This window comes from Aminobacter anthyllidis, from assembly GCF_018555685.1.
Classification (GTDB): Bacteria; Pseudomonadota; Alphaproteobacteria; order Rhizobiales; family Rhizobiaceae; genus Aminobacter; species Aminobacter anthyllidis.
Genome location: NZ_JAFLWW010000004.1, coordinates 461374 through 518484, shown reverse-complemented (window position 1 = coordinate 518484; position 57111 = coordinate 461374). Strand labels below are relative to the sequence as shown.

50 protein-coding genes and 4 pseudogenes (2 of these 54 cut by a window edge) are annotated in these 57111 nt (G+C 60.0%); 29 read left to right on the top strand and 25 right to left on the bottom strand.

Going from position 1 to position 57111, the window contains the following annotated elements; genetic code table 11:
* Positions 1-706, top strand: partial view of an amidohydrolase family protein gene (locus J1C56_RS16255; protein WP_214391086.1) — the 3' portion only. It extends 116 nt beyond the left edge of the window; only the last 706 of its 822 coding nucleotides appear in the window; its start codon lies beyond the left edge, outside the window; its stop codon occupies positions 704-706.
* 15 nt (positions 707-721) lie between these two features.
* Here the strand turns inward: J1C56_RS16255 and J1C56_RS16250 are convergent, their stop codons facing one another.
* Positions 722-1531: an HpcH/HpaI aldolase family protein gene (locus tag J1C56_RS16250; protein ID WP_214391085.1), complete on the bottom strand. Its 810-nt coding sequence runs from the start codon at positions 1529-1531 to the stop codon at positions 722-724.
* A gap of 223 nt (positions 1532-1754) precedes the next feature.
* On the opposite strand from J1C56_RS16250, the gene J1C56_RS16245 reads away from it, so the two are divergent.
* Positions 1755-2186: a VOC family protein gene (locus J1C56_RS16245; protein ID WP_214391084.1), complete on the top strand. Its 432-nt coding sequence runs from the start codon at positions 1755-1757 to the stop codon at positions 2184-2186.
* 125 nt (positions 2187-2311) lie between these two features.
* Entirely contained in the window at positions 2312-3085 is a 774-nt protein-coding gene (locus J1C56_RS16240; RefSeq protein WP_214391083.1) for an IclR family transcriptional regulator, read from the top strand.
* A gap of 264 nt (positions 3086-3349) precedes the next feature.
* Here J1C56_RS16240 and J1C56_RS16235 read toward each other — a convergent pair whose 3' ends face one another.
* Complete coding sequence (locus J1C56_RS16235) at positions 3350-4093, bottom strand: SDR family oxidoreductase (RefSeq protein WP_214391082.1); 744 nt, start codon at positions 4091-4093, stop codon at positions 3350-3352.
* 189 nt (positions 4094-4282) lie between these two features.
* Between J1C56_RS16235 and J1C56_RS16230 the strand changes: the two genes are divergently transcribed.
* Positions 4283-5242: an AraC family transcriptional regulator gene (locus tag J1C56_RS16230; protein WP_214391081.1), complete on the top strand. Its 960-nt coding sequence runs from the start codon at positions 4283-4285 to the stop codon at positions 5240-5242.
* Positions 5243-5848: 606 nt separating this feature from the next.
* On the opposite strand, the gene J1C56_RS16225 is transcribed toward J1C56_RS16230, so the two are convergent.
* Positions 5849-6706 (bottom strand): LysR substrate-binding domain-containing protein, encoded by an 858-nt coding sequence (locus J1C56_RS16225; RefSeq protein WP_214391080.1) that lies wholly within the window; start codon positions 6704-6706, stop codon positions 5849-5851.
* A gap of 135 nt (positions 6707-6841) precedes the next feature.
* Here J1C56_RS16225 and J1C56_RS16220 point away from each other — a divergent pair, with 135 nt between their 5' ends.
* The 3 genes from J1C56_RS16220 to J1C56_RS16210 all read left to right on the top strand — a co-directional run bounded on the left by J1C56_RS16220 (position 6842) and on the right by J1C56_RS16210 (position 10381).
* Positions 6842-7840 carry a zinc-dependent alcohol dehydrogenase family protein gene (locus J1C56_RS16220; RefSeq protein WP_338001454.1) on the top strand — a complete coding sequence of 333 codons (999 nt, stop codon included), beginning with the start codon at positions 6842-6844 and terminating at the stop codon, positions 7838-7840.
* Positions 7833-8630: a 2-keto-4-pentenoate hydratase gene (locus J1C56_RS16215; protein ID WP_246591444.1), complete on the top strand. Its 798-nt coding sequence runs from the start codon at positions 7833-7835 to the stop codon at positions 8628-8630. The genes J1C56_RS16220 and J1C56_RS16215 overlap by 8 nt, the downstream gene beginning before the upstream one ends.
* A 107-nt stretch (positions 8631-8737) precedes the next feature.
* The gene (locus tag J1C56_RS16210; protein ID WP_214391079.1) at positions 8738-10381 is read left to right on the top strand and encodes an ABC transporter substrate-binding protein; all 1644 of its coding nucleotides are present in this window, start codon (positions 8738-8740) and stop codon (positions 10379-10381) included.
* Positions 10382-10605: 224 nt separating this feature from the next.
* Here the strand turns inward: J1C56_RS16210 and J1C56_RS16205 are convergent, their stop codons facing one another.
* The 5 genes from J1C56_RS16205 to J1C56_RS16190 all read right to left on the bottom strand — a co-directional run bounded on the left by J1C56_RS16205 (position 10606) and on the right by J1C56_RS16190 (position 14857).
* Positions 10606-10908, bottom strand: a complete 303-nt coding sequence (locus tag J1C56_RS16205; protein WP_338001453.1) for a CGNR zinc finger domain-containing protein — start codon at positions 10906-10908, stop codon at positions 10606-10608.
* On the bottom strand, positions 10896-11105 hold the full coding sequence (locus tag J1C56_RS33665) for a hypothetical protein (RefSeq protein ID WP_420797407.1): 210 nt from the start codon (positions 11103-11105) through the stop codon (positions 10896-10898). The genes J1C56_RS16205 and J1C56_RS33665 overlap by 13 nt, the downstream gene beginning before the upstream one ends.
* Before the next feature lie 606 nt (positions 11106-11711).
* Positions 11712-12281: a GNAT family N-acetyltransferase gene (locus tag J1C56_RS16200; protein WP_214391078.1), complete on the bottom strand. Its 570-nt coding sequence runs from the start codon at positions 12279-12281 to the stop codon at positions 11712-11714.
* Between the two features lie 310 nt (positions 12282-12591).
* On the bottom strand, positions 12592-13770 hold the full coding sequence (locus J1C56_RS16195) for a protein adenylyltransferase SelO (RefSeq protein WP_246591439.1): 1179 nt from the start codon (positions 13768-13770) through the stop codon (positions 12592-12594).
* A 490-nt stretch (positions 13771-14260) separates the two neighbouring features.
* Positions 14261-14857, bottom strand: coding sequence for an MFS transporter (locus J1C56_RS16190; protein ID WP_214391077.1), 597 nt, complete (start codon positions 14855-14857; stop codon positions 14261-14263).
* A 61-nt stretch (positions 14858-14918) separates the two neighbouring features.
* Here J1C56_RS16190 and J1C56_RS16185 point away from each other — a divergent pair, with 61 nt between their 5' ends.
* A complete protein-coding gene (locus J1C56_RS16185) occupies positions 14919-15140 on the top strand; it encodes a hypothetical protein (protein ID WP_214391076.1) in 222 nt (73 codons plus the stop codon).
* Between the two features lie 168 nt (positions 15141-15308).
* On the opposite strand, the gene J1C56_RS16180 is transcribed toward J1C56_RS16185, so the two are convergent.
* Together J1C56_RS16180 and J1C56_RS16175 are read right to left on the bottom strand one after the other, a co-directional pair.
* Entirely contained in the window at positions 15309-15608 is a 300-nt protein-coding gene (locus J1C56_RS16180) for a DUF1236 domain-containing protein (protein WP_214391075.1), read from the bottom strand.
* Positions 15609-16897: 1289 nt separating this feature from the next.
* On the bottom strand, positions 16898-17587 hold the full coding sequence (locus J1C56_RS16175; RefSeq protein ID WP_338001452.1) for an outer membrane protein: 690 nt from the start codon (positions 17585-17587) through the stop codon (positions 16898-16900).
* Between the two features lie 1479 nt (positions 17588-19066).
* Here J1C56_RS16175 and J1C56_RS16170 point away from each other — a divergent pair.
* The 3 genes from J1C56_RS16170 (at position 19067) to J1C56_RS16160 (ending at position 20893) form a co-directional block, all read left to right on the top strand.
* Positions 19067-19264: a hypothetical protein gene (locus tag J1C56_RS16170; protein WP_214391073.1), complete on the top strand. Its 198-nt coding sequence runs from the start codon at positions 19067-19069 to the stop codon at positions 19262-19264.
* 670 nt (positions 19265-19934) lie between these two features.
* Positions 19935-20186 carry a DUF1344 domain-containing protein gene (locus tag J1C56_RS16165; RefSeq protein WP_214391072.1) on the top strand — a complete coding sequence of 84 codons (252 nt, stop codon included), beginning with the start codon at positions 19935-19937 and terminating at the stop codon, positions 20184-20186.
* A 68-nt stretch (positions 20187-20254) separates the two neighbouring features.
* Positions 20255-20893 carry a DUF1236 domain-containing protein gene (locus J1C56_RS16160; RefSeq protein ID WP_246591437.1) on the top strand — a complete coding sequence of 213 codons (639 nt, stop codon included), beginning with the start codon at positions 20255-20257 and terminating at the stop codon, positions 20891-20893.
* Between the two features lie 305 nt (positions 20894-21198).
* Here J1C56_RS16160 and J1C56_RS16155 read toward each other — a convergent pair whose 3' ends face one another.
* The 4 genes from J1C56_RS16155 to J1C56_RS16140 form a co-directional block, all read right to left on the bottom strand.
* Complete coding sequence (locus J1C56_RS16155; RefSeq protein ID WP_214391071.1) at positions 21199-21426, bottom strand: hypothetical protein; 228 nt, start codon at positions 21424-21426, stop codon at positions 21199-21201.
* A gap of 333 nt (positions 21427-21759) precedes the next feature.
* A complete protein-coding gene (locus J1C56_RS16150; protein ID WP_214391070.1) occupies positions 21760-21990 on the bottom strand; it encodes a hypothetical protein in 231 nt (76 codons plus the stop codon).
* The gene (locus tag J1C56_RS16145) at positions 21987-23180 is read right to left on the bottom strand and encodes an IS91 family transposase (RefSeq protein WP_214391069.1); all 1194 of its coding nucleotides are present in this window, start codon (positions 23178-23180) and stop codon (positions 21987-21989) included. Before J1C56_RS16145 ends, J1C56_RS16150 begins: the two co-directional genes overlap by 4 nt.
* A gap of 3 nt (positions 23181-23183) precedes the next feature.
* Positions 23184-24089 carry a tyrosine-type recombinase/integrase gene (locus tag J1C56_RS16140; RefSeq protein WP_214391068.1) on the bottom strand — a complete coding sequence of 302 codons (906 nt, stop codon included), beginning with the start codon at positions 24087-24089 and terminating at the stop codon, positions 23184-23186.
* A 275-nt stretch (positions 24090-24364) separates the two neighbouring features.
* Between J1C56_RS16140 and J1C56_RS16135 the strand changes: the two genes are divergently transcribed.
* Complete coding sequence (locus tag J1C56_RS16135; RefSeq protein ID WP_214391067.1) at positions 24365-24784, top strand: GNAT family N-acetyltransferase; 420 nt, start codon at positions 24365-24367, stop codon at positions 24782-24784.
* A gap of 431 nt (positions 24785-25215) precedes the next feature.
* Here the strand turns inward: J1C56_RS16135 and J1C56_RS16130 are convergent, their stop codons facing one another.
* A complete protein-coding gene (locus J1C56_RS16130; RefSeq protein WP_214391066.1) occupies positions 25216-26124 on the bottom strand; it encodes an ImmA/IrrE family metallo-endopeptidase in 909 nt (302 codons plus the stop codon).
* Positions 26121-26447: a helix-turn-helix domain-containing protein gene (locus J1C56_RS16125; protein ID WP_246591436.1), complete on the bottom strand. Its 327-nt coding sequence runs from the start codon at positions 26445-26447 to the stop codon at positions 26121-26123. Before J1C56_RS16125 ends, J1C56_RS16130 begins: the two co-directional genes overlap by 4 nt.
* Before the next feature lie 154 nt (positions 26448-26601).
* Here J1C56_RS16125 and J1C56_RS16120 point away from each other — a divergent pair, with 154 nt between their 5' ends.
* From J1C56_RS16120 to J1C56_RS16105, 4 genes are read left to right on the top strand one after another with little or no spacing between them, the layout of a single operon-like run.
* Complete coding sequence (locus J1C56_RS16120; protein WP_214391065.1) at positions 26602-26823, top strand: DUF2188 domain-containing protein; 222 nt, start codon at positions 26602-26604, stop codon at positions 26821-26823.
* Positions 26824-26839: 16 nt separating this feature from the next.
* Positions 26840-27112 carry a multiubiquitin domain-containing protein gene (locus tag J1C56_RS16115; RefSeq protein WP_214391064.1) on the top strand — a complete coding sequence of 91 codons (273 nt, stop codon included), beginning with the start codon at positions 26840-26842 and terminating at the stop codon, positions 27110-27112.
* Positions 27051-28262: a ThiF family adenylyltransferase gene (locus J1C56_RS16110; RefSeq protein ID WP_338001451.1), complete on the top strand. Its 1212-nt coding sequence runs from the start codon at positions 27051-27053 to the stop codon at positions 28260-28262. The genes J1C56_RS16115 and J1C56_RS16110 overlap by 62 nt, the downstream gene beginning before the upstream one ends.
* A complete protein-coding gene (locus J1C56_RS16105; RefSeq protein WP_338001450.1) occupies positions 28259-28663 on the top strand; it encodes a ubiquitination-like system serine protease family protein in 405 nt (134 codons plus the stop codon). Before J1C56_RS16110 ends, J1C56_RS16105 begins: the two co-directional genes overlap by 4 nt.
* Positions 28664-29615: 952 nt before the next feature.
* On the opposite strand, the gene J1C56_RS16100 is transcribed toward J1C56_RS16105, so the two are convergent.
* A complete protein-coding gene (locus tag J1C56_RS16100; protein ID WP_214391063.1) occupies positions 29616-31163 on the bottom strand; it encodes a DUF2235 domain-containing protein in 1548 nt (515 codons plus the stop codon).
* Between the two features lie 412 nt (positions 31164-31575).
* On the opposite strand from J1C56_RS16100, the gene J1C56_RS16095 reads away from it, so the two are divergent.
* Positions 31576-32361, top strand: coding sequence for an SDR family oxidoreductase (locus J1C56_RS16095; protein WP_214391062.1), 786 nt, complete (start codon positions 31576-31578; stop codon positions 32359-32361).
* A gap of 143 nt (positions 32362-32504) precedes the next feature.
* Here the strand turns inward: J1C56_RS16095 and J1C56_RS16090 are convergent.
* A pseudogene (locus J1C56_RS16090) lies at positions 32505-33136 on the bottom strand (tyrosine-type recombinase/integrase).
* Between the two features lie 328 nt (positions 33137-33464).
* Between J1C56_RS16090 and J1C56_RS16085 the strand changes: the two are divergent.
* The 3 genes from J1C56_RS16085 to J1C56_RS16075 all read left to right on the top strand — a co-directional run bounded on the left by J1C56_RS16085 (position 33465) and on the right by J1C56_RS16075 (position 40375).
* Positions 33465-34124, top strand: a complete 660-nt coding sequence (locus tag J1C56_RS16085) for a hypothetical protein (RefSeq protein WP_214391061.1) — start codon at positions 33465-33467, stop codon at positions 34122-34124.
* 263 nt (positions 34125-34387) lie between these two features.
* Positions 34388-35767 carry a hypothetical protein gene (locus J1C56_RS16080; protein WP_214391060.1) on the top strand — a complete coding sequence of 460 codons (1380 nt, stop codon included), beginning with the start codon at positions 34388-34390 and terminating at the stop codon, positions 35765-35767.
* A gap of 144 nt (positions 35768-35911) precedes the next feature.
* The gene (locus J1C56_RS16075) at positions 35912-40375 is read left to right on the top strand and encodes an NACHT domain-containing protein (protein WP_214391059.1); all 4464 of its coding nucleotides are present in this window, start codon (positions 35912-35914) and stop codon (positions 40373-40375) included.
* Positions 40376-40411: 36 nt separating this feature from the next.
* Here J1C56_RS16075 and J1C56_RS16070 read toward each other — a convergent pair.
* The 3 genes and pseudogenes from J1C56_RS16070 to J1C56_RS16060 form a co-directional block, all read right to left on the bottom strand.
* A pseudogene (locus J1C56_RS16070) lies at positions 40412-40546 on the bottom strand (integrase); the annotation flags it as partial.
* 291 nt (positions 40547-40837) lie between these two features.
* Complete coding sequence (locus J1C56_RS16065) at positions 40838-42625, bottom strand: hypothetical protein (protein ID WP_214391058.1); 1788 nt, start codon at positions 42623-42625, stop codon at positions 40838-40840.
* Positions 42618-44237 carry a VPA1262 family N-terminal domain-containing protein gene (locus J1C56_RS16060; protein ID WP_214391057.1) on the bottom strand — a complete coding sequence of 540 codons (1620 nt, stop codon included), beginning with the start codon at positions 44235-44237 and terminating at the stop codon, positions 42618-42620. The genes J1C56_RS16065 and J1C56_RS16060 overlap by 8 nt, the downstream gene beginning before the upstream one ends.
* 450 nt (positions 44238-44687) lie before the next feature.
* On the opposite strand from J1C56_RS16060, the gene J1C56_RS16055 reads away from it, so the two are divergent.
* A complete protein-coding gene (locus J1C56_RS16055; protein ID WP_214391056.1) occupies positions 44688-45137 on the top strand; it encodes a Ros/MucR family transcriptional regulator in 450 nt (149 codons plus the stop codon).
* 321 nt (positions 45138-45458) lie between these two features.
* Here J1C56_RS16055 and J1C56_RS16050 read toward each other — a convergent pair whose 3' ends face one another.
* Entirely contained in the window at positions 45459-45764 is a 306-nt protein-coding gene (locus J1C56_RS16050) for a helix-turn-helix domain-containing protein (protein WP_420797402.1), read from the bottom strand.
* A gap of 143 nt (positions 45765-45907) precedes the next feature.
* Here J1C56_RS16050 and J1C56_RS16045 point away from each other — a divergent pair, with 143 nt between their 5' ends.
* From J1C56_RS16045 to J1C56_RS33655, 6 genes and pseudogenes are all read left to right on the top strand, one after another.
* On the top strand, positions 45908-46615 hold the full coding sequence (locus tag J1C56_RS16045) for a hypothetical protein (protein ID WP_214391055.1): 708 nt from the start codon (positions 45908-45910) through the stop codon (positions 46613-46615).
* A 109-nt stretch (positions 46616-46724) separates the two neighbouring features.
* A complete protein-coding gene (locus tag J1C56_RS16040; RefSeq protein WP_246591434.1) occupies positions 46725-47612 on the top strand; it encodes a transporter substrate-binding domain-containing protein in 888 nt (295 codons plus the stop codon).
* The gene (locus J1C56_RS16035) at positions 47609-48268 is read left to right on the top strand and encodes an amino acid ABC transporter permease (RefSeq protein WP_214391054.1); all 660 of its coding nucleotides are present in this window, start codon (positions 47609-47611) and stop codon (positions 48266-48268) included. Before J1C56_RS16040 ends, J1C56_RS16035 begins: the two co-directional genes overlap by 4 nt.
* Positions 48258-48917, top strand: coding sequence for an amino acid ABC transporter permease (locus J1C56_RS16030; RefSeq protein WP_214391053.1), 660 nt, complete (start codon positions 48258-48260; stop codon positions 48915-48917). The genes J1C56_RS16035 and J1C56_RS16030 overlap by 11 nt, the downstream gene beginning before the upstream one ends.
* An 88-nt stretch (positions 48918-49005) precedes the next feature.
* Positions 49006-49713: pseudogene (locus tag J1C56_RS33660) on the top strand (amino acid ABC transporter ATP-binding protein); the annotation flags it as partial.
* On the top strand, positions 49690-50772 hold the full coding sequence (locus J1C56_RS33655) for a succinylglutamate desuccinylase/aspartoacylase family protein (RefSeq protein WP_420797406.1): 1083 nt from the start codon (positions 49690-49692) through the stop codon (positions 50770-50772). The pseudogene J1C56_RS33660 and the gene J1C56_RS33655, both read left to right, overlap by 24 nt.
* Before the next feature lie 226 nt (positions 50773-50998).
* Here J1C56_RS33655 and traA read toward each other — a convergent pair whose 3' ends face one another.
* On the bottom strand, positions 50999-54301 hold the full coding sequence (gene traA, locus J1C56_RS16015) for a Ti-type conjugative transfer relaxase TraA (protein ID WP_214391051.1): 3303 nt from the start codon (positions 54299-54301) through the stop codon (positions 50999-51001).
* A gap of 255 nt (positions 54302-54556) precedes the next feature.
* On the opposite strand from traA, the pseudogene J1C56_RS16010 reads away from it, so the two are divergent.
* A pseudogene (locus J1C56_RS16010) lies at positions 54557-54703 on the top strand (TraC family protein); the annotation flags it as partial.
* 214 nt (positions 54704-54917) lie between these two features.
* Entirely contained in the window at positions 54918-55328 is a 411-nt protein-coding gene (locus J1C56_RS16005; protein ID WP_420797401.1) for a WGR domain-containing protein, read from the top strand.
* 73 nt (positions 55329-55401) lie between these two features.
* Here J1C56_RS16005 and J1C56_RS16000 read toward each other — a convergent pair whose 3' ends face one another.
* Together J1C56_RS16000 and J1C56_RS15995 are read right to left on the bottom strand one after the other, a co-directional pair.
* Positions 55402-55713 carry a DUF736 domain-containing protein gene (locus J1C56_RS16000; protein WP_214391048.1) on the bottom strand — a complete coding sequence of 104 codons (312 nt, stop codon included), beginning with the start codon at positions 55711-55713 and terminating at the stop codon, positions 55402-55404.
* An 875-nt stretch (positions 55714-56588) separates the two neighbouring features.
* Positions 56589-57111: the 3' portion of a helix-turn-helix transcriptional regulator gene (locus J1C56_RS15995; protein WP_214391047.1), read on the bottom strand. 386 nt of this gene lie beyond the right edge of the window; 523 of the gene's 909 nt are visible here — the last part of the coding sequence; its start codon lies beyond the right edge, outside the window; its stop codon occupies positions 56589-56591.

Sequence of the window (57111 nt, the reverse complement as noted above, 5' to 3'; positions counted from 1 at the left end):
TGAGGACTACGTTCGCGAGCTCGACACGGCCGGTGTTAGCTACGGCGTTATCGCGGCGGCTAGCTTTCTTGGGTCGTATCATGACTATACGCTGGCTGCGCTCGCGCGACATCGCCGGCTGCGCGCCACGGTGATCGTCGGACCCGACGCGCCGCAAGCCGATCTGCGAGAGATGAACCAGGCGGGCGTAGTTGGAATTCGTTTGGCCACGGGCAATATGGCTAGCCCGCCAGACCTCCGTTCGCCAGACTATCGGCGCTTGCTGGGCATCGTTGCCGAACTCGATTGGCACGTCCATGTCTACGGCAGGCGCGACCACCTGCCACCTATGCTGGACGCACTGGACTCCGCCGGAGTGAAAACAGTGGTCGACCATTTCGGCGCGCGGGACAACGAGGCGGGGCTGGAGTCCGAGAGCTTCAAGGCGATCCTGCGTGCCATGCGCAAAGGACGCACGTGGGTGAAGCTATCGGGCCCCTATCTGTCCGAAGAGCTCGATCACCGGGCGATGGCGGCGCGGCTCCTGTCCGAAGCCGGTCCCACGCGGCTGCTATGGGCCAGCGACTGGCCATTCGTTAAACTGAATGGCAAGTTGACTTACTGTCAGACGATCGAATGGCTGAATGACTGGGTGCCGAACGAAGCGGTTCGTCTCCAGATGGGCAAGAATGCGCTCGAACTCTATCGGCTGCCCCGAGCGGCCTGACGCGCGGCTGCCGTGTCAGTATCCGGAGTTGGTACCACCTGCCGCCGGGCTGGCGCGCACAAGCTCCCGCCACCTGCCGACTGAAGCGCTGGCTGCGGCCGCTAGCAATCGGGTATCGCCTGACACCGTCGTCATATCGAAACCCCAACCAATGGCGCGAGCCGCATAGTCCGGTGTGCCACAATGGAGACAGGCGCGCAGCCCATTCGCGTGGCAGACGGCGAGGATATGTTGGATAAGATCAATCATTTCCGGTTCCTCGCGATCAAAGCCGGGGGCCAGGCGGCCCTTTTGTGTTCCCAAGGCAAGGTCCGACGGCCCGATATAGATGCCAGCGAGCCCGGGAGTGGCGGCGATCGCCTCGAGATTTTCCACGCCGTCCTGCGTCTCTATCATCGCGAATGCTAGCACTTCCACGTTCGCCTCAAGGCCGTAACCGTTATACGCGATTGTGGCTCGGGTTGGACCGAAACTGCGCTGCCCTAGCGGCGGGTACTTGGTGTAGCTGACAAATTCCGCAGCCTCCGCCGCCGAATTGACCATTGGGCAGATGATCCCCTGCGCGCCAGCGTCAAGTGCTTTCATGATTATGCCTGGCTCGCGCCAGGGTACCCGGACAATCGGTGTGACGTCGTAACCTCGCAGCACCTGCAGCATAGGCAGCGCGGCCCCGTAGTCCAGCGCGCCATGCTGCATGTCGATCGTGATCGCATCGTAGCCTTGGGTCGCCATGATCTCGGCGGTGAAGGCGTTGCCTATTGACAGCCATCCATTCAGCACGGGTCGGCCGGCTGCCCATATCCGTTTGAGATTGTTCTCCAGCATCGGGTGCTCCCTCACTCGTGCGGCGACCCTTGCAGTGGGCGCGGAATGCCGCCTTCCCGCAGAACTGCCCTTCAGTTTGCCTATCTAACAGTGCTGCACCATAAGTCAACGGGCTTGACTTGTGAGTCGTGGCTGGTGCAGAGTCGGACCAAGGCTGCCGCAACCAGGCGGCGCGCCCTTCTGGCGCAGACGGCTTCAATCAAACCTGCAGGGAGCAAGGATCTTGGACGAAAAAGTGAGAACTGCCGAACCGCATCTGGACGAGCTGTTCAATATCGGTCTGAAAGCTCCGAAGCTCGACGAAGAGCTCAAGTTCCTTTCTGCCTTCAACCCAGACAGGACCTATAAGGTGCAATTTGGCCCGAAGCAGATCGACGCAGTTGAATTAGGCGGTGTGAAATTCTTCCTGTTCCAGGCGCTGTCTTATGACGAGTATTTGCCTGCACCGCATCCTGGCGGAGTAGGCCACGTCTCCTTCATGGTTGACGATCTGGACGAACTTCTTGAGCATCTTGAGCGCCACGGCATCAAGCCATTTCGCGGCCCTTATGAAGGCCAGCTCGGCGAACTGGGCAAGCGCATGGTTGCGATGTTCCGGTCGCCTAACGGAACGCTGGTCAGCACCATACCCCGCAACCCTTCGAAGCAGGCATGAGGGACTAACCAGCGCCTCGCTTGATGCAGAGCGAAAAGCCGCATAAACAGTCGCGAGGCCGCTTGAGGAGGCATTTCCGCAGCATGTCAGTTGTCTCCACTTCCGAAAAGATGCGAAGCCCGTCTATGAAAGCCAAAAACGCCAAGGTCGAAATCGCCTCCGAAGAGCTATCAGATAAGCGGCGGAAACCGACCGCCATCACCGGGCTCCAGATTGCGGAATTTCTGGCGAACAACCCTCGCGGCGCGAGGTTGGGCGACATCGCTACCGCAATCCAGATGGACCCAGGCCAAACCCATCGCATGGTCAACACCATGCTGGAGGACGGCTGGGTCATCCCCGTCGGCGACAACGGCTCCTATTCACTTTCGGCACGCGTGATCCGGCTTGGCGCGACCTATATCGGTCGGCTGGACCTCGCCGAACACGCCCAGCCCTTCTTGAACGAACTCGCCGAGAAGTCCGGTGAGTCGGTATTTATCGGCGAATTGCGCAAGGACGCGGTCGTCTGCGTGGGGCGGCGCGTCGCCGACCGCACGCTGAGGGTGTGGACAGAGATGGGAGATTCCTGGCCGCTCGCGGGGACCGCCGTGGGTACGGCCATTCTCGCCGCTCGCTTCGTGCGGCTGAACAGCGACCGCAAAGGGGCCAGCGAGGAAATCGCCGATGCCTTGCGCCTTGGATATGCGCGCGATTATGGACGCTACCGCGAGGGCGTTCAGGCGGTTGCCGCGCCCATCTCCGACGCGTCCGGTTTCGAAGTGGGCGCCATCGCGCTCTCAGGTCCCGTGAGCCGCATCGGCGACAAGGAAACCGAGAAGATGGGAGCGCTGGCCTATGAGGCTGCGAAAGCCATCTCAGAGCGGATCGGCTATATAGGCAACCCTCTTGGCGAATGAGGTTTGCTCAGCACACAATAACTCGCATGGGCACGGAGCCAACGGGTTTCCAAACTAGCTGAACGACTTGCCCCGTTTGCTGCGCGTGTGACAATGCAGTGGCACCGGCGCCAATGCGCCCAGGCTACAGGCTCCGTCATCGATGTGTGCTGGCATGAGCGTTCCCGCCGAGATCGGCGCTGCTGGAATAGCGGCGCTGAATCCCGTTGGGAAGTTCGGCCGTTTGATCGTTTTAGACCTAAAGGCGAACGGACGTTGTTCGCCTTACCAAGGCTGGTTGGCAGGCCCGACTGTGAACTCGTTGATTGTGGTGTCTTCGGGGGCATCCACTGCATATTCGACGACGCTGGCGATGCGGTCCGGCGAGATACCGTATTGGTCGTAAATCTTGCTCATCGCATCGGAGAGGCTGGGATCGCTGATCGTGCCCAGCAGTTCGGTGTTGATGGCTGCCGGATAGATGTTCGTGGTGCGAATGTTGGTGCCTTCCATCGCAGACTCCATGCGCAGGACTTCAAGGAAGTTGCGCACGAACCACTTAGTGCCGCCATACACCGCACCGCCGGGATAGGCCTTGAGACCGGCGACCGAGGACGTGGCGATCACCTGACCGGATTTTTGCTCCACAAAAGTCGGCAGCACGGCTGCCAGGCCATAGAGGACGCCCTTGATGTTCACGTCGACCATTTGATGCCACTCGTTCGTCTTGAGGGCAGACAGCGACGAGTTCGGCATGATGCCGGCGTTGAGGAACATGACATCGACCCGCCCGAACTTTTCCTTGGCGAGCGCGACGATGGCGTTGTTGTCGGTCTGCGTTGTGACGTCGAGTTCCTGATAGACCGCTTCTCCACCGCCCTGAACGATGTCGTCCGCAATGGTTTTGAGCTTGTCCGCGCGGCGCGCGCCAAGGACAACCTTGGCACCCCGGCTGGCCAGCAGCCGTGCGGTTGCTTCGCCGATGCCCGACGATGCACCAGTGATAATCACTACCTTGTCTTTGATCATTTGCAATCTCTTGCTGCAGTGCTCGGTCAGGACGCTCCTGACCAGTGATTGCATCATTTCATATGACATCTGCAGGCAGGTAGAACGATCCCGCAAAATTCTTGCCCGATACTCCAAAACATTCAAATTGCAAGCGACAGCGAAACGGACCCGATATATGGACGTTTTATGACCATCATGGAGACCCACATGCCTGCTGGCGACTGCACGGAGCCCAGCATAGCCGCGCACGGTGCACTTCAACGCAAGCTGGCTGAAGCCATTGAAAAACGGACAGCGGGCGAGGACGACCGTGTCACGGCCATAGCGAACCTCTCCTTTTTTCGACGCGAACAGCTCGCGGGCCCAATCCCCTGTCTGATCGAGCCTAGTATCGTGTTTGTCGCCCAGGGCGCCAAACAGTTACTGATCGGAGAACATGCCTACACCTATGATACCGAGCGCTTCCTGATAGCATCGCTCGACCTGCCGGGCAGTTCGCAGGTGCTGGAAGGTAGCCCCGAAAAGCCTTGCCTCGGATTGGCGCTGCGTCTCGACCTTCGAGTCATTTCCGAGCTTGTGGCCCATGTCCGTCTGCCACCGTCTCGCGAGCGGATGTGTGACAGCAGCACGGCCCTCGGCAAAGTCACGCCAGCCCTCATGGAGCCCTTCGTCCGATTATTGACCCTACTGGACCAGGCAGATGAAATAGAGGTGCTGGCACCCATGATCGAGCGTGAAATCCACTACCGCCTTCTTAAGAGCGATGTGGCGGGGCGTCTGCTGCAGATCGCATCGGTCGGCAGTCAGAGCCACCGTATTGCCAGGGCAATCGATTGGATGAAGGTGAACTACACCCGGCAGTTAAGCATCGAAGAACTGACGAATTACGTCCAAATGAGCGCATCCAGCCTGCACCATCATTTCCGCCAGCTCACCGCCATGAGCCCGCTACAGTACCAGAAGTGGTTGCGGCTCAACGAGGCTCGCCGCCTGATGCTAAACGAGAATCTGGACGCGGCTGGGGCTGCTTTCAATGTTGGATACGAAAGCCCCTCTCAGTTCAGCCGCGAGTATAGCCGCCTTTTTGGTGCGCCGCCTAAGCGTGATATTGGCACGCTGCGTGAACGCGCTGGCAGCGTGAGCGCGCGGGTCATGCCCAACGCGTAGCAGGTCAAAATCCTACAACCAGCGCTCCGATAAGAGCTTAGTTGGACAGATTGGCATACCAGCGCGTGTACAAATGTCCGCAGTATCTCACTGACCACCTGGGGCCGACAGGCCACTTCCCACCACTCCGCAACATTGCCGCAAGACTGACGGCCCGTTGAAAGCGGAAACGATTTCCGGCTGAACTGGGGCCGGTAACGGACCGTCGGCTTTGAGTGCACGGCGAAGCGAATGCCGCCGTTCGTCTATCCAGAGTAGTCGTCCATTGCCGAGTTAGAGCCCCTTCCTGCGTCGGACTGTCGAACGGCGCGACATTCCCCCCTCCCCCGTCACTGCCGCCTTTCGCGCCTTTGCAGTTGAGCAAATCCCGGCCATGGTTGCAGAGCATCTGGGAACGCTCAATGGCGCATGACTTCGGCAATGTTGTGCATCGGCTTGTCGCCGCGCGACTGGCGCAGCCCGGCGAGAATTGCAGTGCCTATCCTACGGCGCAAGTCGCGACCCTACACAGCCGGTGATTGCGCCGGACGCGTAGAAGGCTTTGAAGTCATTCTCTGGCAGACTCCCAACCGGAAGGTTCATTGCGGCCTGGGCGTCTCGCTGGCGTCAGTGGGCAAGATTGTCGGTGAGGAAAGAAAGGAGAGGCTGGACAATGCGCGCTTCGCTCTTCTCCTCACCTATGACCACGATCTCGGTCATCGGAAGTGCAGGCCACTGATCCGAGGGGCGGATGACCTGCATTCCGTCCTGAACGAATGATCTCCCCAGCACGGTAACCCCGAAACCACCGGCGACGGCTGCGCGCGCGCCGGCCAAGCTGTTGGTCGTGCAGGCCACATACCAATCGCGCCGAACCGAATCGAGCGCCTTGATTGCCACGCCGCGGTAGGTGCAAGGGGCTGGCAAGAGAACCAGCGGTACCGCTTCGCTTGCATCGCGATCATATTGGTTGGACGAGATCCACATCAACGGCTCACGCCAGATGACCCTGCCACGCTGAGCGCGCCCATCTTTTTTCGCGATGACGATGTCCAGCCTGTCCTCGTCATAAGCCGCCAAGAGGTTACAACTGAGGCCAGTCATCAGTTCGAGCCTCACTGCGGGACACAAGCTGGCAAATTTCGACAACAAGGCGGGCAGATGGTGTGGCACGAAATCTTCCGAAATGCCGATACGCAGCCGTTCCACGTCAACAGAATCGACGAGATTGCGAACCGCCAGGTCGTTGAACTCGAGCATGCGCCTTGCCGCCGAAAGAAGGCGCTCCCCCTCGCCCGTAAGGATAAGAGACCGGCTTGTCCTCTTGAAAAGCGGTCGCCCCAACAGGTCCTCCAGCCGGAGGATCTTTTGGCTGACGGCGGACTGCGATCGCCCGACGACATCAGCGGCGGCGGTAAAGCTGCCTGTTTCGGCGACCGTCGTGAATGCCCGGAGAAGATCGATCTCTAGATCGGGATATCTCATTGCGGCCCCTGCGTGTCATCTAAGCGCAACCATAAGCTAGAAGCGTTCCAGATCGATAGCATTAGATTTATGCGTTTCCTCTCATGCGGCGCTGACGGCACAGTCCCAAAAGACGAAACGTGTTGGGAATCGTGAATGCGTGCAATGGTCTTGGGGGCTTTCGGAGGCCCGGATAACGTCAACCTTGCCAGGGTTGAGACACCTCGACCTGCCCCAGGAGAGGTCCTGGTGCGCGTGCGGGCAGCGTCCGTGAACCCGGTCGACGTCCGTATCCGGAACGGACTTCCTATCGGACCTGCTTTGCCGGCGGTGCTGGGCGCCGATCTTGCCGGTACCGTGGAAGCCGTAAGCGAAGGCGTGACCCACTTGGTGCCAGGCGACGAGGTATATGGCTGCGCCGGCGGCGTGAAAGGCCTAGGTGGAACTTTCGCTGAATACATCGCCGCCGATGCTCGTCTGCTGGCGCCGAAGCCAAAAAACCTTTTGATGGTCGAGGCAGCGGCGCTGCCCTTGGTATCGATCACCGCATGGCACTGCATAACGCGCGCAGACGTTTGCGCTTCAGACCATGTCCTGGTGCACGGTGGCTGCGGCGGCGTTGGCCATATCGCCATCCAGTTGGCAAAAGCACGTGGTGCACGCGTCGCAGCAAGCGTCTCTTCACCGGAAAAGGCAGCGGTAGCCCGCAAATTGGGTGCCGACGACACGATCCTCTATCCAAGTGAACCGGTGCAGCACTACGTCCAAAGGCTGACTGCGGGGCATGGGTTCCATGTCGTCGTCGATACGGTCGGCGGCAACTGCCTTGACCATTCCTTGCAGGCAGCCGCGCCGCTCGGTCGCGTTGTCGCAACGGCCGCGCGAAGCACCCACGATCTGTCGCCGATGCATGGCAAGGCGCTGTCTCTCCACGTTGTGTTCATGCTGATCCCCCTGCTTTCAGGTATCGGCAGGGAAGAGCATGGCCGGATCCTTCGCGAACTGACGACCTTGGTCGAAAACGGGGTGGTTCGCCCATTGATCGATCCCGAACGCTTCACTCTGGACAGGCTGCCCGATGCCTTCCGCCGTCTCGAAAGTGGGCAGGCGCTTGGCAAGGTCGTTGTTGAAATAGCTGGACACTTCGATGCATGAAACGCCCGCAACCTCGCAACGCCTTGACATGCACAAGGCAGCAGAAGCAATTCTGAGTGCCGAACGCGATGCGGTGAGCATGCAACCGCTCAGTGGCGAACACCCAGATCTCACGCTCGATGATGCATATCTCATCCAGAACCTGCTTAACCACATTCGCCAGAAGCAGGGGATTCGTTTCGCCGGCCACAAGATCGGTCTGACTTGGCGCTCGACCCAAATCGCATGCGCCCTGACTGAACCTATCCGGGGAAGAATCCTGAGCGACGCCGTCTTCGACAGCGGCTCCACGATGTCAGCTGCACGGTTCGTGAAACCACATATCGAAATGGAACTGGCCTTCGTCATGGGGCGTGACATCGATATGCCAGGCGTGACATTAGATGAGGTGCTGCAGGCTACGGACTTTGTGGTCCCTGCCCTGGAACTTGTCGACCATCGAATGGCTCCGCCACGAATTGTCGCTGACACGGTTGCCGACAATTCCGCCTTCGCCGCGGTAATCCTTTCCGAACGGCGCTTCCGTCCACACGACATTGATACCTCTTGGGTCGGCGCGATGCTGTCGCGCAACGGCGTCGTGGAGGAAACCGGCATTTCAGCAATCGGAATGGGCCATCCGGCCGCCTGTGTCGCTTGGCTTGCAAACGCGCTGATCGAGGCCGGAGAGCGCCTTTGCAAGGGAGACATTGTCATGTCTGGAGCGTTCGCAAGAGCGGTAACCGTCTCGGACGGCGACTTTTTTGAAGCGGATTTTGGACCATACGGAAGCATCAAGGCATCGTTTTGAAGTACACCCCAGCTTTTTGGTCGGCCCCTACTGTCTACTCACCAGCCACCACAATCGCGCAACGCCACGATTTCGTGGCGCCGACATCCCCCAGGGAGGAGGATCTAATGAGCAATCGCAACCATGATGAAAAGCCGATACCAGCCGCGGTCGCGCAGATGGCCCGAATGGCCAAGGCCGGCGGCATGGACCGGCGCGAGTTTCTGACCATCGCCAGCACGATGGGACTAAGTGCTGCGACCGCCTATGCACTTGCGGGCCTGGCACTGCCTGTACCTGCGCGGGCGGCAACCCCGCAAAAGGGCGGCGTGCTCAGGGTTGCGATGCCCGTCAAGGAACTGAAGGATCCGCGTACTTTCGACTGGGGCGAGATGGGCAATCTCGGCAGGCAGTTTATCGAGCCCTTTGTCAAATACACCGCCAACTACACGTTCGAGCCCATGCTTCTCGAAAGCTGGGACGTCAACGACGATGCGACGCAGTACGTGCTGCATCTGCGCAAAGGCGTGAAATGGAACAATGGAGACGACTTCACAGCGGAGGATGCGATATTCAACATCAATCGCTGGTGTGACAAGAAGACCCCGGGCAATTCGATGGCTGGGCGCATGGCCGCACTTATCGATCCCGCAACCGGTAAAGCGCGAGCGGACGCCATCGCCAGGGTTGACGATCATACGGTCAAGCTGTCTTTGTCGAAATCGGACATCTCGCTGATTGCGAACTTCGCCGATTTTCCCGCACTCATCGTCCACCGCAGTTACGAGGAAACGGGTTCCGATCTGGTGACGCACCCCATTGGGACAGGGCCGTTTGAACTCGTCTCCTTCGAAACGTCGGTACGTGCCGTCTACAAACGCCGGGACGGCTGGTGGGGCGGCGAAACCTACCTGGATGGCGTCGAGTTCATTGACTACGGCACCGATCCCAATGCACTCGCCAGTGCATTCGAAGCAGGCGAAGTCGACGCCAATTTCGAAACCACCGGCGATCAGATTCAAGTGCTGGATTCAATGGGGCTTGCCCGCAGCGAAGCTCCCACCGCAGCGACCGCTGTTGCCCGGTTCAATGTGAGAAACAAGCCCTACGACGATCAGCGCGTGCGCAACGCAATGCAACTCGCCGTCGACAATGCTGCAGTCCTGACGCTTGGGTATAGCGGCCGCGGCAATGTCGCCGAAAACCATCATGTCTGCCCAATTCACCCCGAGTACTTCCCTTTGCCGAAGCTGGAGCGGAATCTCGAAAAGGCTGCGGCCCTGATGCAGGAAGCCGGCATGGTGGATTTCGAACATGAACTGATCAGCAGCGATGACGATTGGCATCGGGGGACGGCCGACGCGATCGCGGGGCAGTTACGAGAAGCGGGCTTCAAGGTCAAGCGAACCGTGCTGCCTAGTTCCACATTCTGGAATGACTGGACGAAGTTTCCGTTTTCGCTGACCGGGTGGACGATGCGTCCTCTGGGCGTCCAGATCCTTGCGCTCGCGTATCGGAGCGGTGAGGCCTGGAACGAAACCGGGTTTGCCAACGATGAGTTCGATACAAAACTAAACGAGGCGCTTTCGATTTCCGATGTCGACAAACGTCGCAACGCCATGGAAGACATCGAAAAGATCCTCCAAGGGTCAGGGGTGATCATCCAGCCCTACTGGCGCAAGGTCTTTGCCCACTTCATCCCAAAGGTCAAAGACCATCATGCTCATCCGCTTCTCCAAATTCAGCTCGAGAAGGTGTGGCTCGAACCCTGAAGTCGCGCACCGCCGGGCCGGGCATGACGGACTCGCCTGCCACAATCACCTAGGGACCGCTGCCGATGTCAGTTTTTGGGCGAACGGCAGCAGCTACGGTGCTCATCGACCGGAGACCAAGCTTGGCACTACGCGCTTTGCGGTTATTCCGCCAAGTAAGGTTTTTGGAAGACGACATCCAAGCGTGAGTGACCTTGTTTCCGCCGCGACATGAAGCCGTTCTTTTAGATATGCTCCCTGTGGCGCGAAACCTTTTCGCGATTTCCGCAGGTTTGCATGCTGCACCAGCGGCGTTTGCCGCCTCGTGATGTGTCCAGGAAAAGCCAGCCGCAGCGTGGACAGGAGCGCAGCCTTTCTCGCGGCAGGGTGAAGTAGGCTTCCACCGACAGGGCCGCCAGGAATGCGATGACGGCGTCAAAGTGCCACCGCTTAATCAGCGTGAGTTCCGGTCGCGCGCCGTTGGGTTCGATGGAACCAGTGGCAAGCCCGGTTGCTGTCCCGGAGAAAAGGAAGCTCAGCGGTTGCACTGCAGGAGGCTTTCCTGCAGCGATGGTCCCGAAGACCTCGGCAGACGCCTCCCGGACCGCATGGACCCTTCCACCAACGCATCGCCGGTTATGCTGGCGATCGCTTTTGCCTGGCGAGCATCGGCTAGTCCCAATGCGTTAAGCCAATTTCCGATGTCGTGGGCGGATTTGAGCAGCTCGTTATCCTGCTCGGGCACTCGCCGGTTGAACACCGCATTCGCAAGGTCGAGGGCGGGATGCCCCCCGATGAAATGCTCTGGCACCCATTTGGTATGTGCGCTCGCCACGGAACATAACCCTTATCTGCGTGTTATCCGGTTACTAAGGATGTAACCGGTATTGAGATGATATCAGGTTACGGGAGGTCAGTCGATGCTCCCTCAACCCGAGAAGGAGAAATGAGGTGCAGACCTATCGCCATAAGACCCGCCATGAGACGATCAATGAGTGCGCCGGGCGCGTGGTTGGGCGCGCTTAGCAAAGCATTGGTTGTTTGATAATCGGCGCCGACGGATTTCACGGACGTCCGGGCGGTAAGCATACGTGGGCACCGCCCGCGTTTGCCGCATTGCAGCGCCTCACCGGCGTCGTACCCTGACATTTCAGCTTATCAGCCATCCAAAACCTGCCAGTCGGGTTTCCACCCCACTTGAAGTCTACGGGAATCCTTTTCCTCGATCTTGCAACGGATTCGTTCCGGCAAGGTCAGCTGCTAGGCTGAAGTCATCCGCAAGTGCACGTTTCGCGAGCTCTTTGCGGATCCAAACAGCACAAACAATCTCCGTTGGCGGATGGATCAAAGCCTAGCAGGCTGGCATCGTGTTGCTCGACAAGAGTGCCTTTCCGATGTCTCCGTCGAGAGCAAACCGCTCGCAGCGCTCGCCGTCGGACTCATCAATGTAGCTTTCTACATGTTTGAAGCCGAGCTTGGCCAAAATCCGCAGCGACGCGAAATTGCGCGCAACCGCCTCGGCTGTCACCTGTTGAAGCGTCAGAGTTTCAAAGGCGTAGCGGAGGACTTCGCGCGCCGCCTCGCTGCCCAGTCCCTGCCCCCAATGCGCACGCGCAAGCACAAATCCCAATGCGGCTGTCTGGGCGTCGGTTGCGCCGAAAGACAGGGTTATCGTCCCGATCGCGTCCGATATTCCTACTTGGTCTATGGACCACTTGATCGCCTTACAGTCAATGAACTGCTGACGCGAACGGGCGAACCATCGCGCGCCTGCACTTATGTCGTCGGGAACGGGATCGCCGGCAAGGGAGGCGGACTCGAAATCCGTCGCGCGCGCAAACCATGCTGGGATATCCCGTTCACTCGGCGCCCGGAGCACGAGCCTTGGTGTCGTGAGCTTAGGAAATAGGACTGGTTCCATAAGGCATTTTCGATCTGAGGCGGTGCCAATGCAACAGCACTGGCGGGGTCGCGTCAGCCAATGCGAGAGGCGCACAAATTTCGCCGACGATGCCCACGGGCGGTTTGGGGCTGACAGCAGACAGTCCGGCTTCGAGCCTCTGATGTGCAATAGCTGCCGGCAGAAAAGCGCGTCGATCCCAGAGACGGCTTCCGCCCCCACAGACGGCAATAGCTGCCATTCCTCTCCCCAACCCATTTTCGCCGAACCATGCGTGGTTAAACGATCAGACAGCGACCCATCTCATTCGGCACCTGTACCGTAGTCGCAATTACGTACCGCAGAATGTATTGAGGACGCGCTCTTCGTCTGCTGGTGGCTGCGCGTATTCCTCCATCTCGGGCTGCTCGTCGAACGGGCGCGCCAGGACGGCGAGCAAGCTCTGGAAAGGGCGAAAGTCGCCTTCATCGGTGGCGGCGGCGATGGCAGCTTCGACACGGTGATTGCGTGCTATGTACTTCGGGTTCACCCTGCGCATCCGAGCACGCCGGTCGGCTGCATTCTCCGGCTCGCGAGCCAGCCGTTCACGCCAGCGCGAAGCCCAGCTATCGAAAGCAGTAGGGTCGATGAAGTGGTTGCGGACTCGGCCTGCGCCGCCGATCTCATGCGCGAGATCGCGAAATGTAAGGGTGAAATCCGCCCCGTTGCGCGCCATCAGGTCAAGCAGTTCGGCAGCAAGATCAAGGTCGCCCGGCTGTTCGGTAAACAGCCCGATCTTGTGGCGGATGCCTTCATGAAACGCAGCCTCGTAGCGTGCCTGGAACGATCCGATCACCGCTTTCGCCTGTTTAAAGCCTTCATCGTCTCCGCCTGCTTCGCTTCCCAGAATGGGCAGCAGCGCTTCGGCCAGTCGCGCCAGGTTCCAGACGGTGATGCGGGGCTGGTTTGCAAACGCGTAGCGGCCTTGATGGTCGATGGAACTGAACACAGTCGCCGGATGATAGGCGTCCATGAACGCACATGGACCATAATCGATCGTCTCGCCAGAAATTGCGACGTTGTCGGTATTGAGGACGCCATGGATAAAGCCGACCAGCATCCATTGTGCCACCAGCTTCGCCTGCGCTTCTACAACGGCATTGAGGAACCCAAGGTAGCGACGGGGGACTTCGGTGAGATGCGGATAGTGCCGCGCAATTGCGTAGTCCGCCAACGCCCTCAGGCCGTCGATGTCTTCCCGTACGGCAAGGTACTGGAACGTGCCGACGCGGATGTGGCTGGCGGCAACGCGCGCTATCAGCGCTCCGGGAAGCCTGGTCTCGCGGTAGACGTGCTCGCCAGTGGCAACCAGCGATAGGGTTCGCGTAGTTGGGATCCCGAGTGCGTGCATCGCTTCGCTGACGATGTACTCGCGCATCATCGGTCCGAGCGCTGCGCGCCCATCGCCATTGCGGGAAAACCGGGTCGGACCGGAGCCCTTCAATTGAACGTCGCGCAATTGGCCGCTCAACGCCGTGCCCTTCAACACCCCAATACCGGGGTCCCTTTTGCGCGAAAAACCAGGGTCCCAATTCCGTGGTCATTGACACGCAGGCGCAGCGTGACGAGCTGTGGCAGGCAGAAGCGTTGGGAAGCCTTATTCGTCTCGGCGGCTCATTGGCCTGTTTGGACATGAACAAGGCGGTGAATTGAGTCGTGGTGGCCAGCGAGCTACCCTTTTGCCTGACAGAGTACCTTTTTCAGAACTGGCGGAGCATCACTGTGGTCGCCAATCTGCTGGCGGGCATTTAGCGGTGCTTGGTGCGGTACTGGATGGGCGACGGCGCTCGAGACGCTCTATCGCGTTGTTGCTCGTCGAGGCGGCTCGATATTTTCCGATTGCTGAAGCTTACCTCGACTACGCGCAGGACGCATATGCAGCATCGCCGTCGCCCAATTTTGTCGCGAACAAGCTCTTGGCAGGGCGCACGCCATGGTGAAGCAAGCAGACCGGCACTGTATCAGATCGTTCTGCGGGGAACCCGCCAGGCAAGAACGCAAGCCCTGGCGCAGAAGGCGGCGATGGTCAGGAATACACCCTGAAAGGCCCAGTCGAAATCTGACTGCAAATACTCATGCGCAAACCCGGGCACGGCCGCCAGACCAGCCTGGAGTTTCTGCTCCGTCTTCGGGCCGTTGGCACTGAGAAGTGCAGACATCATCACGCCGCCCAGCGCAGTTCCGCAGGCGGCACCGATCGAGCGTGACAGCGTGACCGACGCGGAAGCCACCCCAAGCATCTTGCCACCGGCTTCGGCCATGACCGTCAATTGCACAACGCCCATAACCGTTCCCATGGCGGCCGCCACGACGCTGAACCAAAGCACGACCGCAATGGTGGACAGATGTGATATCCAAAATGCCAGCGTGACCAGGATCGCGGTTCCAGCGGACAAGGCGATCGAGGGGAACAGCATCGTCAGGCCGGTGCGGCTGACGAGCAGACTGGTCGCAATCGAGCCGACGCCGACGCCGAGCGTCATCGGCAACAACATGAGACCGATGTCCGCAGCTGAAGCATCGCGAGCGACACCGAGATAGACCGGCACGAAGGTCATAAGCGAAACGTAGAGCGCGCCGTGGAACATTGCCAAGAACTCACTGAGCCGGATGGTCGGGTTGTGGAAGAACATCAGTGGCAGCAAGGGATCGCGCGACGAGATGCGGGTGCATGGCCGCGTAGAGGCCGGCACATCGGTCAAGGTCATCGCTGGTGCTCTCTCTGGCCTTCATGGTCCGGTGTCAGCATCGACCGACGCTCACGTCATCATGATGCTGCAGATGTTCGGGCGGGAGGTGGCGGCAAAGGTGCCGCTTGAAAAATTGGGCCAAACAGGATAGTTACATTTGCAACTGATTTGGCGAAACGCTTGTCTGTGCGGGGCCTGAGTGTCACCAGCCGAAGCGATGCGGGGCAAAATCGCCGCCCCGCCGCTGGGGAAATGCACCCAATTGGGAGTAGTCGGTTTCCGCTGCCATCGCTAACAGACAGCAGCGGAAACGCCTTCATCAGTTGTAAATCTTGACGATTTTGCGAGTCCCCGGCTCAACGAGGACTGTCTTATTGTCGATGACGACATACTGGTATGTGACGTCTGGGACGCCTTCAATGGAGTGAACCTCAACCGTCTCCGGCAACGCTGTACCGACGTTGAGTTCCACGCCTGGCAGAGTGATAGAGGCGAGAGGCTTTTTCTTGATGTACTCGCGGATGACGGTCTCGCGTTCAGGGGTGATAATTACATCCTGAGCCCACGCGGCGGAGAAGCTGGTTGCTAGTGCCAATGCTGCAATCACTGCGATCTTCATCAGAGAACTCCTGGTTTTGCTTACGTCCCCTGGGGAGGACAACGCAGGCATTCCCGTTGAGTTCCTGAACGATTCTGATTTCCCCCGAGCGCCCAGTTCCTACGATGAAGGCTGCAATCGTTTAGCGCTCAAGTACATGAGCGCTGCCGCTGCCTTCGTTCTCTCCCAGCCGACTGCTTCAGCACTATCCAGAAGCCTGTCGAGATGAATTGCGAGAGCGTCCTGGCAATCACCGTCATAGTCCACCGAAAGGGGCTGATGCTGCGGGGATCTGACTGTCTCTACCTTACCCATATTTTGGTCACCTCGTTGTTTCGCTCCGGCCAATATCTCTTTTTTCGCGACGTCGTCCTCAAGAGATCATGTCGACCGCTCAAACCGGCGAAAGGATCAACACATGCCCCGACCATCTGAGATGACACAGGAGATATGCGACGCGATCTGTCGGATATCAGTGGTCATCCCTTGTAAGGGAAGCCCGGTTCCTGGCGAAAAAACGCTAACGGCACGGCTTCAGTTCTATCCGATCTTCCTGATGCGCCCCTTTTCCAGTTGGAACACTCCACTGGTCCCGCCCTGTTGTTCGAGGTCCGTTAGAAGCTCGTCCCAACAACCTAGATATTCGCCGCAATCCTCACATGATATCGGCGTGTCAGCCTCAACGTCGTGAGGAATTCGCAACCGAATTGTTTGGCAATAAGGACATTCGAGCCTGTGATCGAGGTACCCATTGATGCCCATTATCGTATCCTCACACGCGTAGATGAGATGACGCGCGCCGGAGGAACGCGTCCGCTTAGAGACCTCTCCTGTGTTGACCTAAGTAGCGAAAGTAGAGAGCGCCCGCGCCAGGAGGGGGGCTGGCAGCGCGGGCGCAAGGCTCTCTCGGTTGCCGGGTGGGGGGATGGCAAGGGGCGAGGCTTAAGGGGCGATCCTATTCCCTATTGAGGTAGCGTCAAGTGCCTGGGCCAGCATGCCTGACCTAGCTAGCGGACCATTTTTATATTGCCAAATAACGATGCCCGGAGCGTACACGCGCCCCTCAGTGATCGCGCTCCGGAGCAGGGGGCCTGCCGCTTCTTTTCCAACCGGGAAGCGGTGGGCCTTTTCCATGTCGGAGACTTCGCCAGGTGGAGTGGGTCGATGAGGGCGCCCCGCTGGCTTCGGCTGGCGGGGCTTTTGCGTTTGATAAGGCTGGGATTGCCTTTCCGCATGGCGGAATGACCGTACCACCTCGCAAACAAAAACCCCGGCCGGAGCCGGGGTTTGAAACGTCGCATGACTGCTACTCAGAATTTGTAAGCTAGACCGACTCGGACATCGCTGGTCTTGAAGCCAAAGCTGCCTGAGGCGCCTCCTTCGGAGAAGTCCAGATCACCATAGTCCGAGTATCTATACTCAGCCCGGCCCGTAAGGTTGTCGGTGAAGGCATATTCTACACCCACACCAACCGTCCACCCGACCAGGGTGTCGCTGTATTCCTGAACCGGCGTCCCACCGGTGAAAACGGTTGCGTCAGCTCCCGCAAATGCCACGCCACCGGCGATGTAAGGCAGGAACCGATCCACGGCATAGCCAAGCTTGGCTCGCACCGCGCCCGTCCAATTCAATTCGTAGTCGACGCCGCCACCTGGAACTGGAATACCGAAGAGGAATGCTTGGCCAAAGCCATCAATGCCAGACCATGCAATATCGGCGTCAATGCCCACCACGATGTTGTTGGCCAGCTGGTGGTTGTATCCCGCATAGACTCCACCCAACCAGCCATCGATATCCGCAGGGGCAGCAACCACACCGACATCAGATGACAAGTCGCCGTCGCCCCAGCCGTAACCCGCTTGAAGACCAACGTATCCGCCAGTCCACACAAATCCTGCCGGCGAAATCTCAGGGGTTGGCTCAAGCACGACCGCATCGGCCGCGGAAGCGATGCCTGATAGGCCGAGCAAGAACACGCTTGATAGCAAAAACTTCGTCACAACAGTTCTCCGATTTGATCCCCCAGCAGAAAGTAACACGGGGCCGAGAAGTTCATACGACCCTGGCCCCGTTTTCTATAATTCGCTTAGTAGAGTTGCCAAAATACAACAGCTTTTTGGGTCTGCCCGCATGACGCAAGTGTTTCCGGACCTTTCAATTGCTTGGCTCTGGCGTCACCCGCCCTACTTGGCAGCTCTGCAGATGAGCCCCGCTGCCGAAGGGGGGCTGGGGCCCTTTTTGCTTTTAGGCGTTCCCATCCACTTCGTCGTCTTCGTCGAGCATCGGCACGCAGATACTCGCCGTGCTCCAACCAGTCGCCCGGGGTTTACCGGCCGTTAACGCCGCCGCTACGGCTTTCGCCTCTCGTTGAATGCGTGTTATTAGCGCCTGCTAACTGAACGTTGGGCAGATTCTTTACCCCGCTGGCTTCGGCTGGCGGGGCTTTTTTGCGTTTGTGCTTAGCGCTGTGCAAACCGAGCGGCAAGGCTTTGCCGGCTTCCAGGACCCTAGGTGTCAGAGCTATCCAAGTACTGCCTGAACTCGTCGATGTGCGTCCAATCGAGGTTAGCGCCCGACTCCGTGGCAATGGAGGCTGTAGGGATCCTGTCGGCCTTTGGAATCGAGAGCGCGTGTTTTAGCGCGTCCCGGAAGGTATCGAAGGCCATCCCTTCGGCTTGCTCGCTCTGAAACCAGATGGCGGGTTCGTTCATATCAAATGGCATACTCACCTCAAGGTGCTGATCTCGACGGGCTGGTCCACTGAAGACACGTTGCGTGCCCGATCTAAGAACCCAAAGACCATGAGCCCAACCATCATCAGGGCAAGGGCGAACAGCATCTGCAGTTTCTTCTCTTAGTATCGCGGCACCTCGGGAGCGGTGGGTCCTTCACGGCTGGTGTTTTGCATGTGGTCGTGCAGTAGATTGATTTCTGCCCAACCAAATTGAACGCCTGACTGCGTCACAATGCTGGCCGCCTGCCGTTGTCGGGCCGACGGAATCGAGATCGCATGCCGAACCGCTTGGGAAAGGTAAGTAAAAAACAGCCCGTGTGTGAACCTGTTTTCGTAGAAGGTCGCGGGCTCTCTTAGCTCCACTCCTTCTGGATGGGGTTGAGGAACGTTAAGCGCGCCTGAAAGTTCCCAGAAGAGCGCAGACTGAAGAACCACCGGCGCCGGGCCTGCTCAATCCACCCGACAGTGGCGCCGACCTCTCCGCGTCTGTGCGGGCCACTGGCCAGCGTCACGATCGGATTCCAGGCCGGGGCGGACAGTGCTAACGTCCGTGAGGCGAACAAGGCGTCGTCAGTCCATGATGTATACGACCTTGTAGGTCTGGGGATCGATAAGCAGCAGTCACATTGGCAATGTAGGCCTTCGGTGAGCACGAGCCCCGCTGCCGAAAGGTGGCGGGGCTTTTGTCGTAAAGGTGATGGAACGATTCCGGTCTCTGGCACTTGGTTGCCAGGAGAGCGGTGCCATGACAGACATCCATCATTTGGCAGACTTGGAATTCATCCAAACTGAGTTGCACGCCATCAGGAAGCATATTGGGCGGTCAGCCGCTAAAGCCCTCTTAGAGGAAGTTGACACGCTGCTTTCAGTCACGGAAAGCAGTTTAGGGCTTGTTGTCGCAAAAGTGCGGGATGCCCCGCAAGCATCAAGTAGTTCACGCTAGGCGTTTGATCCGGCCCTGCTCAATCTGAAATATCCCGTGGGTGCCGCCTTAGCGTTCGAAGTCGCTTTGCAGGTCATCCCAAAGGCCCAGATACGCACCGCAGTCGATACAGGAGATTCGGGTTTCGGGACCTGCATCGGCGGGAATTCTTAGCTTGATGGTGCCACAGAACGGCATTCGAGCTTGTGATCGAGGTACTGGGCGTCGCCCATGGTCGGCTCCCTGGTACAAAGATGAACCCCAAAGCTAGAGAAGGCCCAGAGGGCGCCCGCGCCAGGAGGGGGCTGAGGTGGCGCGGGCGCAAGGCTCTCTCGGTTGCCGGGGCGGGGGACGCTGGGGCAAGAGGGTGAGCGTAAATGCGATTTTATTCTCTGCTTACGTAACGTCAAGTGTCTGTAGGCTCTGCTAAGGGAGGAGCTTTTGCTGATCCGACATTCACCGGCCGATAAAGACTAGGACGGCACCACCGGCGGCCGAGGCGGAGGGAGCTATTGCGAGTGGCTAGCGGTGTGTTAGATTAGGATTTGCTAACTGAAACATTTGGGTAGACGCATTAGCCCGCAGGCTTGGGCCTGCGGTTTTTTTCGTTACCCCATCCTGCATTTCCCCGCCCTGCAACCATACGAGCTTCTCTACGTTGGGGCACAGGGGCTTCTCCAGGGAGAAGGTAATGCAGAAAATTCTCATTGCATTGGGCATTATCGCCCTCACGAGTGCCGCCGCTTTGGCTAGCTCCACAGAAGGTGTGGTAAAAGAATATATCAAGCACACCAAGATAATTAAGCTAGAAGACGGCAACAGTTACGCTGTGCCGTTTGAGGTTGCCGTGCCATCCGAACTTCCCCCTGGGTCAAAGGTTTTAATTACGTTGGATGACAGGGATTCCCGCAAGGTAACTGGTGTCAGCGTTTCACCGAGGTAGGAGGCGCCTCCACAGCACTTTATGCCCCCGCCCGAAAAGCCCCGCCTAACAGCGCGCTGGCGTTGGGATTGGGCATCGCGAGCGGACCTAGCTGGGTCCAAACGGAGCAGCCAGCCCAAGGCCAGGCTACGGAGTGTGCAGCCGGGGCCCAATCGGCGGACTGTCCCAAGCCGGAAGGGTCGAAAGGCAGCAAGCAGGACCGGGTAGCTCCCGAAGGCGGTGCGGCGACTGAAGGCAGTGGAACGACCAGCGAGGGAACTGCCCAGCCCGAGAAGCCGGCTGCGGATGCCCAAAAACCCAAGGCAAGTGAGCAAGGACAAGCCAGTGAACCTGCAGGCGGTCAACAGGCCGAGCAGCCAAAACAGCCAGCCTCAGGGACTGACGCGGAACAACCCGCTCAAAGCGGCCAGGGTGAGCAGCCGAAACAGGGCGAAGCCACCCAGCAGAACGTCAACATTACTATCGAGCAAAAGACCGAGATCACCCAGATCATCAAGGAAGAGAAGGTCGAGCCGATCACCGTAAATGTAGACGTATCGGTCGGCGTGGTAGTGCCGCAGACCGTGAAGGTGAAGTTGAGACCGCTTCCGCCCAGAATCGTCAAAATCGTTCCAGCCTACGCAGACTATCTGTTCTTCCTGCTAGCCGATGGACGTATCGTGATCGTTGAACCTTCGACACTCAAGATAGTCGTAATCCTGGTCTAGAACCCTAGGGAACGCTTACGGTACGTTGACGTTATATTCATTGAGCGCGCGCGCTCCGTTGATGAACACACTTTGCGTCGCTCACAGGGGGCCTGCTGGATCGCATCCCAGCAGGCCTTCTACGATTGGTAGGTTCCAAAACGGTTGTCGAAACCAGGAACTTTCCGCGAGGTAATTCGTTCTGCTCTTGCGAGGATGAGTGGCGTGGTTTTGTCCTTTTCCCACGCCCACCAAAGCCCCGTTTGTCCGCGGGGCTTTGGTGTATATGGGCTCGCGAGCCGAACCGCGAATATTGCTAGGATTGATCACGGCTCGTTGAAGTCCACGCAAATAACTTCATCAGGGCCTTCCTGCGGGATTTGCTCGCATGTCGTCAACGAGGGGCCCAGCCAATGGCTGGCTTGGTCGCCAAGACGCGTCGCCTCATCAGCAGCAAGCTCGCGTGCTCGCTCCTCCGAACTCGCGCGAATGACGATCTCAATGATCTGCTCGCGGAGGCCGTTTGGATTCATAAGAAGATACAGTTTCGCCATTCGTTTTTTTCTGGACCCATTATAGGCTGGCAGCGTCGTCACCTCGATGGCCCGAGGCGAACGGTTCCGCCCGTCCCGGTCGATGTTATCTTGGATGCGCGACCATGCCCTTTGCAAGCGATCCAACTCAGTGACGTGCATCGAGCACGAGTGCCGATGTCTTCGCTTTATGCGCTGCTTGGTTTTGCGCCGGCACTGTATAGGCGTACCGGCCGTTGGTCCTCCAATCCGCGGCGCTTCGTGGACTGGGATGTCCGTCTAGGTGAAGGGTTTCGGGTGCCAGCCGGCGTACGAAAGCCTCTCATGCAGGAACCCGCGGGCCACAGTCGATGTCTATGGGGATTTCGATTTTTGGCTGATGTCGGCGATGGCGTAACCGTCTCGCGGAAGCGCCGTAATCGACACGAGCGGACCGCTCCATGAAGTTTGTGCGCGGCTTTCCAGGCTCGGCGTGCAGCCGGACACATCTCTGTCGGTGTCGATGGTCACCATGTGCGTGTGCAGATCCGCTACCGGAGACTGAGTGCCAGCGGTTTGAAGGTTGAGCATGCCATGCCAAATCATGGATGGTTCTCCGGGTTCGCCGTGGTTGTGTCTGGCGGTGCGCGCGGCTGCCTCCATCGTTCGAACGCCTCGATGACGATCATGCGTCCGCCGCAGCACGGGCATGACGGGCGGAATTCGTCCGGTTCGTCCTGGGCATCGTCATCGGGAGGTGGGGCAACGCAAAGCAGTTCGCGGGCGCGTGCGATGCGGTTCTTCCGAGTCGAGCCGGCGAGCAGGCCGTAATGACGGATGCGGTGGAAGCCGCGCGGCAGGACATGGAGCAGGAAGCGGCGAATGAACTCATCAGTCGCGAGCGTCATGACCTGCTGCCGGTCGGTGCCGTTGCGACGATAATCCTTGTAGCGGAAGGTGACGCCGCTCTCGTCGAAGTTGATCAGCCGGCGGTTCGAGATCGAGACCCGGTGGGTGTAGCGCGATAAATAGGCGAGCACTGCCTCCGGTCCCCCGAACGGTGCCTTGGCGTAAACAACCCAGCGCTTCTTCCCGACGGGAGCCAGGTGGTGCAGGAAGGCCCGCCGTTTGGCGAGGTACGCCATCGACCCAAAGAAGGCGAGCCGGCCGGCGTCGTGCAGCGCGATCAGCCGTGTGAGGAAGAGCCGGCGGAAGAGCTTGCCGAGCACGAGCACGGGAAGAAGGAAGGCCGGGCGCGACGAGATCCAGCGGCTCCCGTCCGGCGCGATGCCGCCGCCTGGTACGATCATGTGGACATGCGGGTGGTGGGTCATCGCCGAGCCCCAGGTGTGGAGCACAGCGGTTATGCCGATGCGCGCGCCGAGGTGCCTCGGATCGGCCGCGATGGTCAGCATGGTCTCCGATGCCGCCTTGAACAGCAGGTCGTAGACCAGCGCCTTGTTCTGGAAGGCGATGTCGGCGACCTCGGCGGGCAGCGTGAACACGACATGGAAGTAGCCGACCGGCAGTAGGTCAGCCTCCCGCTCGGCAAGCCAGGCGCGCGCGGCCGCACCCTGGCACTTCGGACAGTACCGGTTGCGGCAGCTATTGTAAGCGATCCGCCACTGGCCGCAGTCCTCGCAGGCTTCGACATGACCACCAAGAGCTGTGGTGCGGCAGTGCTCGATCGCCGACATGACCTTGAGCTGGGTGAGGCCCAGGTGTCTGGCATGGGCGGCCCGGTAGGCAGGACCGGCGACACGGAAGATGTCGGCGACCTCCAGATCCGCGCGCACGGATCAGCCGGGCGGCGTCTTGCCTTCCATCAGTGCCATGAGCCGGTCGAGTGGCCCGGCGACCGCGTGGATCGTCCGGGTCGAGACCTTGGTGTAGAGCGCGGTCGTATCGAGCTTGCTGTGGCCGAGCAGCACCTGGATGACGCGGATGTCGACGTCTTGTTCGAGCAGATGGGTGGCGAAGCTGTGCCGCAGCGTGTGCGGGCTGACGCGCTTGCGGATGCCGGCGACTTCGGCTGCCTCCTGAACCGCGCGGTGCAGTTGCCGCGAAGAGATCGGATCGGTGCAGCTGCGCCCGGGGAACAGCCAGCCATGCGGGAGCATCACCCCGCGCCGCTTGCCTTCGCGCCACCACAGCCGCAGCAGTTCCAGCAGCTGCGGCGAGAGCATAGCGTTGCGATCCTTGCGACCCTTGCCCTGTTCAACGCGGATCAGCATGCGCGTGCTGTCGATGTCGTCGACCTTGAGATGAGCGACCTCGGACACACGAAGACCAGCGCCATAAGCGGTGCCGAGCGCGGCCTTGTACTTGATGCCTGGTGCTGCTTCGAGCAGCCGGGCGGCTTCCTCCACGCTCAGCACGTCGGGTAGCTTGCGCTGATACCGGGTGATCACCAGCGCACGCGCGAGATCCCGCCGCTTCAGCGTCACCAGGAACAGGAACCGCAGTGCGGAGACCCCACCGTTTATCGTCGCAGGGCCGACGCCGTTCTCATGCTGATACAGCTGGAAGCGGCGGATGTCCTCGGACGTCGCGGAATCGGGAGAGCGTCGGAGGAAGACTGCGAAGCGCCGGACGTGACGAACGTAGTCCTGCTGGGTATGGGAGCCCAGGCCGCGCATGAGCATGTCTTGCTGCATGCGCTGGCGAAGCGGCGTGGTCGGTGCATTGGTCAACAGGGTATCCATGGCGAGTTCCTCTCGTTGAAGGGAACTCCATGGTCAGGCCGCAGCTTCTACCCGCTCAAGGCCCATGCCTGTCGCGTCATCTCAGAACGAGGCGACTCTCCCGCGAAGCGGGTTAGTGCATGGGGCCGATTCCTGACCGGCAACTTCACGGTACCAATCGTCAAAAGCGGACATTCAGGTAGACATTCAGAAATGTTGTCATCTGCCCCTTAGTGGACCTACAGTTTGCGGCTCGTATGAGGCGCCTTTGGTATTGTTAGTAGTGGTAGGAAATTATGCGCATTCGGTCGGCGATTATCGATGACTACGAGGCGCTTTGCGCCATCGATTCCGTTGCTGAGACGAGCCTAGAGCGCCGTGATCAAATTCGCAGCTGGCTCGGATCGGCGTGCTGTCATGTTGCTGAGAGAAATGGCCGGGTAGCCGCTTACGGCGTGCTGACAAAGCACTTCTTTGGCCAGCCTTTTGTCGAGATGGTGATGGTGGGCCGAGAATTCCGTCGTCAGGGATTGGGCGCGTCGATCATCAAGCATTTCCAATCGATTATCCCTGATCGGAAACTATTCAGCTCCACCAACATGTCCAACAGGCCAATGCAGATGCTGTTTGCTGAGTTGGGCTTCAGGCCGAGCGGGCACGTCGACAACCTTGATGAAGGGGATCCGGAGATCATTTTCTACCACGCCGCCCCTTAGGCGGGAGTAGTACGGGCTTCCGTTTTCTACTTCGTTTGGGAACAGTCCGTTTCGGGGCCGAGAGCGGACCGGCGGCTTTCGGCGTTCGAAGTACGGCAGCGGACGTTCGCCCCCGTGAGACTAAGGCTCAGACAGACGCTTTCTGCCATCCATAGTATCCGATCAAGGGCGGCAGCTATCGGCAGCGCAGAGTGCTTCATCCCTCATGACCCATCCCAGGAGGATTCGGTCACAGCGATCCGTTTTGAGGAACATATCCTATCGACCGGCTGCGATGTCAGACCGTTCCCGATCAAGGCAAGGGGTGCTCAAGCTGATGGAGGCCGGGCGCCGGCTTTTCTCCAACCATTCTGGTTCAATGAGGCAAGGTGCCCACTCGGCGACGCCGTAGGCGACCTTTTCGCGGGCCGCTACGAGTAGCCCTGCCGGCCTTAGCAGTCGCGATCCAGGCGGCGTTTGAGGCGCTGTGCCGAGGTCATTTCTCCCTCTTCGTCTTCCTCCTCGTCGTCGCCCGAGGCCACGTCGCGGGACAGCATGATCAGCGCGTAGCCGTCGCGTTGCACCAAGACCTGCTCATAGAGAGGCGCCGGCTGGCGTCCCCTTTCCACATGGAGCCACACGCCGGCGTCGGTCTCGTCGATGTCGCTGGCCACGCCCTGTTCATGTGTCCGGCGGCGCAGGAGGGAGTGCGCGGGGACCATAGCCCCGGCAGGGATCGCCAGCTTGGGAAATTTGAGCGCGTTATGATAATCGCGCAGCACCCTGCCGTTGTGCGTCACCACGACCGCGACTGGCTCTTCGCGGAAGTGCACATAAGCGCGGGCGGTGGCCTCTTTGCTGACGTCGTACTTTCTGGCGATGGCCGTCATCTGACGGATGTCGGGATCCTTGCCGACCGCCACATCGACCCGGAATTTCGGCGGCGGCAGAAGGAGCTGCGAGGCAAAGCGATTGGCCTCGACTTCCATTTTCAGCCGCCGGTCCGACTCGCCGCCCTTCAGCTCCCGCATGTCCTGCAACTTGCACAGAAATTGCCCTTCGGCTGACGGCACATGCGACGGCATCAGGAAATGTCCGAGCTCGTGAGCGATCGTGAAGCGACGCCGCTCTCGCGGGCTTGCCGCGTTGAAAAGGATCGTGCCCTTGAATTTGTCCGGCGTGGTGATCAGCCCGCCTTCGAAGCCTTTCGTAGTAAGTGGCAAGATTTCGTGGATATCCAGCCTCAGGCATAGCTCTTCGATCGGCACCGGGATCGGCAGTTGAGGCTCACACTTGAGGATCTCGAGAACGAGGCGTTCGGGGCTGCCCGCGTCGGCCAGGTCCATCCGGGTGATGTTCATGGTTTGCGGCTGGCCTTCAGCCGCTCAGCAATCAGCGCGATGGTCTGGCGGTCCTCCGGTTCCAGTTCGCTGAGGTTGCGATAGAGGGCGATCAGATCAGGCTCCTCCTCCGCAGCGGTCGGATCTTCACCCACCAATTCGGCAACGCCGATCTTGTAATAGTCGGCAAGGCCCTTCAGCAAGCCTAGGGACGGGTTCTTGCTCGCGCCGCGCTCCAGGTCCCAGATATGCGCCTTCGAGGCGCCGACCGCGTCGGCGACCTCCTGCAGCGATTTCCCGCTGCGCACGCGCAGCTGCTTCAGCTTGACGGCCAGTTCCACCATTCAGTCTTTCTCCGGAATCACGTGTGGCGCGCTCGCTTTCGCGGCACGCCGTCTGATCAGGCACCACAACATCATACCACAGCCATTGACGCAAGCCTTGGCGTAAGATATAGCCTTACGAGTTTGTAGCAAATGAGCCTTAACGGAGCCTTTCATGAGCAAAAATCAGCATGTGGTACCTCGCGACGGTCAGTGGGGGGTGCTCGGCGCCGGCAACAGCCGGGCGACTTCTCTTCATCCGACCCAGGCCGATGCCATCGCATCGGCACGGCAGATCGCCATCAACCAGCATAGCGAGGTGGTCATCCATCGGCCCAACGGGCAGATCCGCGACTCCAACTCGTACGGCAACGACCCCTACCCTCCCAAGGGCTAACAGAAAGAAGCATACAATGACTGACAACGACGACAAGACGGGTCCTCACGATAAGACCATCACCATCGTGGTAAACGGCACCCCGCATCAGGTGCCAAAAAAGGACGAGCTGACCTATGCGGAGGTGGTGACTTACTTCGACCCCACCTACCCGCAGCACCCGCAGACGGTCTATTCGGTGACCTACACCCGCGGCGACAAGCCCAAAGAGGGCACACTGGCCCCCGGTGGCTCGGTCAAGGCCAAGAACGGGATGGACTTCCATGTTATTCCAACTAGCGAGTCATAATGCCGACATCCAGATGCTGATCGACCGGGGCTACGCGCTCCGGCTCGACAGCAACTACCTTGCCGCCAGGGACATCCCGTATCTCGACGCCGAGGGCGGCCTGTGTTGGGGTGCGATTGTCAGCACCATCAAAGATATCGACGGCACGCGGGTTCAGCCCGAGGACCATCAGGTCTTCTTTGCCGGCGGCGTGCCTCATGGACTTGACGGCAAGCCAATTCCGATGCTCGGCGGCGGTGCCGCCACCGTGACGCTGGCAAAGGACGACATCGTGGTGCAGCGGTCGTTCTCCAACAAGCCGCCCGGCGGCCTCCCGGACTTCTTCGTCAAGTTCGAACACTACCTGTCGATCCTCTCGGGGCCTGCCATTCACAAGTATCCGAACGCCAACCCTTTCACCTTCGACGTCGACGAGGACGCCGGCCCCGAAAGTGTTTTCCATTTCCGCGACACGCTGACGAGCCGGGCCCTGATCGGTGATCTCGCCGCGAAGTTCGCCAGCGAAGTGGTTGCCGTCATCGGATTGGGCGGGACCGGCGCCTATGTGCTGGATTTTCTGGTGAAGACTAATGTGCGTGAAATCAAGGGCTTCGATCCAAAGCCCTTCCACGTTCACAACGCGTTCCGCTCGCCCGGGCGGTTGCTGCAGGACGAGCTCGACAAGCCAAAGGCTGAAGTCTACCGGCAGCGCTACGAGAACTTTCGCAAGGGGCTGCATCTCGAAGCCAAGGCTATTGACAGCAATTGCGAAGCTGATTTCGCCGGCGTGACCTTCGCGTTCGTCTGCGTCGACAAGGGCACGGCACGTGCGGAAATCTTCGACCTGCTCATGCGCCTGGGCATTCCTTTCATCGACGTCGGAATGGGGCTGGTCCGCCAAAACGGTGCGCTTGCCGGCATGGTCCGCACGACCACGTTCCTGCCTGAAAATGCCGCCGAAGTCCGCGGCAAGGGACTGGTGCCGCTTACCGACCCGCCCGGCAACGAATATCGGCTCAACATCCAGATTGCCGAACTCAATGCCCTTAACGCCAGCATCGCCATGTTGCGTTATAAACAGCACTGCGGATTTTACGCACACGAGCTGCCGGCCTATAATTTGTTGATGAACACCGTCATGCCGCGCCTTTTTGCGGAGCCCGTCGAGTGACTGACTTCCGGTTGGCCGAGGTCCATTATGTGCCGGCGGTGCTGGAGCCCGGCGTGCTGTATGTCTCCGACGAGTACAAGATCGCGATGCATCTTTGCGCATGCGGCTGCGGCAGCAAGGTGCCGGTCTCGCTCGGTCCGACTGGCTGGAAGGTCACTAAACGCAATGGCAAGCCAACCGTTCGGCCTTCGATCGGCAGTGGGCAGCTGCCTTGCAACTCACACTATTTCATCACCGACGGCCGTGTCGATTGGCTCCGCGCTATGAGTGCCGCCCAGACCGTGGCAGCGCTTAAGTCTGACCATGGCCGGCGCGAGGCCTACTATCGCGATCTGAACCGTAAACCCCGCTGGTGGGTCAGGCTCTGGAAAGGACTGCTCGGCCTGGTCGGCCTCGGCTAGGCATAACGTTCTTGCCTAAGGCGCTTCGACGTCAGTCTGCCGGTGTTTTTCACGCCGCGCCTGCCCCTGGCTGCGCGATTGGAAAGGTCGCGAGGTTCCCGGCGTAAGATCCGGTCTGCAAGCGCCGATCCTGGTATTTTCCGCGATGGTTGAACAACGCCAACTTGCACTTCAAGAAGCCATTGGGAGGCGTCCCATGCATCAAAGATATCCATGTCGTAGTTGAAGGACGTCGAATGCGTGACTCCGTTGCGAAATTCGGTCAGCAACGAGAACCCGTCGCGGACCGGCTGCCCTTTCTTGGGTTTCAAGCGTTTGCGAAGCAAGTCGGATTGGTCAGCCGGATCTCCTTCCCCCTCCACTGGCTCGGCCTGGCGGAGCGCAAGCCGACCCCAGGTCGGGGTGGGAGAGCGTTTGCAAACCGACAAAGCCCCGATGGCATTGAGCCCTGGTGCGATCTTCGGCGCCGAGCGGTGGCTTGGGGGTCGGTGTCGTGGTCGAGGCCAGTGGCTTGCTGGGTCTTCAACGGCATTCCGGTTGGTGGTCTGCGCGGCGTGAGTGACGGTTTGTGTGTCGACGCGGCCGTCTTGTCCCGATCCTGCCCCGCTCCACTCGCTGCGCTCCCGTGTTGGGGACAAGCCAGCCCCAGGCGTCGCCCCGGTGGAACGTCCTCCGGGACAGAAACCAACCAAAAGAGAATGATCATGAAAACCAACAGCAACGCCTGGTGTCGCTGCCGTTACGACTATACGCTTGAACCCCTGTAACGGTCATTTGCCGACTCGTTCTTGAGCGACTGCATTTGGCGCGACCGCAGCCTCCGGAGTCCTCGCTTGCGATGTCTGCTTTCAGGACGCGGCGAAGCTGATCTCTATTGCTGAGATGAGGGCGCAAACCAGAATGGCGGCTCGGGACCTAAAGCTGCGGTCCATCGCTGGAAGCGCCAAACGGATCACGAAACACGGGAACCGGCTTGGTCCCCGTTCTTGTAATAGTGCGCGACCTGTGGATGATTTCTGAGAGCCTCTGGCCGGTAAGGACCGAACTCTGCGCACTGCTGCACCTCTGCAAAGGCAAATCGCTCAAGGACAGTTGGATGCAATTCTGCACCGGGCTTGACGTCGCGCACCTTCACCTTCCACCCCATTCCGGTCGTCCAGCGCTGCAGCCATTTAGGAACGCGCGTTTCTAACGTGTCTTTCATTCCGGCAACCTCGCAATGCTGCACACCGCTAGCCGCCGGGAACAACGACAGATGAGGTGCTCCCGTCATGGTGCCAATTACCTGCTTGCCGTTGGCGACTACGGGAGCCACCTTTAGACCGTTCGGAACGGACGTCGCCTCTTCGATCATCCAGACGAGCGCAATATCGGAAAGTCGCGATTCCACTTCGGGGTAGCTGCCCCCTATGTCGGAATGATTGCCGGCGAACCAGGGTTGCTTGAGGCGCTTGTGGCCCTCGATGACGTCAGCCGCCTGAGCTGTATTGCCCCATCCTACTCGGTCGAAATCTGCCCTTGTTTCATCGGTCGCATTGGCAGCACGGGCGTAGGAGACAAATCTACTCAACAGACGATCGAAGTGTTCCGCCTTCCACTCGGCAATGTGGATTTTCACATCGCCGGCGTTTGGAAAGTCCCGGATCGTCTTACGCGTTTCGTTGCGCTGCGCTTGCCTCAACACATATGCGCCCGCTATGGCGCCGAGCGCGATGCCGAGCCAAAAAATCGTCCAGAAGGAAACCGGCAGTAGCCAGGCGAGGAGCCATCCGAGGAGCACGGCAGGCATGATGGCTGCAGCACACCCGAGCCCAATCGCTCCCACCAGGAGACCAGTTTGTATTGCGATCCGTCGGAAGCCCTTCGTTCCCAAGGCTGCAACGGTGTCGAATACACCGACAAAATAGGGCGCCGCATTCGAGCGGTGTACCTCTCCGGATTCATGATGCGAGCCATAGCGAGTTCGGAAGCGTCGCGCCATCTCAAGGCGTTCGTCTTCAAAGGTGGCGCGAGGGTGACCTGCCCCATGTTCTAAGACGTCGTGCACCGCTTCTTTTGCAATGTCGCGAATTGTCTTTCGGAGACGGGGTAGAGGTTTGCCCTCGATGCTGGCGGGAACGCCGCAGAGCATCAAGAGATTCGCGACGGAACGCGCGGTGTAGGCTCCCCTGCTGAGCCCGAAAAGGAAGATCCGGTCGCCAGGCTGGTAGTGATTGAGGATAAACTCATAGCAGTCGGCGATGTTGTGGGTGATACCTTTGCCGGAGACCGATGCTAATAGCTTCTGCGTTTGACGGACGATGTCAGTCATCCCGCTGGCCGAAGTCTCCGTACCGAGGCCGGGATCGTAGAAAGAGACCTGGTCCGCTGGATCGATCGGACTATCCGGACTAATGCGGCAGGCGCGGTAGAGCTTGTAGACATTGCTCATGCGCTGTTCTGCGCGAACCCCGCCTTCCTGCCCCGTACCATCCGAGAAAATGACGATATTCTTGCTCATTCGGCCCTCTCTCTGGCTCGAATCTTGCGCGTACAATTACACGGTGCAGGTTGTTTTACAAAGATCGTTCTCTTCGATGATACCAACGTAGCTCGCTCCACCAGCGCCGACAGTGTCCGCTTTCGGGGGATTTCGAAGCCAATCGCTACGGCCAATATGAGGGCGCGTTGCGACCCGGCAGCATCGGGGCCGTATCCGGACGTTCCGCTTTCGGGCGTCGAGGTCGAATAGCTGCCATTGAAGGTGAAATGAGCTCTGCGACGGCTTCCGACCCTTGTCGGACGTACATCGCGACATTTGCAGGCCCGGAAAGCTGACATTGCCAGTGCGTGTAGCCATCGGTCATATCTGATGCCGACGTTATCGGCAGATCGGACCGCCTAATCGGTCGTTCTGCTTTAGGAGCAAACATATGACCGTTGATGTGCCGCCCAAACGATACCCTGAGATGACCGACAAGGTTGCGCTTGTAACCGGGGGAAGCACTGGAATCGGCCTTGCAACCGCGCAGGCTTTTGCCCGAGAGGGCGCGACCGTCATCATCGCCAGCCGCAATGAAAAGCGCGGTAAGCAGGCCTTGAGCACGTTAATGGATAGTGGCTGCGGGAGTTGGGTTGAGTGCGATGTCACGGACGGTCGAGAGGTCGAGAATCTCATTTCGTCGATACTGAAAGGCTACGGTCGGATTGACTATGCCTTCAACAATGCAGGCAGCGGCGGGAAAATGTCTCCGGTGGCAAATATGACCGAAGACGCGTGGAGCAAGACGATAAATGGCTACCTTACGTCCGTCTTTCTGTGCATGCGCCACCAACTGCCGGCGATGCTCAAGGCGGGGCGTGGAGTAATCGTCAATAACTCATCTGTTGATGGGCTCCGAGGATACCCACTCTTGGGTGGCGCCCCCTATTCTGCCGCCAAGCACGAAGTCCTGGGACTGACGCGCAGTGCAGCACTTGAACATGCCAAAGACGGTATCCGGATCACTGCGATCTGCCCTGGGTGGGTAGGCACACCGCCGGTCGAAAACTTCATAAGGAAGAACGCGCAAATCGGTGCCCAAATCATAGGGCAAGAACCTATCAGTCGGCTGGGCACGACCGATGAAGTCGCTAACGGCGTCCTCTGGCTTTGTTCGGACGCCGCGTCCTTCATGCTCGGAAGTCCGCTTGTCCTCGATGGTGGTTATATGGCGTAGTTATTGGTGCTGGTTGCAGGCATATGGGCCACATTGCGCCCGCTTTCGAGGCGCGCTGCCCAATAACCGACAGACCTCCCGAGGACAGACAGAACGGAGCAGAGGCGGTCATCCGCCATGCATCGGGGATGACCGCTTCAATGTCAGATTTCAGTTCGCTCGGCCAAGAGCAGCGCATCCTCCACATCGACGCCGAGATATCGGACAGTGTTCTCGATCTTGGAGTGGCTAAGCAGGATCTGTATGGCGCGGAGATTCCAGTCGCCTTGTAGATCATCGACGACTTCGTGCGACGAAGCGAGTGGGTGCCATACTCCTCTGGTCGCAGCCCAATCGCTGCGACCCATTCGTCAACCAGGCGGGCGTACTGCCTCGTGCTCATGTGGCGGGCGTGATTGATCCGGCTCGGGAATCCATAGTCGTCGACCGATCCTCCGCGCCTTTCAAGCCAAGCCAGAAGGCTGGCTCTTACGTCGCTGGTGATCTCGAACTGGACCGGCCGGCCCGTCTTTTGCTGAACGACAATGGCACGGGTCCGGATTTCTGCCCCCGCAACCAGATCGCGGATCCTGATCTTGACCAAGTCGCAGCCGCGCAGCTTGCTGTCGATTGCCAGATCGAACAGCGCGCGGTCCCGAATGCGTCTCTCGCGATCGAGGAAGAAGCGAACAGCCCAGATCTGTTTCTGTGTCAGCGGACGCTTGGCTCCTAACTTCTTTCCTGCATTCCAAGCGGCGCGCTCAGGGCAAGCGTCATCGTATTGAGAGTGACCCATGTGAGTTCTCCTCGGCCTTGATTGGCCCATGGAGAAACGGATCGCCAGCATCACCGCCTAGGGGCCGAGAGCAGACTGACTGCTTTGATAAATACATTTGGCTAAAAGCGGACGCTCCATGCCCGAGCAGTCAAACAGCTCGCCTCAACGAAAATTCTCTCGAACTCATCCATTCCGGTTTTGGCCCCCCACCGCGCGCAATGGTGGGAGAAATGAATTCCAGGAAAAATGCCGACGATGTGCGAGTTTTTTAATATTGCGCACAATATTGCCATTTTGTGCAGGTTATATCAAATCCATGCAGTGGCGAGGCACTTTTGGAGTTTCAATGGCATTTCGAGCGGATGAAGCGGCGGCGGCTGGATATGAAAAGGCGAAGAACTATCTTATCTCACGCCATTTTGAACCAGCGACGCGGATCAGATCAGAACGTGCGCTGGAGGAAATAATCGCCGAAATCGGTCCCGCGGTAGAAAGTTACCCGACCTGGCATCCGCTCGTGATGCGGCAAGACCGCCAGCACCCTGAGATGTGGCCTAGCGAACGGTGCGGATATGCCGGCCTCGACCACACCTGCTACTTTGCGCATGGCTTCATCACCTGTCCCTATGTCGATGGTCAGGCTGTGATCGACTCTGTGGAGAAGCTTGGGTTTCACGCGGCGGCTTCAATCACTGCGGAACGGTTGAACGTCCCTTTCTACAGCGAAGGGGCGACGCCGATACTCGTCCGGTGCGAGTGGACGAAACGCATCGAGCCAAACCATCTCATTCCCAAGCACGTCGCTGTGCCATTGATGATCGAACAAGAGTTGCCTTGCTGGACGTGGGCGGAACGGGCGGAAACCTGGGACACCATGCGGGCCTACCTTTTAGGGCAGCCGCACGGCAATCGGTCCTCGCTGTTTGTAAGCCAGGATACGGCGCTTGCATTGAAGAAGATGTATCTCTCGATGGTTGAGTCTGGAATGTTCGGTCCATCGAAATAATAGCGCATTGGCCGGACGACGCGGGGATGAATAGAGCGCGCTGTGCGGGATGGTGACGTATCGGATGAAGGAGCTACGCGGCCCTTCGTAACGCCCCTTGTGCCGAATTCTCCGAGCTTCCCGACAGTCATCGAACTTGGCCGTCCTAAGGAAGCGTTGTTCTTGCGCGCAATCGGTGCGCTGTCTCGAGGACAGCTGACGGTCTGCCTCTTGACGCGATTCGGCGCGCCGGAAAGAGCGAGATGTGACTACAAGGGGGAATCGTGCCCGATATTGAAAAGGGGAAACCCGTCCATTGTATTGAAGACGTCACAGGCAAACAATTGGCCGGGAGTCTTCTCCTTTCCGATGACGTCATCCGAACAGACCTCTACAGCTATCATGAGCTCGTTCACGTCGACGCAGAGGCGCCGATATACCTCATTGCGGAAACAGGTCACGTTGTTTCCCTTCATTCAAGTGTTGATAGGGGCAGCGGTACGAGACATAGCCACGACCGCGCCATCTACCATCAGAGTCTCATCGCCAACATCGCTGTCATTGGCTACGATCGCTGGACCCTCTCCGACAAGGTGAAGAAGGTCTGTTTCACCGTTAAGCATTCGATGGAACTTCTGCACAATAGGGACAAGGTCGAGACGCTAGGCAGTACGCGATACCCCAAGGTAGAGGATCTCAGGCTGTTTGAAGACGCCGCAGACGATATGAGGCTCAGGGCATCATATGGGGCGCGCTATGGGATGGATTTCGATGCGCCGAAAGAACTCTGGCCCAGCTTCGAGATCGAATTCGACGAGCCCCAGAACATTCACGACTATATCCGCCACGTCTCGAACTACGTCCATTTCCTTTCATTCTGCCTGGGCGCGAAGTTGAAGCCGGGTAACATCCGCATTGATCGCATTTCGCGCGCCGAGACCATGGCTGCCATCGAAGCAGACTCATATCGTGGCGACTATGAGGTGCACTATGTCTGGCCAGAAGAAGAAATCGCCTCCGGCGAACTTTGGGTCGGAGGGTCACCTGTCCGTGCCTGGAATGACGAAGAGCTAGCTGCGTTGCGCGCATGCCTTGTCATTTGGATGGTCCGGGCTGATGAGTGGAAGAAGTCTTATGCAATGATGATGATGAGCTTGTCGCTCAGGAACGTCATTTCGGCCGAGCGGCTCATCAATGCATGCCGCTGGTTTGAAGAGATACCCATCGCGCAAGCCCAGAGCGTGTTACCAACTCACCACGTAGATGCGATTGCGGTGACTGCCGCGCAAAAGGCACAAGAACTCGGTCACTCCCCAAAAATCCAGGACCGGATCGCCGGCGCCATCCGGCGCCTCAAAGCAGAGTCCTCCGAAGAACAGTTCAAACGCCTGGTGGCGATGGTCGAACAAAAGCTTGGCATAGGTATCATGCCGGAGAATACGGTAGCGCATCTAAAGAGGGCGATCCAGTTTCGGGGCAAGGCAGCTCATGGACATTTTGATCCGGAAAGCGATGAAGAATTCAGGGCCTTTTCCAAGTCAACGCAGGCGATGGAGGCACTTTGCTATCTGCTGACGGCCCTCAACCTGCCAATGTCCGCCGAGGGAACAAAGCGCGTGCGGAACCACCCGCTCGTTCAGAACTACCATTTGGCCTACGAGTAGCTGCCAGCATTTTTCGCTCATTCCTGTTCGAACGCTTCAGGGCGATAGTCAAGGTCAGCTGGGGTCCTCCTCTTTCCCCGCTTCAGCACGGGACTTACAAACTCGAAGATTCGCGGTGACCGCTTTTTCCGATATCCTCCCCCCATGCCCGACTCGCTTTTGACGCCCAAAGCCGTTGCGCCGATAGACGGCACCAGGCCAGTCGTCGCGGCCCGCCGGCGCGACGACTTCAAGCCCACGGTTAAGATCCAGCTCGCCCAGCGCGTCGGCTACTTGTGTTCCAACCCGCAGTGCCAGCGGCTGACCGTCGGGCCACGCAAAGGCGAAGAAGGTACGAACATCATCGGCGTTGCAGCCCACATCAAGGCCGCCTCACCTGGCGGGCCTCGCTACGATTCCAATCAGAGCCCCGCCGAACGTGCGAGTGCGGACAACGGAATCTGGCTCTGCGCCGATCATGCTCACCTTATCGACCACAACCCGAAGGAATTCACACTCAACAAGCTGGAGAAGTGGAAGCACGAGGCGGAAGAACGTGCGTTCCAGCAACTTGCCAGCGGCAAAGGGCCAGCGACCATCGCCCAGTTGTCGGACGAACTCATCCAGCAGTTGGCGCCTTACATTTCACGGCTCGGTCTGCCTCAAGATGCCGACCTTGCGACTGTGAAAGTGCAGGTGCGCGCCGCGGCGCTGGCGGATATTGAAACTTACGAGCGGCGTCGGAGCTGGCCAAAGCACTCCGTAGAACTTAAGCTTATGGTAGAGGACGTAGAGGACGTCCTCTACTTGGACCAAAGCCACTTCGCTCAGGTTCTCGCTGCTGCACAGCATATCGTGCTGCTGTCGGCGCCGGGCACTGGCAAGACCACAACGCTCATCCAAATCGCCCGCAAGATGATCGAGGCCGGTCCCGTGCCGGTGTTCGTACCTCTTGGCGTATGGGCCGAATCGGGTAGGGGCCTGTTCGACTGGGCATCCAGGCGTAGAGGTTACGAGGTGCTCTCCAGTGCGCACCTCAAGTTCTTGGCAGACCATGGCGAGCTCGCCCTAATCCTGGACGGCTGGAACGAAGTCCCTGACGCAGCACGCCGCCGTCTCATCAACGAGATGGAGGAGCTTGAAACGCAGTTTCCGCTGCTGAACGTGGTGATGAGCAGCCGCAGGACTGCGCTGGACGTTCCCCTCGCGGGACGCCGCATCTCTATCCTACCCCTCTCGGACGAGCAACAACACGAAGTCGCGGAGGGCATAAGGGGGCCGGATGGCGTCAGTGTGCTCGATGCGGCCTGGCGTACCGTCGGTTTGCGCGACCTTGTCACCATACCTCTGTATCTGCGCGCTTTGATGGAGGCGACCACTTCGGGGAAGTTGCCAGAGACCAAGGAAGAAGTGCTTCGCCGCATGGTCGAGGCCCATGAAGCCATTCCCGCCAACAAGGAGCTATTTCACCGCGAGTTGCATGACGCCCAGCATACCTACCTCACGGCCGTCGCAGCGGCCGCCCAGATGTCGGGCACGCCGACCATTCCCGATCGCGATGCGCGTTCGGCTGTATCGAGTGCTGGTGAAAAGCTAGTGTCTGAGGGGCAGATTTCAACTGCACCAAACCCGCCTCACGTCCTCGACATCCTCGTGGCCAGCCACTTGCTGGTCCGGCAGGACAGCCAGCTCTACGTCTTCCAGCATCAGCAATTGCAAGAGTGGTGTGCGTCGTTCGACTTTGAGGCGCGCCTTGTCGTGGCAGGGGATAACCTCAGCTTCGAGCATCCACTTGCAATTGTTGCGCTCAACGACCGCAGCTGGAGCGAAGTGGTCCTGTTCGCATGCGAGCGAATGTCGCGAAAAGACCAGGCGAGTGCCAAGGTGGTCGCCAAAGTCGTGGACCTGCTGCTCGGTATCGACCCAATTTTCGCTGCGCAAATTATCGCGCGATCGGGGCTAATTGTCTGGGAGATCATCGGAAACAGAGTCGAAAGGTTCGCGCGCGCCTGGCATGCGCAAGGCAGGTTGGACCGCGCTGTGGGTTTCATGATCCAGAGCAAGAGGGCCGAGTTTGCCGACATCGTCTGGCCCCTCGTGTCTGGCGACGACGATCAGAACCAGATGAGCGCGATGAGGCTCGTCCCTCGATTCAATCCGTCCGTCCTCGGAGGTCATCTCGCACGGGACTTTGCAGCATTGCCAGATAAGGTTCGCGAGACATTGGCCGCCGAATTGGCATTTCGTGGCGATCGGGAGGCCATAGATGTGGTCCTCGCGATGGCATTGAATGAACCCAGCCTGGAAATCAGGCTTCGCATCTTTCAAGGCCTCTCTTTCCGTGCCGCCACGCGGCAAATGGAGGAGCTTCTGCAAGCCTCTGGCAAGGAGCTGGCGCAAGCCGTCGCACAAAGGGGCTACTTCGACGGGGTTCGAAATCCAGAACTACTGGCCGACCTGATGGAAAGGAGGAAAGCCCTAGTTACAGATGATGGATCGCCAGAGACACGCTTGGCGAGGGCGCTCGACTGCCTTTCGGACGAAGAAGCAGCGGTTGCGGTTGAGCGTGAACTGAAAGACCCCGCGTTCTCATTCAAGGACCGCGGACATCACATCACCCACGACGCCTGGATCCGCTTTCCGCGGCGGGTCGCCGTAGCACTCAAATGGCGAGTGGAGAACGCTCTCGATGTACCCTACCAGCCGCATCGGTATCTGGAGGGCGTCGAACCTACCGACAATGATCCGGTAGCAACTCTGACGCTGCAAGACGACAATAGCGATCGACTGAGCGTGGTGTGTTTTCTCGCCGGGCACAATACCGTCCGGGAGTTGGTCGTGCGCTACCTTGATGCCAGAAGCAAGTTCCAGGCAGACGGCGAGAGGACGGAGGCCGCCTACAAACCCTCGCAGACGCTTGCAAACAAGCTGGAAAGCACACGCGCAAGCGTACTAGTCGATGTCTTGCAGGAGTTTGCAGAGGGGCGAACTCCTGACGAGATTCACGACCTCGCCGATATTATCAGCCGGCACGGTCGCGGAGGCGATATCGAGCATTTGCAGATGCCCTCTGCGACCAGGCCAGCTGCCGTCAAGCTGATAGAAGGATGGGGACGGCAGCTTATCGAAAAGTCGGCGTCGCGCCATGACATGGCCAAGCTTACTTGGGCCATGCGCCGCGTCCCTGATGCGGGTCAGGTACCCATTTTGGACAAGATGATCGAGGCGGACCTCGCGGGTCTTGGCGCGGCCAGGGTAGCGTTTGCGGCCAACAGGTCCAACGAGAAGGCCCTAAACGAGATGCGCTGGTCTCACGTTCAAGAGTATCGCATCATGCTAACAACCATCGGAACCGATGATGCCGAAGCGGTTCTGAAGCGTCATCTTCTCGATGCAGACTTCGGTTTGGAAGCGGCTGTCGGCCTCCAAATTATTTGGCAGCAGCGAAACGAACCAGTGCCTGACGATAACAATCGTAAGTTCGGCGGATGGCCCGACTTCGCTCGTGCCGCCGCAAACCGGTCAAGGGACCGCGCCCAGAGCTGCGACACCGCGGAGTTACTTCTCCAGGCTGCAGAGACCGTGCGAGATGGCGGCTCTCCCAAAGAACTCGGGCTTGCGGCGCGGTATGCCGGCTGCGCTGTGCTGCTCCCGCATGGCGACCGGACGGCATTCCTGATCGACATCGTGCAAGCCGATTTACCGAACCAGCTGCGGCTCGAATTTGCGCAACGCATGACGGTAGGTGGCATTGTCGTGCCTGCCAGCATCATCATGAAAGGGCTCTCTGATGCCATGGCCGAGCATGGCGATCGCAAATGGATACAGGACAATGACATGTACCCGTTGTTCGCCTGGCTGGAACTGCTGCCTGTGTCTGATCAGCCGTTTTCGCTGTTCGACGGATTAGACGCGATGGCCGCAAAGTTCGAATTCAGGGAATGGCGTATCCGGGACCTCTTGAATAGCTTGCGCCATCTGGAGGAAACTCTTCGCGTTGAACTTTTGCGCGGACTTGTAACGCGATACCCGAAGTTGATCGACCAGTATCAGCTATTTCTTACGCTCAGGAATCCAGGCCCAGCAACGCTGGATTTCCTGCTGGAAATCGCGGCAAGAAAATTCGGTAACAAGCCAATCGAACGTGGCACACGCTTCGACTACCCTGACGAACTGTTTCTGACGCTCTCCCCAGAGGCGCGTGAGAGCCTCCCAGCGCGGTATGACGAGGCAACTGATGAGCGACAGAAAGCACTGCTGGCCAGCATCCTTCTCGCTGGAGCAGATCACGCTATCTTCCTCAAGCTTGCACAAGACGAGATAGGGCGCCGTGTCATTGGTCAATTTGGCTGGAGTACTCGCTCCAAAATTCTGTACTTCCACCAGCCTATTGGAAGTGGTTCATCGCCATACTCTCTCATTCCACGTGATCTGTCCGAACTCCGCAAAGGGCTGTACGTAATGACCCAGTCTACTGACCCAGAAACGGCCGAATTCGCAGTCGACTATTTAACAAAAATCGATGCCGAGCGTGACGAACAAGGTGGCTTTGACGCTGGTCCTCGTCATCCGGATATCTCCTCTGGTCGACCGTGGCCCGTCGTGCATGAGGTGGTCAACACAAGGTAGCCTGTTGCCGGGTCAAACGGCCGCTTCCAGCGATTGGCGCCCCTCTCTATCGAGAAAGAAGCGAATTGCCCAAATCTGCCGCTGCTTCAGGGGCTTCTTTGCTCCGACCGTCCGTCCGGCGTTCCACGCCGGGCGACCCAGTGCAGCAGGATCATATTGTGCGATACCCATTTGAGTTCTCCTTTGGCCAATGATGACCGTTGGAAGAACGCACAGACTTTAGCCTCAAGAGGCAGCGGGTCAGAGCAGTCCGCATTTGGTCATTTGTCCTGCATGGCCGCCCTCCGATCGCAGCGATCCAACTAGCGCCTTGGACCCCATTTCAGCCAACCACTTGCTCCTGCAATGACCGCCTCTGACCCACCTCGGACGTTCCGAATGTTCAGTTCCTGGCGTGTTGGGGAGCCAACTGCATTTCATGGACAGCTGTGCGCCTAAAGCGCCAACTAACCCCAACAAGTGTCAGAGGCGCCGCGCGAAGTCCGCCAGATCCGCCTTGGCGGCAGCGTCCAACGCCACGTCCCAGCTGGGCTGCGGCTCGTTAAGGGCGGTCTCGATCGCATCGCGCACCAAGGCGGCGCCGACCTTGCGGCCGACCTCCAGTGTCAGCGCATCAGAGGCTTCGGCCCGTGCGATCTGCCAAAGCCGGACGTGCTCCGCGGTCGGGTCAAGCTGATCGCCCAAAAACTCGGCCAGATCATCAACAAGCACGATGCCCCGCTCGGCGAGCGCCGCGCCCAATTGCACGGTGACACGGGTTATGGGCGGCATTGCACCGTTGAACAACCACGCATTGGGGTCGATCCTCTGAGTTTCGAACACCGCGCCGGCGATCGCCCGCCAAAGCCCCGCCTGGTCGAGCGGGGCGTGCCGCGAGGCGTTCAAGCCGTTCAAGCCCCACGAGAGGACCGGGTAGGCCGGGTTGTCGAGGTCGCGCCGGGCAGGATAGCTCAGCGCTTCCCGCACCTCGTAGGTTTGCCGCCACAAAGTCTCGAACCATTGGGTGAGGTCCGGAATGCGGGAGAGGACGCGGGCGACCACGTCGGACTCCGGCGAGCGCGTGGTCATGCCGTCGGCGCGGCCCGTCGCCGTCACCAACCCCTGCCGGACCCCGCTAGCCAGGATTTCGGCCGCTGCAACTGCATCGCCATGCGCCTCAAGGATCGAGGCCTCGGCCAAGATCCGATGCACGATCCAAAGCGGCTCCTCCGCGCGGATCCACTCGAACGCCTTTACGCTGAGCGGTGCGATGCGGGTGGACAGGCCAGCGAGGAGTCGGTCGCGAACCGCGCGCTGGGCGTCGACATCGACCTGTCCGCGGCCGGCCCGACGGTGCCCGTTCCGCCAAATGATCTGCTGCAGCCATGCCCGCCCCAGCCATTGACCGTCAGGCCGAGACAGGACTGCCTCCAAGAGGCAGGCGACGCCGGCCTCGGCACCCGACATGTCGTCCACAGCCATGGCGAGGAGGCGCCTCTCGATCGCCTCAAGCAGCACGAACGGAACGACCGGGCCCAAGGGCGCGCCGTCGTCCGAAAAAATTAGCGGGCAGGCGCCGACCAAAGCTGCGACCCGGCCGACGTCGAGCGGCTCCAGCGACTCGGCGAACCCGGATTGAAAAAGCGAGGGCAGACCCGTCAGTAGCGCCATGTAGCGCTCGGGCCAGAGGGTGGCGGCAGCTTGGTGCGCCCAGCCATCGCCCATTGGAATGCCATCATGGCGGGGCCATAGGCTGCGCGTGGTCAGCGCCGCCCCGGCCGTCCGTTCGGCGTAATGCCTCAGGCGGTTGTTGAAGCGAGAGTCCCACAGTCCCTGCAGGCGGGTCTGCAATCGCGTCAGCAGAGGGTAGTTCTCCTTCTGCCCCACGACACGGGCGCAGATCGCCGTAGCGAGATCAGCATCACTGATCTCGCTGAGCATTTGCAGTTCGTCGACGGCGTAGAAGAGGCCGGTCCGGGTCGCCGCTGCGGCGACCTCAAGGGCCGCGTGCGCCATAAGCCAAGTCAGGGATGGGTCAAGGTGTAGAGGCTGGTCCGGACTGGCCGTGGCGATGATCGCATCGCGCCAGGCTGGCAGGTCGGCCGCTGCTAAGTGCTCGGCCAAGCTTCCAGGCGCGCCCGAGGTGTCCAGCGGCTTTAAACTCTGCGAGAAGGGTTCGTCCGAGCCCTCCGACGCGCCAATCCACGCCAAGGCGACGGCCAAGGCCGCAGCGCCGTCCGCTGGCGCTGCAAGGGTCAAGCCGTCAGTCATCGGCACCTGCTTCCGGCTTGCCCGGGCGCGAGCGCTCGATCCATTTGGCCAAGCGACGCAGCTGATGACCGGCCTCTTGCCGCAGTGACCAAGTCGCCGGCGGCCGATTTTCCCACCAACTGTCGAAGGGCTCGGCTTCGGCGAAGGTTTCTGCGAGCGCCTGGGCCAGTTCCGTAGGTCGCGCGACGAGCGTCATCAGACTGATCTCGCCTCCCCCCACCTTGTTGAAAGAATGGCCGGCGTGCCAGATGGCCTCGTCGATCTGCAGGAAGCGGTCGTGCAGACGGCGCCCCCGGGAGACTCGGATGTCGATCTCGCCTAACTCCTGGGCCGGGTCGCGGAAGGCTGCGATCTTCCCCAGCATGAGATCCCCGAAACTATCCCCGTTGGGATCGATACGCTTGTGACGGCGGGAACGAGGATTGATCAGGCCGCGGATCGCGACGCCCTGGTACTGGGTGGCCGTCGCGAACTGCTGCAAGTCGTCGGCGTCCAAGTAAGGGTCAACGAACAGGACGTGAAAGCGGGCGCGGGCGATCAGCCCACATATCCAATCCACCGTCTCCTCGCGATTGTGCTCAAACAGACGAACGCCGGGCGGGACTTGCGGGGCCTCCGCAGGGCGGAGCGCGCCCTGCCGCTCGGCCCGCGCGTGCTGGAGGTGTTCGAGCGCCCGCAAGGGCGTCATAGGGGGCTCAGATCGCCGCGCTGGGGCGGGTTGGACATACACCGTGCGCGCACCCGCATCAGGGGCCCGGGCCGGCGGGTCGACGTGACGAGCCTTGGCCTCGGCTACCACAGAGGAGGAGACAGAGACACTGCGGAAGAAGAGGGCCGGCGGCTCGCGGCCTAATACGCCGCGCACGGGACAGAACAACTCCTCGCGCACCATAGCGACCTGGGAGCGCGCCGGAGCACGGAAGCGGCCCAGTGCGTTGGGCGAGCCTTCGGCGCGCCACGCCGGCGCGCCTGCGCGAACCTCTTCGACCACCATTCGCAGTGACGTGACATTGGCGCCCCGTCGCGGGGTCCCGCCAAGCTCCAGAGTCTCTGGTGTCACCGACCGATTGACGATGCGCGCGCCAAAGCCACGAAGCAGCGGATTGGGCGCGATTAGAACGCCCCCACCCAGCCAGTCGTCATAGGCTAGCAGATCGAAATGGACGTGGCTGCGAATCCACTGCCGGGCGCGGGCCTGAGCGTCGACGTCGACCACGCCATCGCGCAGCGCTTGGACCGGTTCGGCCAGCTCCGCCATGGGCACCAAGCGATGCAACCGGGGCCGGCCGTGCCAGGAGGGCGAAAAGGGTGGCGGTTCGGCGAGAACCGTGAAGCCGTCGTAGTCCGGTTCGGAGCCCAGCGCTGAGGCGCTGATAGCAAAGGCCTTGCCCGGCACGGTGGCCTGCCCCTGCTTCAACGTCTCGTACCAATTGAGCGCATCGGCCAACGACAGCGCTGTACGGCTCACGCAGAGCCGATTGTCACCGAAGTTGTCCCACCACCCGCCGCCAGGAGGGTCGGGCGGGACTCGCATTTCGGTCGGCAGCAGCTCGACCGAGGCGAATAGCAGGTGACTTTGCCGATCGCGCGCGAGCGTGACGAGACGGACCACGCCCGTATGGTAGTCGCCGGGGACAAGGGCCGGCCACCGCCCTGGCGGCGATGCCGGCGCAAGGGAAGCCGTCGGTTGCATTGCGGCTGAATATCCGAAAGTCAGCCGGGACGCGAGTCCGACGTCCACCCTGCCCGACTGAATGAGCCCCTTTTCTCATCTGGCTGGCGAGTGGAATGTCGTGTTTTCGGACCCACTCTGGAGGCCGCTTCTGGCGCTTTGCGGTCGTCGGGAGCGAATGATCAGAATGGTAGCAAACCACCCCATAGCGCACCTAGGGGAACTGGCCGCTTTCAGGAGGTCGCCAGGATAGCCCGAACGGCAGAAATGGGGCGCAAAGCGGACGTCCAACGGCTGCCGAGCTTGTGCTTTTTGGAACGCCTGGGTTTCGTCGTGGACAAAATTCCGCTACCGGAGATAGGTAGCCGAGTACTCTCCGGAGGTATTGTGATGACCGAAGTATTGCCAAAACCCAATAGTCAGCTGATTGAGCTCACTGCCGATATCGTGGCCGCCTATGTTTCGAACAATCCTGTCCCGGCCGGAGAACTGCCTGGCTTGATTGCCCAAATCCATTCCAGCATCAGCACGCTCGGCACTCCGGCGACGTCGCCGGAAGAGCGGCCTACACCCCGGATGCCTATTAAGAAGACTGTCGCGGACGGTTACATCATCAGCCTGGAAGACGGTAAGAAGTACCAAACCCTCAAGCGGCATCTTGGTATTTTGGGGCTCACCCCTGAAGAGTATCGTTCCAAGTGGTCCCTGCCCTCTGACTACCCCATGGTAGCTCCCGGATATTCGGCAAAGCGCTCAGAGCTGGCGAAGCAGTTCGGCCTCGGTCGAAAACCTGGCCACAAGAAGCCTGTGAAAAAAGCTGGAAGGAAGACCAAGGCGTAGTCACCGCCAAGATACCACTCTGGTTCCAGCGGCGGTACCAGCCGGAAATTTACGTCCGAAATTTCTGGGTCGAGTACAGGTCTACAAGAAGCGGCCGGCGCAGCGCCCGATCAAGATAATCAGCGCTGAAAGCTCAGGCATTCGCTAGTTGCGGCAGCTCTCCACCAGACACGCTAGCGTTGGTTGACGTTGTGTTAGCTGTGTCTAATTTGCTGTCAGGCTCCTGCCGCCCCTCCAAGGCATACCCAAGAGCTTAGCGCCAGCTGCGGCTCACCCCCCACCCCGCCCACAGCCGCAGTTGGCGCGCCCTCCGGACGAAGTTCACACCTTGCGATAATTGTGAGTGAGGCGAACGCCGACACCGCCGCCGTTCTCCGGGATAAACTCGACGCCTGCTTGCTCCAACGCTCGCTGAAGTGCAGCTCTGGTTACTTTGTTTGCCTTAAGCGGGCCGGCGATTGGCTCAAGTCGCTTTATCGTCGGAACTGAGACTTTCGATTTCTCAGCCAAAGTCTTCTGATCCCAACGTAACAAGGCTCTTGCTGCGCGGACGTGCTCGCTAGTCAGGACCATGGTGCCGGGCGTATTGTCTTCATCCATGCGGCTTGACGATACTTCTGGCATCATATAGTACTTCTGGCATTATCTGTCCGCTTGTCCGGAGGCGACCATAAAGTCGTCTGTGGGCTTGGTAGGTAGTGAGCGGTTGAACAAGGTGCGCTAACACCCTGTTCAACCTGACCAAACCCTAGCTGGTTGGAGCTCGGATCATGGCTGATTCCGACAATACCACAGCTTTGCCTTTCGTCACTCAAGGGGGACGAAGGAAGAGCTGTGCTGTGGATGACGATACGAGAGGTGGCAGTGCTGCGGTTGCTGCTACGCCCATGGAGCGCTTCGCCGCGCGTTTGCTTGGGCCCATCGACCCATGCGTGGTCCTTCTTCAGGAGTGGGAACAGGCACACCACATGGCCGTGGTTTTGTGCCGGCTGCAGCAGCGTCTGGAGATAAGGATCAGGAATGCCCTGCAGGCTTCTGAACCAAGCGGTGGAGCTGAGAAGGACCAGCAGAGCGCACCGCAGCCAGCAGATGATCAGGCACGTTGGAACGAGCTTGACCAGAAGGTCGGGTACTCGCGAGCCCGTGCTGCCGAGGCACAGGCCGTTGAGGCCGAAGAAGAGATCCTCGACGCTGTTACAACCACTCCCGCCCAATCACTTGCCGGGGTGATCGCCAAGCTGAGGATCATCGTCGGCGGTGGCGAGAACATGGGCGACACATCGGCATTCCCCTGGCCGCAAATTCAGTCGGTCCTGGCGGATCTCCAGGCATTGGGCGACCGCGGCGCGGACGCGCTGCCGGCGGATAGCCGACGCCAGCCCGCCGGGGATCGCGGCCTGGACGGCGAGACGAACCGCCTTTGCGCATCCATGTCAGACGGCACCATAGCCCGCGAAAGCCATCCACGGCGAAGCTGAGCGCATAGCCGCTTCGCAGGAGGCGTGGCAGCGTTGCCGTGCGGCCACGCATCACGCGTGCCTTGGAGCGGCGGTCGACGCAACCTTTTACAACAATGGGAGAGAGAGAATGTCCTTCAGAGGTTCTGTACGCCTGCGGCTTGCATTCATGTGGTGCGTTTTGCTCGCGCTGATCGTCGCCTTGCCAGGTGGTCCGGCCTTTGCCGAGACAACCAAGGAGCGTGTCCTGCGCGAGGGCAAGATCGTCATCGGCATTCACAACCGGACGCCATGGGGCTTTCGTGATGAAGCCACCGGCGAGGCCAAGGGATGGCATCCTGATCTGTTGCGGGCTGCCTTTGCCGAACTTGGCGTCAAGGAGATCGACATCAGGGTCACCGAGTTTGGCGCCCTGATCCCCGGGCTGCTGGCCGGCCGCTTCGATGCCGTTGCGTCGGGTCTTTCCATCACGCCTGAGCGCTGCCGGCAGGTTGCCTTCGGTGCACCCGATCTCAAGGTCCATGACGCAGCCATCGTGCTCACTGGTAATCCAAAACAGATCCATGGCTTCGACGATATCGTCAGCCAGAAGATCATCATGGGTGCCGGCCGCGGCAGCGTGTCGGTCAGGAACGCGACTGTAGCCGGTGTGCCGGAGAGCAACATGCTGCTGTTCCCCGACATCGAGGCGAATATCTCGGCCCTGCGCTCCGGCCGCATCGATGTGACGGTGCTGTCCTCCCCCACCGCGATCGGCCTGCTTGCCAGTGGCAAGCTGAAGGGACTGGAGAGCGCCAGCCCCTTCGTGACGACAGACGAACAGGCAACCTATGCGGCTGTGGCGTTCCGCACCGAAGACCAGGATCTGCGGGCACTGTGGGACGAACGGCTTCTGGCACTGACAAAGGATGGAACGGTGACCACGGTCATGGCCAGATATGGCTTTGGCGAGTCTGAGGTCGTGCCTGATACCGTCACCGTCGAGAAGCTCTGTGGCACGGCTGGTGCCGGCAAATGAGCATCCTCGAGATCTGGCTCGGCATCCTGCAGGGCTTTCGCGTCACCGCTTTGGTGACGCTCTATGGCCTTGTCTTTGCCATTCCCTTTGGCCTCATCTTTGGCGTCGCCCAATACATGACGACGGGCCCGGCGCGGTTCGTGGTGACCTCGATCATCGAGTTCTGGCGCAGCTCCGCCGTCATCATCCTGCTGTTCGTGTTCTATTACGCCCTTCCCCTCGCCGGACTGGCGCTGTCGGCGATGACGGTCAGTGCCATGGTGCTGGGGCTCAACATTGGCGGTTATGCCAGCCAGGCCGTCAGAGCCGGCCTGCAGGCACTCGACCGTGGCCAGAAGGAAGCTGGCCACGCGCTTGGACTGTCGCGTTCCACCATCCTGTTGCGCATTGAACTGCCCCAGGCGCTGGTCGCCATGAGCCCAACCTTCATCAACCAGCTCATCCAACTGGTGAAGGCGACATCGCTTGTCTCGCTGGTCACGCTGACCGACATGACCTTCCGCGCCAAGGAGATCTCGCAGATCGAATACGACCCGGTGCCGATCTACACCTCGCTGCTGCTCGCCTACTTCATCGTCTGTTATCCGGTAGCGCTTTTCGGACGCTGGGTGGAACGGCGCATCAACCCGGCAAGGGAGGCGCGTTGTGCAGTTTGATGTGGCCTTTGCGCTGTCGACGGTGCCGACCATCCTTGGCGCCATTGGCATGACATTGCTGGTGGCAGCGGTCAGTTGTGTTGGTGCCTCGGCAATCGGATTTGGCCTTGAACTCATCCGCCGCTCGGGTGGACTGGGAGGACTTTTCGTCCGCTTCCTGATCGACTTCATCAGGGCAACGCCGGTGCTGGTCTGGCTCTATTGCCTGTATTTTATCTTGCCGTTCTACGGCATTCGCCTAGGTGCGCTTGCCACAGGCATGATCGGGCTCAGCCTCTATTACAGCGGTTATCTCGCGGAGGTGTTCAAGGCCGGCATCGATGCCATTCCCAATGGCCAGGGCGAAGCTGCAAGGGCGCTTGGGCTTGGCAGGATCGATATGACCGTCTTTGTTATCGCCCCGCAGATGCTGCGCAACATTGCAGCACCCATGGGCAACTACTTCGTCTCGATCCTCAAGGCGACGCCTTATCTGGCGGTGCTTGCGGTGCCGGAGATGCTGGGCCGTGCCTTCGACATCGCATCCGAGACGTACCGCTATGCCGAGCCGCTGACGGTCGCCGGCCTGATCTTTCTGGGTCTCGCACTCCTCATCTCGCACGCCATCAAACGGCTTGAAAACAGGCTGATGGGGCCGACAGCCAGATAGCCGACAAGCCGGCATCCTAGCGGCCAGTCACGTGTGCACGAAATCAAACACTTAGCTCGCTATCTTCAAGCTGATATAGAGATACTCCATGACCCTGACAGACGACAAAGCTGCCGTCCAGATATCCTCGCTCAACAAATGGTATGGCGCCTTCCATGTGTTGAAGGTGGTCAACCTCACCATCCCAAGCGGGTCACGCGTTGTGATCTGCGGACCGTCCGGTTCGGGCAAGTCGACCCTGATCCGCTGCCTCAACGGACTTGAAGCCTACCAGCAGGGAACCGTCACACTGGGCACGGTCCGGCTGGGTGACAATGCCAGGGAGACAGCACTGGCGCGTCGCCAGACCGGAATGGTGTTCCAGAGCTTCAACCTGTTTCCACATCTGACTGTGTTGTCGAACTGCACGCTGGCACTGCGCCGGGTTCTTTCCATGCCGCGCAAGGAGGCTGAGAGCCTGGCGCGCCATTTCCTGGAAAAGGTCCGCATTCCCGAACAGGCCAACAAATACCCTGCACAATTGTCAGGCGGGCAGCAGCAGCGTGTGGCGATCGCACGTGCGCTCTGCATGAACCCGCGGCTGATGCTGTTTGATGAGCCAACCTCCGCGCTCGACCCCGAAATGGTCAAGGAGGTGCTCGACGTCATGACCGGTCTGGCCCAGGAAGGCATGACGATGATCTGCGTCACCCATGAGATGGGCTTTGCCCGCGAAGTTGCCGACCAGGTCGTGTTCATGGATCAGGGCAGCATCGTCGAACAGGCCTCGCCGATGACGTTCTTTTCGACGCCCAGGCGCTCAGTCTTTCCTCAACACGCTGCTGCATTGATGAGGAGGGAGGGACCAGTGGCAACCGACACACGCATCTGGACGGACATTGATTTTGACAAGGACGGCAAGCAGATCACTTGTCTGCGGTTGCCGTTTTCGAGCGACCGTTCCGCCTATGGCACCATTCCGATCCCGATCGTCTGCATCAGGAATGGTGTCGGACCGACCGCTCTTCTGCTCGCCGGCAATCATGGCGACGAGTATGAAGGCCAGGTGGCACTCGGCAAGCTTGCCCGACAGCTCGATGCAAGCGAGCTCCGCGGCTGCATCATCATCCTGCCGGCGCTGAACTATCCCGCGGTCGACGCAGGCAGGCGCGTGTCGCCGCTCGATCAGGGCAATCTCAACCGGATGTTTCCCGGCGACGCCAATGGCAAACCGACTGAGACGATCGCCCATTACGTCTCCGAGGTGCTGCTGCCGCTCACCGACATCGTCATTGACCTGCACTCCGGTGGCACCTCGCTGCTTTACCTCCCCTGCTGCTTGATCCGCGTGGGCCGGTCTGAAACTGAGACGGCGCAGCTGATCGAACTCATGCGCGTCTTCGGCGCTCCCATCGGCTCGATCAGTGATGGTTCGGGTGGCGGTGGCGCCACAACCCTGTCGGCGACAGCCCAGGCGCTCGGTATTCCTGCCTTGACCACCGAACTCGGCGGTGGAGCGACGATGTCACGGGCGGGCGAAACGCTCGCGCGAGACGGGGTGCTGCGTGTGCTGAAACATATGGGCATCCTGCCCGACGCCATCGTTGAGCCGGCGGGGCCAACCCGGACCATGCGGGTCGATGGCAGGCATGCCTTCACCTATGCGCCGGTCAGGGGGATATTCGAGCCGGCGGTGGCGGTGGGAGACGAGGTTCAGGCCGGAGATCTTGCCGGCGTCATTCATCCGATCGCTGGGCCGTCCGAGCCTGCCAGATCGGTGCAGTTCGCGCAGTCTGGTCTCGTTGCCTGCCAACGAGCCCCTGCCCTTACTGAGCCTGGAGATTGCTTGTTCAAGCTTGTAGTGGACGTACCCTAGTCCTCATGCACCACCGACATTGCGTGCCCCTTCGACGCGCAGGACCATACCACCGGCTTTCGCAACATAAGCGTACGCGGCCTCGGCTCGAACGTTATCAAAGGGACTACCCGGCACGGGCGTGCGTGACCGAGCCGCCACGCGGGTTGGCGACGATTTCAACTCTATGATCGCATGGCCTCCGCATCTGCGCCGCGATAGCAACCACAATCTTGGTGCGCCCGTGTCATAGCTTCCATACCAAGCCCTGGCGCTGCGCCATCCGTAACTGCTCGGTCTGCTTCAATGTCTGCGACGTCCGCTCATAGGCAGCGATCTGCTGGGCGGCGCGCATCACCGGCCAGGCCTGACGCAGCTTCTCGCGCTCGCCAGGACGAAGGCCTTCGGCGGCCGTGTCGAAGACAGTGCCCGAAGGCTCCCTGGCTGCGTTGGTAAGCAAGGTCCGCTCGCCAAAACGCTCGGCTACTGCACGGTTGAAGCCGTCGATCTCAAGCTTCGCCTCGTGATTGTCGAGGGCATGGCCAAGAGCAGCTGGAAGATCGTTACGGTCGATGGCCTCACGGATCTTTTCAAGCGCCGCCCTCGCATTCGGTGACAGCGCCGGGATGTCGATCGAAGCTCGATGACGAAGCGCCTGCTCCTCGGTCCCGATCCTTTCGGCAGCGCCCTGGCGCAGCTTGAGATAACGCTCGATGTCGCGCTTCAGCGCCGGCACATTGACCTCGGCAACACGACGCGCCTCCTTGTCCGCTTTCGATGCGAGAAGACCCGTCCGCCCATTCAGTGCTCCGATCGATGCCGGCTCGCTAACCAGCCGAGCGAGCGTCTGTTGCGCGGCCTTGGGGTCTGTGAGAAGCACACTGAAGTCCATCACCCGGAAGGCGGCCTCCGCATCGGCAAAGACGTAGCGAAAGCGCGTCGACATCTCCTCCCACTGCTTTGCCAGGGCCTGGTCGGCGAGAAGCTTCTCCTCGACGACATCGGCCAGCGACCTGGCAAACACCTTGGTGCCGGCGACCATCGGTTCGGCCTCTTTCCAGGTTTGTAGCGAGGGGCGCTGGAACAGGCCGAGGCGCTCGGTGCTGGTACGCAATCGCTGCGCCAGATTGGCAAGCCTTTGCCTCTGGCGCAGCATCCAGTCGAGCCGGTCGCGAACCAGCGTGCGGGCAACACGCGATATGTGCAGCCCGCGGTTTTCGGAAAAACGCAGTGCCTGCCGGTAGAGTGTGCCGCGCTCGTAATCGAGCGTGGTTTCCTTGGCATTCGTTCGCGACAGAACGCCATCGAGCCCGCCCACTTTGGCGAAGGAGCGGCGCCCGTAATAGAGCGCCATGTCCTCGCGGTGCCGGGTCATTGCGACATAGGTCAGATGCCGATCCAGCGACAGCGAAGCGAGTACCTTGACCCGGTCGACAGTCGAGCCTTGCGACTTGTGGATCGTGGTCGCATAGCCATGATCGATGTTGGGGTAGAAGCGCTGCTCGACTGTGACCAGCCGGCGATGTTCACCCTCGCCGATGGCAGCAACGATCCTGTTTGGTGCGGCTTCGACGACCCGTCCGATCATGCCGTTCTTCACACCGAGCGAAGTCTCGTTCTTGAGGAAGACGATCTGGTCACCAGCGTCGAACTGACGAAGACCGTCTTCGGTGCGGAAGGCATGTCCCTCGCCGACAATCCCGCGCTCGACGAGCTTGTCGCGCGCCAGGCGATTGAGCTCGCGCACGTCGCGGCGAAGATGGGCGAGGATGAGTGTTGTCTTCGTGGGATCGTAGTCGCTGTTCCAGTCGGCAATCAGGCTGGCGATCGCCTGTGCCTTGAGCTCTGACCCACACACTCTGCCGTGCTCGCCATAAGCCCCGAGCGCCTTTGCGACGCGACCGCGCGCCAGGTCGAGCGAGGCGGCTCTCATCCACTCTTCGCGCTGGCGGTAGATGGTCTCGAGTTCGGCGTAACCGATGCGGTCAACTATTGCCCGAAACGCAGCCCCTGCTTCAATCGGCTGGAGCTGCTCGGGATCGCCGACCAGCACAAGCTTTGCGCCGGCCATGGTTGCCGCTTCAACGACCAGTGCCATCTGCTTTGAGGCAACCATGCCAGCTTCGTCGACAACAAACACCGTGCTTTTGTCGAGCATGTCCCTGCCCTGCTTCCAGCGCAGTTCCCACGATGCCAGCGTGCGGCTGACGATGCCTGCTTCCCTCTCAAGGCCCTCCGCTGCCTTGCCGGCAAGGGCAGCACCGACAACACGATAACCGGCCAGTTCCCACGCCTCGCGTGCTGCCTTCATCATCGTGGTCTTGCCTGCACCGGCGCGGCCGACGACAGCTGCGATCCGTGCCTCATCCACGACGTGCTCGATGGCGACACGCTGCTCCTGCGACAGCTGCGAATGACGCGAAAGCACGCTGTCCAGCACTTCATCTCGAACGCCATGTGATGCGCGCTGTGACAGCCACAGCGATTGCTTCGCCATCCTGGCTTCGATGCGGATCAGCTCACGCGTCGTGTAGCGGGAATGGATCTTCGCTCCCGTTGCAAGGTCAATGCCCTCGCGCTCGATACGCAGCGCCTCGGGGCTGTGCAGAATGCGCACCATCAGCTGCTGGAACGTGCCGGCATCGTCGACATAGCGGTGCAGGATCTTTGCGATGTCGCGTTCGTCGAAGACGCTTCTTTCCGAGGAGACGATGTCGAGCACGATCTCGGGTCGCTTCAGGATTCGGTTCGCATTCTCCTTGCGCCGTGCCTCGAGCAGCTCGATCCGCTCGAGCGACATCTCATGGCCTTCAATCGCTGACTTGCGCTGGATCGCCTTGGCGCCAACGCCGATATGGGTGGTTGGGACGAGATCGATGCCACGCTCGGCATAAGAGCGACCATCAACACGCAGGTCGATCCCGCCAAGTGCCAGATGTCGGTTCTGGATCTCGAACCAGGCATTGCGAAGAGCCGCAAAGTCGTCGACCCCACCGGCCCAAAGCTCATAGACGATCTTGCCGGCGGTGTTACGCAAGACCTCGCCATTCTCACCGATGACAGCAACCTTCTTGGGACCAAAACCGTCCTCGGTCAGCGGCCGCAGTGTCATCATCAGATGGACATGCGGATTACCTGGCACATCATGATAGACCCAGTCCGCTACCATGCCCTTGGCGAGGATGTGTCGTTCGACGAAATCACTGACGAGCGCGATGTTCTGCTCGGCTGAAAGCTCCAGCGGCAAGGCAATGGTGATGTCTTTGGCAAGCTGGGCGTCCGAGCGTTTCTCAAACGCCTCGACCTTGTTCCAGAAGGCTTCCGAAGCACCTGCCACCGAGCAGTCGGCAATCAGGCTGCGCAGCCATTGCGGTGCATCGGGCGGCACCGAAAACGCCTCATGGAGCAGCCCCTGCTTGCGTGTGTAATCGACCGAGCGCGCTTCGCGTTCGTACTCCATCTTCGCGCAATGGCGGTAGGCGGCAGACAGCACCGCGCTGCGGCCGTCACCGCGGCTGACAATGCTGACGGAGAAGTGCGGGACGGCCACGGCAGAGATTGCTCCTGGATAGCGAACGGACACTCGTGCGTTCGTCAGGAGCGGCTGGCTGGACAGGCCGTTGAGCAAGGCGTCGCGTCAGCGACGTATAATTGCGCCCTTGGCCGCTCCTTTCGAACGGCGGGATCATCGTGCAGAGTGTCGGCACAGCCGACTGCACAATAAACGGGGATGTGCTTCGCACCCTCCCCGTCGATCCTGACCTGGCGCTTCGCTCAATCCAGAACAAGGGAAGAGGCTACCGGAATGAAAAGACCGTCGTCGAAGATCAGGGAAGAAATCTCCCGCCTGCAAGGGGAACTGAGGCAGGCGGAAATGCGCGAGGCTGAGCGCATCGGGCGGATCGCACTCCGGGCCGGGCTCGGTGCGATCGAAGAGGGCGAGTTGCTGGCAGTTCGCTACTCCTCTGTTTCGACCGCTCCTTAGGCTCGTCTAATGGTATCGTCTTTGCCGTCTCGGGTGGCTTCAAGACCACGTAGGTGACGATCCCGACTGCGCTTAAATTTGGCGGCGGCCTGGTCGTACTTGATCCGTCCTTCGAGATCGCACCGATAGTGAACCACGCGCCTCCGCAAAGCCGGCAGCAAGGTCATCGTGCTCGATTCCATTGACCCGCGACCGACTTCAACGCCCTCAACTGGATCTGTCATTTCCGCGGCAAGAAGGAGGAGGACATTGCTGCTTTAGTGACATAGGTGAGGACCGACCCGCCGACCCAGACATCGGCCTGGGACGACGTCTTTCGCGCCTCCGCACTTCAGCTCCGTACCCCCACCGCGTCGACCGGACTTTGAACATGCGCCGGTTCTACGGCCTCACTCTCAAGCCGACCTTGTTTGGCAGTGCATCGGTCATTTCCAACTGGGGGTGGGATCGGTACCAACGAACATGCCATGATCGAACGTTCGACGAAACCGACGACGCTCAACGCGCTCTGAAGCGGCTGGAGACGATGAAGCAATGGCGGGGCTATCGAGCACCAAGGGACGTCTCAGATGCCGGGACAGTAGGTGTTTGAGATGAGACCAACGCTGACGCCCCAAGGACCAGAGCTGTGGCCCCGCCTTGTGAGCGGGGCCGAGCTCGGCCGGTCAGTCTCGGTTGGGACGGGACCAGATGAGCTGGAGGCCCTGCTCGCCTTCCACCTCGACCAGGGTGGCGTAGATGGGAGCCTGGAAGCTCGGATCGTCCAGCTTGACCGACAGGTAGTCGCGGCCGCTCTGCTCGGAGTGCTTCTGCCAGGCGGCTCCGAGTTCCACGGCGCCGGAGAAGATGCGGAAGTGCGGGCCCTTGTCGGAGGGGATTTCGATGCGCTCGAAGCGGGCCTTGACGGTGAGGGTGAGGGTCTTGATCGAACCGGTGAAGCCGTTGGCGGTGGTGGTGAATGAGCCGATGGTAGCCATGAGTGATATTCCTTTCTCGTGTTTCGGGCCGCGCCCTTCGCGACCTCGATGGCAGTCGAAAAGATCGGAGACGATCGGACCGCACCCGTCAGGGCCGGAATGAAATGGAGGGCGGCAGGAAGCGGCTTTCTTGAGGCGCGAGGAATGCGAACGCAGTTCGCTGGGGAAGAAAGTTGCGCCTGCCGTTGCGGGACAACGATCGAGGCGAAGCCGCTCTCCGGTCAGACATGCCCCATCGAGCCCGCGGAAGGACCCGGCTGTCGCGACACGGAAGGAAGGGCGCTGCGGCCAGTACGCCGATGTCATCTGTCATCGCACGCTGACTTGACGGGCGACGAACCCCTCCGCTTCCGGCACGCCCGCTCGATCCGCTATCGCCCGTGTCATGGGGGGAGATGTCGCTTGCTCTCTGAGAGCGGTCTCAAGCACCGCAGAAAGCCCACCGACAGGGCCGCCGCCTGCGGTCTTACACGGTTCAGCAGACTGTCAGCGCAAGCCCAAAATCCAACGACCACCGTCGTCAGCATGAGGGATTGATCCCGGCACTGCTGTTTGGACCGCTAGGTAATCATAGCCAACGCATGGTCTCGGCAGTCTCCGCTCGGCGGCCGCACGGCGGTACTCGTCCCAGCCACCGGCAAGGCCATACTGGCGCAGATGCAGGATACCGACATCGAACGGAACTATTGCGAAGCGGTCAGGGGCGACATCCATGCCAGCGCTATCTCCGCCGCGTTGCCATTGAGAGCAAAAGACCAAAGTTCCAGGTCGACCAGTTCAAGCTTGGCCTGAATTACAAATTCTGAGCCCTCTGCAAATGCGGTGCTACGGAACTAGCAGTCTCGGGCCGCGCAGGTTGGCGCGCCCCGAGACTGCTAGTTCCGTAGACCCAACGATGGGAACTGCACCTCGCGGGGCGTAATGCCGAATTGCCGCCGGAACGCAGTGGCAAAATTCGCCGGACTTGAGTAACCCGCGATGGCGCTGGCTTCCTGCACAGTGGTCTCGCCAACCTTGAGCGCTTCGAAGGCGCGGTCGAGACGGCGCCGGCGAACATATTCGAAGACGCTGTGACCTTCTGACAGGCGGAACAAGCGCTGCAGCCCGCTGGCGCTGATGCCGGATTCTCGCGCGATCAACTCGACGCTCAGCGATGCCGTCAGGCTTTCAGCGATTAGTTCCTTGGCACGCATAAGGCGGACGGCTTCGTGGCCGCGCAGGATGGAACCTTGTTCAGTGCGGCGGTCGGCATGCATGACCGCAGAGATGGTTTCGGCGACAATCTCGACGGCGCGGCCCTCGAGATAGAGGTTGCGCAGTGCAGGCGTGAAAACCTGCGGCGCAAGGATCTGACGGACCAGTTCGGCCACGCGCGGCGTCACCGTCCAGCGGTGGTCG

What these genes read in the sequence shown, in the direction of transcription:
- J1C56_RS16220 (WP_338001454.1), top strand. Translation starts at nt 6,842, where the DNA reads ATGCGTGCAATGGTCTTGGGGGCTTTCGGAGGCCCGGATAACGTCAAC.
- J1C56_RS16120 (WP_214391065.1), top strand. Translation starts at nt 26,602, where the DNA reads ATGAGCAAAAATCAGCATGTGGTACCTCGCGACGGTCAGTGGGGGGTG.
- J1C56_RS16065 (WP_214391058.1), bottom strand. Translation starts at nt 42,625, where the DNA reads ATGACTGACGGCTTGACCCTTGCAGCGCCAGCGGACGGCGCTGCGGCC.
- J1C56_RS16115 (WP_214391064.1), top strand. Translation starts at nt 26,840, where the DNA reads ATGACTGACAACGACGACAAGACGGGTCCTCACGATAAGACCATCACC.
- J1C56_RS16040 (WP_246591434.1), top strand. Translation starts at nt 46,725, where the DNA reads ATGTCCTTCAGAGGTTCTGTACGCCTGCGGCTTGCATTCATGTGGTGC.
- J1C56_RS16095 (WP_214391062.1), top strand. Translation starts at nt 31,576, where the DNA reads ATGACCGTTGATGTGCCGCCCAAACGATACCCTGAGATGACCGACAAG.
- J1C56_RS16240 (WP_214391083.1), top strand. Translation starts at nt 2,312, where the DNA reads ATGAAAGCCAAAAACGCCAAGGTCGAAATCGCCTCCGAAGAGCTATCA.
- J1C56_RS16190 (WP_214391077.1), bottom strand. Translation starts at nt 14,857, where the DNA reads ATGACCTTCGTGCCGGTCTATCTCGGTGTCGCTCGCGATGCTTCAGCT.
- J1C56_RS16045 (WP_214391055.1), top strand. Translation starts at nt 45,908, where the DNA reads ATGGCTGATTCCGACAATACCACAGCTTTGCCTTTCGTCACTCAAGGG.
- J1C56_RS16210 (WP_214391079.1), top strand. Translation starts at nt 8,738, where the DNA reads ATGAGCAATCGCAACCATGATGAAAAGCCGATACCAGCCGCGGTCGCG.
- J1C56_RS16165 (WP_214391072.1), top strand. Translation starts at nt 19,935, where the DNA reads ATGCAGAAAATTCTCATTGCATTGGGCATTATCGCCCTCACGAGTGCC.
- J1C56_RS16250 (WP_214391085.1), bottom strand. Translation starts at nt 1,531, where the DNA reads ATGCTGGAGAACAATCTCAAACGGATATGGGCAGCCGGCCGACCCGTG.
- J1C56_RS16075 (WP_214391059.1), top strand. Translation starts at nt 35,912, where the DNA reads ATGCCCGACTCGCTTTTGACGCCCAAAGCCGTTGCGCCGATAGACGGC.
- J1C56_RS16150 (WP_214391070.1), bottom strand. Translation starts at nt 21,990, where the DNA reads ATGATTTGGCATGGCATGCTCAACCTTCAAACCGCTGGCACTCAGTCT.
- J1C56_RS16170 (WP_214391073.1), top strand. Translation starts at nt 19,067, where the DNA reads ATGACAGACATCCATCATTTGGCAGACTTGGAATTCATCCAAACTGAG.
- J1C56_RS16215 (WP_246591444.1), top strand. Translation starts at nt 7,833, where the DNA reads ATGCATGAAACGCCCGCAACCTCGCAACGCCTTGACATGCACAAGGCA.
- J1C56_RS16230 (WP_214391081.1), top strand. Translation starts at nt 4,283, where the DNA reads ATGCCTGCTGGCGACTGCACGGAGCCCAGCATAGCCGCGCACGGTGCA.
- J1C56_RS16050 (WP_420797402.1), bottom strand. Translation starts at nt 45,764, where the DNA reads ATGATGCCAGAAGTATCGTCAAGCCGCATGGATGAAGACAATACGCCC.
- J1C56_RS16235 (WP_214391082.1), bottom strand. Translation starts at nt 4,093, where the DNA reads ATGATCAAAGACAAGGTAGTGATTATCACTGGTGCATCGTCGGGCATC.
- J1C56_RS16180 (WP_214391075.1), bottom strand. Translation starts at nt 15,608, where the DNA reads ATGAAGATCGCAGTGATTGCAGCATTGGCACTAGCAACCAGCTTCTCC.
- J1C56_RS16225 (WP_214391080.1), bottom strand. Translation starts at nt 6,706, where the DNA reads ATGAGATATCCCGATCTAGAGATCGATCTTCTCCGGGCATTCACGACG.
- J1C56_RS16200 (WP_214391078.1), bottom strand. Translation starts at nt 12,281, where the DNA reads ATGGAACCAGTCCTATTTCCTAAGCTCACGACACCAAGGCTCGTGCTC.
- J1C56_RS33655 (WP_420797406.1), top strand. Translation starts at nt 49,690, where the DNA reads ATGACGTTCTTTTCGACGCCCAGGCGCTCAGTCTTTCCTCAACACGCT.
- J1C56_RS16035 (WP_214391054.1), top strand. Translation starts at nt 47,609, where the DNA reads ATGAGCATCCTCGAGATCTGGCTCGGCATCCTGCAGGGCTTTCGCGTC.
- J1C56_RS16085 (WP_214391061.1), top strand. Translation starts at nt 33,465, where the DNA reads ATGGCATTTCGAGCGGATGAAGCGGCGGCGGCTGGATATGAAAAGGCG.
- J1C56_RS16125 (WP_246591436.1), bottom strand. Translation starts at nt 26,447, where the DNA reads ATGGTGGAACTGGCCGTCAAGCTGAAGCAGCTGCGCGTGCGCAGCGGG.
- J1C56_RS16130 (WP_214391066.1), bottom strand. Translation starts at nt 26,124, where the DNA reads ATGAACATCACCCGGATGGACCTGGCCGACGCGGGCAGCCCCGAACGC.
- J1C56_RS16100 (WP_214391063.1), bottom strand. Translation starts at nt 31,163, where the DNA reads ATGAGCAAGAATATCGTCATTTTCTCGGATGGTACGGGGCAGGAAGGC.
- J1C56_RS16000 (WP_214391048.1), bottom strand. Translation starts at nt 55,713, where the DNA reads ATGGCTACCATCGGCTCATTCACCACCACCGCCAACGGCTTCACCGGT.
- J1C56_RS16055 (WP_214391056.1), top strand. Translation starts at nt 44,688, where the DNA reads ATGACCGAAGTATTGCCAAAACCCAATAGTCAGCTGATTGAGCTCACT.
- J1C56_RS16155 (WP_214391071.1), bottom strand. Translation starts at nt 21,426, where the DNA reads ATGGCGAAACTGTATCTTCTTATGAATCCAAACGGCCTCCGCGAGCAG.
- J1C56_RS16140 (WP_214391068.1), bottom strand. Translation starts at nt 24,089, where the DNA reads ATGGATACCCTGTTGACCAATGCACCGACCACGCCGCTTCGCCAGCGC.
- J1C56_RS16135 (WP_214391067.1), top strand. Translation starts at nt 24,365, where the DNA reads ATGCGCATTCGGTCGGCGATTATCGATGACTACGAGGCGCTTTGCGCC.